The following is a 49,525-nucleotide window of genomic DNA, read 5'->3' as shown; positions in this document are numbered from 1 at the left end:
AGATGTGTATAAGAGGTCGTACCCCCGCCGCCGCCGAGCCCGCCCCGCGAACGCAACGAAGGCTGGATCGGCAAGGCGCTCGCGGTCGCCGGGGTGGCCGTCACCCTCATCGGCGTGGTGCTGCTGCTCGTGCTCGCCGCGCAAGCCGGCATCCTGCGCCCGGAACTGCGCGTCGCCGCGGGCGGTGCGCTGGCCGGCGCGCTGGTGGGCGCCGGCTGGTGGGTCAACCGCCGGCCGGGCGGCCGGGTCGGCGCAATCGCGCTCGCGGCGACCGGTGTCGCGGCGGCCTACATCGACGTCATCGCCGTCACCACCATCTACGAATGGGTGGCCGCACCAGTCGGTCTCGTGCTCGCCGCGGTGATCGGCGGCGCCGGGCTGACGCTGGCACGGCGGTGGGATTCCGAACACCTGGGCCTGCTTGTGCTGGTACCGCTGCTCGTCCTGGCACCGGTCGTCACCGACGGCATCACGCTGACCTTGCTGGCCTTCATGCTGGCGCTGTCGGCTGCATCCCTGCCTGTGCAGTTGGGCCGGGACTGGACCTGGTTGCACGCTGCCCGCACGGCCGCGGTGACCGTGCCACTGCTCGTCGCGCTCGCCGGGGCCGCCGTCGATTCCCGCCACGACCTGCTGCTGGCCGGAGCCTGCGCGATCGCCGCGCTGCTCGCGCTCGCCGGCGCGCTGATCGTGTTGCCGCGCACGACGAACCGCGCCGCGCTGGCGCTGCTCACCGCCGCGGGTGTGCTGCCCGTGTTGTGTGTGTCGGCCACCGCTGACCGGATGGTGGCGGCTTTGATGGTCGGTGCGCTGTCGGCGGCTCTGCTCGCAATCGTGTTGGGCGGCACTTGGTTACCCGCGGTATCGGGTGTGGTCCGGCAGATCTGGTCGGCGCTGTCGGCGGTCAGCGCTCTGATCGCGGTCAACGTCGCGTTCGACGGTGAGATTGCGGCGCCGCTGCTGCTGGCGATGGCCACCGTGGTCGCCGTCGCCGGACGCCGCGACACCGTCGCACGCTGGGTCGCGCTCGGCTTCGCCGGCGTCGGCGGTCTGCTCTATCTCGCCTACGCACCGCCGAGCGCCCTGGTGCACGCGACCGTGCTCAGCGCACCCGACGCGGTGTCGGTACTCATCGCGAGCCTGCTGCTCACCGCCGCTGCGCCGGCGATCGCCTGGAGCTACGCCGACGACCTCGACCCCGACTCGGTGCGGATGCTGTGGGCGGGATCGGCGGTGATCGGTGTCTACGCCGCGACCATGGTGCTGGTCACCGCGGGCGTTCAGGTGGGCGGACCGGACGGTGGCTTCTTCGCCGGCCACATGGCCGCGACGATCTGCTGGATCGCGACGGCGGCTGCCCTGCTCGGCTATGCCGCGCGACGACCCAGGGAGCACCGGTCGCTGCCCATCGGCGGCGGTATGGCGCTCGTCGCCGCCGCGGTCGCGAAGCTGTTCCTGTTCGACCTGGGCACCCTCGACGGCATCTTCCGCGTCGCCGTCTTCATCGTGGTGGGGCTCATCCTGCTGGGCATGGGGACCGGGTACGCGCGGCGACTCGCAGCACAGGACCAGCCCGATGTGAGCACTATCACACACTAAATTGGATCGATTCCAGATTGGTGCTCGTTGATACAGACATGAACACAAACCGCCGCACAGAAGCAGAAATCCAGAGTTTCGCCGCATCGCCGGAGTTCGCTGCCAACCTGCAGCGGGTTCTCGTCGACCTCATCGAGTTGCACCTGCAAGGTAAGCAGGCGCACTGGAACGTCGTCGGCACCAACTTCCGCGATCTGCACCTCCAGCTCGATGAACTGGTCGACTTCGCCCGTGCGGGCAGCGACACGATCGCCGAGCGGATGCGCACGCTCGACGCGGTGCCGGACGGGCGTTCGGACACTGTCGTCGCCACGACGAGCCTGCCGCAATTCCCGGCCTACGAGCGCAGCACGAGCGAGGTCGTCGACCTGATCACCGTGCGCATCGCCGCGGCTGTCGACACGTTGCGCGACGTCCACGACCCCGTCGACGCCGAGGATCCGACCACCGCGGACATCCTGCACCAGCTGATCGATGGACTGGAGAAGCTGGCCTGGCTGATCAAGTCGGAGAACCGCAAGGTCTAAACCGCCACGGCGTGGGGTATGAGTGCCCCATGACCGTGACACGCAACATCGCGGCGACCCGTCAGCGGGTGTGGGACGTGATCGCCGACGGCTGGACGTATTCGCAGTGGGTGGTGGGCAACAGCCGGATGCGGGCCGTCGACCCCGACTGGCCTGCACCCGGCGCCACCATCCATCATTCGATCGGCGTCTGGCCCGTTCTGCTCAACGACGAGACCGTCGTCGAGGAGTCCGTCGAGCCCGAGCGCCTCGTGCTCTTCGCGAAGGGCCGGCCGTTCGGCAGCGCTCGCATCATCCTGACGCTGCAGGAGGACGGGGACCGCTGCTGCGTGCAGATGGAGGAGTATCCGGTCAGCGGTATCGGCAAGCTGATGCCGAGCCAACTCGCCGACGCCGCGGTGTGGCCCCGCAACAACGAGACCCTGCGCCGCTTGGCGTTTCTCGCCGAGCGTCGCGACGACAAAGACGTCGACTAGTGGCCTCTGCCAACGTTGATGCCGTCGTCATCGGGGCGGGGCACAACGGCCTGGTTTCCGCCGCGCTGATGGCGGACGCCGGCTGGGACGTCCTCGTGCTGGAGGCGCAACCCGAACCGGGCGGGGCCGTGCGCAGCGCGGAGCGCATCCCCGGCTACACCAGCGACCTCTACAGCGCGTTCTATCCGCTGTCCGTGGCGTCGCCGGTGCTCACCGCACTTCATCTCGAAGACCACGGACTGCGCTGGACCCATGCCCCCGCAGTGGTCGGTCATCCGCGTAACGCCGCCGACGAAGACGCGCCCGTCATTCACCGCGACATCGACCGCACCGCAATGGAACTCGCGCGCAACCATCCCGCCGACGGTGACAACTGGTACCGCCTGTTCGACCTCTGGCAGCAGGTCAAGGGCCCACTGCTGAGCAGCCTGTTCTCCCCGTTCCCGCCCGTGCGCGGTGCGGCGGGACTGCTGCGCACGCTCGGCACCGCCGAGGCGTTGCGGCTGGTGCACCGGCTGGTGCTGCCCGCCGGTGAGATGGCCCGGCAACTCTTCGACGGGGACGCGGCGCGGCTCCTGCTGCTCGGCAACGCGCTGCACGCCGACGTGCCGGTGGACGCACCCGGCAGCGGTGTCATGGGCCTGATGCTCATCATGATGGCGCAGGACGGCGGGTGGCCGGTGCCCGTCGGCGGCGCGGGACAGCTGACCGCGGCGCTGGTCGACCGGGTGCAGTCGGCCGGCGCGCAGATCGAGTGCGGCCAGGCGGTCACCGGTATCGACGTGCGCGGCGGCCGCGCAGTCGGGGTGCGCACAGCCGACGGCCGATCGATCTCGGCGCGCCGAGCGGTGGTAGCCGACGTGTCCGCGCCCGCGCTCTACGAGAAACTTCTGCCGGCCGCCGCCGTACCGCCGCGGGTGCTCGAGGACCTCGAGCACTTCACCTGGGACACCCCGGTACTGAAGATCAACTACGCGCTCGACGCGCCGATACCGTGGCGCTCCAAGAACCTCAACGAGGTCGGGACGGTGCACCTCGGTGCCGACGCCGACGGTCTGGTGCGCTGGATGGCCGATCTCAACACCCGCACGGTGCCCGAACACCCCTTCATGTTGTTCGGGCAGATGACCACTGCCGATCCCACCCGTTCGCCTACCGGCACCGAAAGTGCCTGGGCCTACACGCATTTGCCCCGCGACATTACCGATGACGCCTCGGCCGACCGGCTGTCTGAAGCGGTCGATCGGGTGTTGGAGGAGCACGCTCCGGGTTTCACCGACTCGGTGGTCGGCAAGTTCATCCAGCGACCGTCAGAGCTGACGGCATCGGACGCCAACCTCGTCGGGGGTGCGGTCAACGGCGGTACCGCGCAACTGCAGCAGCAGTTGATCTTCCGTCCGACACCGGGTTTCGGGCGCGCCGAGACCCCCATCGAGGGACTCTTCCTGGGGAGTGCGGGCGCCCATCCGGGCGGCGGCGTGCACGGTGTGTGCGGGCGCAATGCGGCGGCGGCGGCGCTGGCAAGTGACGGGTGGACGGGGTGGCCGCGGCGGCGGCTCAACCAGTTGGTGATGTCACTGTTCGTCCGGTAGCGGGGGTTTCGACGGCGTCGCGCACGGCTTGGTCGTTGCGCCGGCCCACCAGGTACCAGGTGTGCATGACGCCCTTGCCCTTCACGTCGACGTTCCCGCGCTCCTCGAACTCGAAGGCGTGCCTGATGCGCTCATAGATGTTGTCGGGCACCTGGATTCGGCCTTCGACGTCGGTCGTCTCCATCCGGGCCGCGACGTTGACCGCGTCGCCCCACACGTCGTAGAAGAACTTGCGGGCACCCACCACGCCGGCTACCACAGGGCCGGCCGCGAGCCCGATCCGCAGCGGCACCGCGCGGCCTTGCTGATCGGTCAGATCGGCGACGGCGTCGGCCATGTCCAGGGCGAGACAGGCCAGCGCCTCCACGTGATCGGGCCGCGGGCGCGGCACCCCGCTGACCACCATGTAGCTGTCACCGCTGGTCTTGACCTTCTCCAGCCCGTGCCGGTCCACCAGCGCGTCGAGATCCGTGTAGAGCCGGTCGAGGAACCGCACCAGTTCGGTCGGCGGGGTGTCGCTGGCCCGCTTGGTGTAGCCGGCGATGTCGGCGAACAGCACCGACGCGTCGTCGTAGCGGTCGGCGATGATCGAGTGGGCCGGATCCTTGAGTCGAACGGCCACCGACGCCGGCAGGATATTGGCCAGCAGCTTCTCCGAACGCTGATACTCGGCTTCCATGGCGCGTTCGGCGCGGTCGGTCTCGCGCAGCGCGTACCAGACGGTGGCGAACACCATCACCGTCGCCGCGACCGCCGACAGGATGAAACCGGCCGTCAGTACCCAGGGGGGCCCGAGTCCGCGGTCGTGGGGCACGTAGATCTCAATGGCGATGCAGCCGGCCAGGCCGAGCGCGACGATCGAGCCCGCCAGCACGATGCGCTCGATACCGAGGACCAGCACCACCAGCGATGCGGCCACCAGGTAGTAGAACTGCAGCCCCGAATCCGAGCCGACCTCGTAGGAGATGAAGGTGACCGAGACGTAGGCCAGCAGGAAGAACGTCAGCGGGGCGACCAGTTCGCCGAAGCGGTACAGGGCGGGTACGGCGAGGAAGAGGCCGCCGAAGACGAGGTTCAACAGGCCGATCCACCACCCGGGACCGCCCATGACGAGCTGGAAGACGCCGAAGAGCACCGACACCGCCGCCGCGATCCAGGTCGCGATGGTGAGCACCCGCAGTCGGCGGATCACAGCCTCGGCGTAGTGCCGGGTGCGCGCCGGGACGCGGCTCTGCAGTGCGACCTCGGGCACGCAGACCGCTCGACGGCTCTGAGTGACGGCCATCGTCGCAGCGTATCGCCGTCGACCGGCCTCTCGGTCGACATTTAACACGCCTGGTCTTCCCTCGAGCCCCGGTCTGGACGAGCCTGGACCTATGGACACTCCGATCGGCCCCGTCGACGCCACCAAAGTGCCCCGCTTCGCCGGCCCGCCCACGTTCGCGCGGCTGCCCCGCCTCGATGAGGTGACCCGCACCGATGTGGCCGTCGTCGGCGTCCCCTTCGACTCCGGCGTCTCGTATCGCCCCGGCGCCCGGTTCGGTCCCGGCCACATCCGCGCCGGCTCCAAGCTGCTGCGCACCTACCATCCGCCCCTCGACGTCGAACCGTTCGCCACCCAGCAGGTCGTCGACGCCGGGGACATCGCGGTCAACCCCTTCGACATCACCGAGGCGATCACCACGATCGAGCGCAGCGCCGACGAATTACGCGGCGGCGGCGCCAAGCTGGTCACCCTCGGCGGCGACCACACGATCGCGCTGCCGCTGCTGCGCTCGCTGCACCGCGAACACGGGCCGATCGCCGTGCTGCACTTCGACGCCCATCTCGACACCTGGGACACGTACTTCGGCGCGCCGTTCACCCACGGAACGCCGTTCCGGCGAGCGAGCGAGGAGGGGTTGCTCGACCCGTCGAGCTGTCTGCACGTCGGCATCCGCGGGCCGCTGTACGCGCCCACCGACCTGTCGGACGACCGCGTTCTCGGTTTTCAGGTGATCGGCTCCGACGACTTCCAGCTCGAGGGGCTGGCCACGGTGATCGAGCGGATGCGCGCCCGCATCGGCGAGGCGCCGGTCTACGTGTCGGTCGACATCGACGTCCTGGATCCTGCCCACGCACCCGGCACGGGAACTCCGGAGGCCGGCGGGATGACCAGCCGCGAACTGCTGCTCTGCCTGCGCAGTCTCGTCGGAGCCAACATCGTAGGCGCCGACATCGTGGAGGTCGCGCCCGCCTACGACCACGCCGAGATCACCGGAATAGCAGCCGCGCACGTGGCCTACGAGTTGATCTCGGTGCTCGGGGCCAACCGGTGACTCACCGCAATGGCGGTGCGGCCGTAGTCGATTCACTGATCGCCCACGGTGTCGACACGGTGTTCGGGATCCCCGGAACCCACAATCTGGAGCTGTACCGGCATCTGCAGTCCACCGGTGTTCAGGTGGTGACCCCACGCCATGAGCAGGGTGCAGGCTACGCCGCGGAGGCGTACGCGCGGGTGTCCGGACGGCCCGGTGTCGTGGTCACCACCAGCGGCCCCGGACTCACCAATGCGATGACGGCGGCCGCCACCGCCTACGCCGAATCCCAGCCCGTGCTGGTGATCTCGCCGGGGATGCCGACCGGCACCGAGGGCCGCGATCTCGGGCAGCTGCACGAGGCCAAGAACACCAGCGGCGCGATGAACGAACTGGTGGCGTGGAGTCGCCGCGTGCACAGCGCCGACGAGGCCGCCGACGCGGTGACCGACGCCTTCGCCGGTTTCAGCGGGTGCCGCCCACGTCCCGTCCACATCGAGGTGCCGATCGACGTCCTCACCCAACAGTGGTCGGGACAGGCGCGGACGGCCGCTGCGACGCCCGCGCCGGCACCAGAACGGGGAGCGGTGGGGCGAGCCGCTCATGCGCTGGCTCTGGCGGACAAGCCCTTGATCATCGCCGGGGGCGGCGCCGTCGACGCCGCTGCCGAGCTCACCGCGCTCGCCGAGGCGCTGGGCGCGCCGGTGGCGACGACGGTGAACGGGAAAGGCGTTGTGCCCGAGCGTCATCGGCTGTCAGTCGGTGCATCGGTGCGGCTGCGTGCTCTACAGGCGGCGGCCGCGGAGAGCGACGCGCTGCTCGTTGTAGGCAGCGAACTCGGCGATTCCGACCTGTGGGAGGGGCAGATCCGCGGCCGAACGGTGATCCGCTGCGACGTCGACGCCGGTCAGCTCCACAAGAACTGTCCCGCAGACCACACGCTGCTCGGCGATGCCGCGACGACGGTGGAAGCGCTGCTGGAGACGCTCGACTCGGACCGCACCGGTGGCGAGGACCGCGCCGCGGCCCTGCGCTCGGCGTGCCGCGAAGAGGCCGATCGGGACGCCGGACCGTACGCCGAGATCAACGAGGCGGTGCGGGCGGCACTGCCGGCCGATGGGGTGCTGACCGGTGACAGCTCGCAGGTGACCTACTTCGGGTCGGTGCACTTCTTCGACATGGCGTCGCCGCGCCGGTTCTGTTACTCACCGGGTTTCGCCACCCTCGGCTACGGGCTGCCGGCGGCGATCGGGGCATCTGTCGCCCGCCCGGGCGCGAAGGTCGCGGTGCTCATCGGGGACGGCGCCGCGATGTTCTCGATCCAGGAGCTGATGACGCTCACCGAGGCGCGGCTGTCGGTGCCCGTGGTGATCGTCGACAACGGCGGATACCGGGAGATCGAGGACCAGGAGCGCGCCCGTGGCATCGCGCCCGTCGGCGTCCGGTTGCAGACCCCCGATTTCGCCGCGCTGGCCGTCGCGATGGGCGCCCGAGGCGTGCGCACCACATCGACCGCCGACCTGACCGAGCTGGTCGGCGCCGCGTTCGGCGCCGACCGTCCGACCGTCATTCACTTCGACATCCGGTAGGAGCCCACCATGGACATCGCGATCGTCGTGATCTACCTCGTCGGCATGATCGCGTTCGGCTTCTGGGGGAAGCGCAGGGCGACAACCCAATCGGACTTCCTGGTGGCAGGCCGCAGGCTGGGTCCGGTGCTGTACTCGGGCACGATGGCCGCGATCGTGCTGGGCGGCGCGTCCACCATCGGCGGTGTCGGGCTGGGCTACGAGTACGGGATCTCGGGCATGTGGCTGGTGGTGGCGATCGGCGTCGGCATCCTGGCGCTGAGCCTGCTGTTCGCCGGGCGGATCCAGCGGCTGCGGGTGTACACGGTCAGCCAGATGCTCGAGTTGCGGTACGGGCCGGGGTCTTCGGTGCTGTCCGGGGTGGTGATGTGGGGTTACACGCTGATGCTGTCGGTGACGTCGACGATCGCGTACTCGACGATCTTCGGTGCGCTGTTCGACATCGGCAAAGTACCGGCCATCCTGCTCGGCGGCGGCGTGGTGATCATCTACTCGACGCTCGGCGGCATGTGGTCGATCACGCTGACCGACTTCGTACAGTTCCTCATCAAGACGATCGGCATCTTCTTCATCCTGCTGCCGGTGGCGCTGGTGAAGACGGACGGCTGGAGCGGACTGGCCGAGAAACTGCCCGCGGACGCCACGTCGCTGACCGCGATCGGCGGCGACACGATCCTGACGTACTTCGTCATCTACACGTTCGGACTGCTGATCGGCCAGGACATCTGGCAGCGGGTGTTCACCGCCCGCAGTCCCGCGGTGGCGCGGTGGGCGGGCGCCGGTGCGGGGGTGTACTGCCTGCTGTATGCGGTCGCCGGCGCGGTGATCGGGATGGCCGCGAAAGTACTTCTGCCCGACCTGGAGTCGCGTGATGATGCGTTCGCGCAGTTCGTCGAGATGCAGCTGCCGCAAGGTTTGGCCGGGTTGGTGCTGGCGGCCGCGCTGGCGGCGGTGATGTCGACGTCCAGCGGTGCGCTGATCGCGACGGCGACGGTGTTCAGTCAGGACATCGTGGCGCGAGTGCGCAAACAGGACCTCGAGACGGGCAGCGAAGACGACCGTCTCCGCAACAACCGGATGTATGTGGCCGGGTTCGGTCTGGTGATGGTGGCGATCTCCTGCGTGCTGCAGGATGTGGTCGCGGCGCTGACGGTCGCCTACGACATCCTCGTCGGGGGACTGCTGGTGCCGATCCTGGGCGGACTGGTGTGGCGGCGCGGGACCAACGTGGGGGCGGTCGCGGCGATGGCCGTCGGCACAGTCGGCACGCTGGCCACCATGGTTCTCGTCGGCGACATCTTCGCCAACGAGCCCATCTATGTCGGTCTGGCTTTGGGCCTGGTGGTGTACGTGGTCGGCAGCCTGCTCACCAAGCCGACCGATCCGGAGGTGCTGGCTGAATGGGACCGGCGTAGCCGTGGGGAGGCCGTTCCGGCGGTAGCGTCGTCACCGACAGACGGAAGCAGTGGAATTGGGGGAGCGATATGAGCGGTGCGGACGGCGGTAACGGAGGCGACGGCGGTGCCGGTGGCCGGGGCGGGATTTTCAGCCGATTGTTCGGACGGGGTGGGCACGGCGCCGGAGGTGAAGGCGGCAAGGGCGGTGAGCCGGGCCCCGGCGGCAAGCGCGGTGCCGACGGCAAGGACGGCGCACCCGGGGGCCGCGGCGAAGCGCGCTGATCGGGATACAACCTCCAGATCACGCAGATATCCTCGAAGGCGGTAACTCAGCAACCACGCCCGGAGAGCGAGTCCGACATGTCCTCGAAGTCGTGTTGGCGGGTAGGCGTCCTCGCGATGCCGGTCATCGCGGGGCTCGTGCTCGGCCCCGCCGTTGCGTTGGCGGCGCCGGGCGACCCCGCGACGGGGTCCTCGACCGAGTCGGACGCCGGAACTCCACGTTCGGGTGTCTACGACCCGTCGCCGGACACACCCGATCGCTCTCCGGTGAGGTCAGGAATATTCGACCCCAAACCGAACCCGATCGGCTCCTTCTTTCCAGGGTGGACGGCGAACACCCCCTTCCTCGTAGGGGCTCCGCCACGTCCCGGCGGACCGCGACCCGGCTTCGGTGACGGTACCCCGTGCCTGATCAGGGCTTTTTGCGGTGCCGATCCGCGACCCGTCGTCGGAGTGTTCGACCCGTCCCCGGGTAACTGACTCCGCCACCGACGGTCCGTGTCTCAGAAGGGCGGTGGGTCGTCGCCGTAGTTGGGGTGGGGTTGCGGTTCGGGTGGTGAGCGGTCCACCCGGGCGGCTCGCGCGGCACTGGCGGCTTGAGCCGCGTGGGCAGCTTGTTGGGCCATTGCTCGTTGCGCGGCGTTGTGAGCGCGTTCGGCGGTGATGCGTGCGGCGGTGTCGGCGGCGCGGGTGCGTCGTCGTTTCGGCATTCGGGCTTTTCGGTGGGGGTGTGGTGGCGGTTTCGCGAGCGGGGGTAGTTCGGTGGTGGTGACGTCCCATGTGGGGAAGAACATTCGGCTGGCGGGCGTGGTGGTGTAGCGCTTGCCGGCGGGGGTGGTCCAGGTGATGGTGCCGTCGGGGTGACCCGGACCTACTCGCTGATCAATCCAGCCGCCACCCAACGCCAGATCCAGGCACTCACCAGTCAGCTCTTCACTCTGACCGCCAGCAAATTCACAAACGGTGCCCCCCCGCCAGTCAACAAGCGCGCACGCTCTCGTGAGGCAACGAACCACCCTTCGCGCGCATCTTGACATGAGGCAACTTGCCGACGCCGAATCGAGTTATCCACAGCCGGCGGTGCACCCGGGGAAATCCTTTATGAGTGCCCTCGGTGAGACTCGAACTCACACTGCACGGGTTTTGAATCCGTTTCCTCTGCCAATTGGGATACGAGGGCTTGCGGCCTCCCACCATAGAGGATGGCCCCGCGGTCGCTGATCGCGTGGGTTACCGCCACAATGACATCCATGACCGGGTCACCGACTGACGGCGCCAAGCCCCACCGCGTCCTCATCGCCGAAGACGAGGCACTCATCCGGATGGACCTGGCCGAGATGCTGCGCGACGAGGGCTACGACATCGTCGGAGAGGCCGGCGACGGTCAGGAGGCCGTCGAACTCGCCGAGAGCCTGAAACCCGATCTGGTGATCATGGACGTCAAGATGCCCCGCCGCGACGGCATCGACGCCGCGTCGGAGATCGCGGCCAAGCGCATCGCGCCGATCGTCATCCTCACCGCGTTCAGCCAGCGCGAACTCGTCGAACGGGCCCGCGACGCCGGCGCCATGGCCTATCTGGTCAAACCGTTCAACGTCAACGACCTCATCCCTGCCATCGAGGTGGCGGTCAGCCGGTTCGGTGAGATCGCGGCCCTCGAGCAGGAGGTCGCGACGCTGTCCGACCGCCTCGAGACGCGCAAGCTCGTCGAGCGCGCGAAGGGTCTGCTTCAGGCCAAGCAGGGGATGAGCGAACCCGAGGCGTTCAAGTGGATCCAGCGGGCCGCGATGGACCGCCGCACCACGATGAAGCGAGTCGCCGAAGTGGTCCTCGAAACCCTCGACACGCCCCAGGACGAAGCCCCCGCCGAACCCTGATCGAGGCGCCGGCGCGTAAACACTGCGTTTCAGCGGCCTGCCGTCGTCGGATTTCAGCGGTCGCGACGCCGAACCGCTTCGTCAACATCACGCACCGCGGCCACCTGTTGGCTATGTTCTACCCGAAGCATCAGCGCCCGGCCGGGACGGTCGTGGCGGTCGAGGCCGATCAAAATCGAACCCGGAGGTGAACGTGCGCGGTCGCGTGACACGAAATGCAGTTGCACTCAGCGGCGCGGGGCTGTTGATGCTCGGGATTGCCGGTTGTAGCCAATCGACGCCGGAGCAGGAGGCGTCGCAGACCAACTTGAAGATCGTCGAGAAGGTCCAGATCGACGAGAACGGTGCCGAAGTCGCCGCCAGCACAGGCACGGCCCCCGCAGACCCCGCCGGTGACGGCAACGCCACCTGCCCGCCGGTCTCCATTGCGATGGCGGGCGCCCTCAACGGACCAGATGCCGCACTCGGCATCAACATCAAGAACGGTGTGCAGCTCGCGATCGACAAGCACAACGCCGCCAACCCGGGCTGCCAGGTCCAGCTCAAGCCGTTCGACACCGAGGGCGACCCGCAGAAGGCCAGCGCGATCGCCCCGCAGATCGTCGACGACCAGTACACGATCGGCCTTGTCGGTCCCGCCTTCTCGGGCGAGACCAAGGCCACCGGCGGCGTCTTCGACCAGGCCGGCCTCGTCGCCACCACCGCGTCGGCGACCAACGTGACGCTGTCCGAGAACGGTTGGAAGACCTTCTTCCGCGGTCTGGCCAACGACGGCGTGCAGGGTCCGTCGGTCGCCAATTACCTGAAGAATACGTTGCAGCACAAGAAGATCTGCGTTGTCGACGACAGCACCGATTACGGCCTGGGTCTGGCCCAGGCCGTCCGCGACACCCTCGGCCCCGTCGCCGATTCGGCGTGCAACATCTCGGTGAAGAAGGGCGACAAGGACTTCTCCGCCGCGGTGACCCAGATCAAGGGCGCCGCGCCGGATTCGGTGTTCTTCAGCGGCTACTACGCCGAGGCGGCACCACTGGTGCAGCAGTTGCGCGACGGCGGTTTCGAGGGCATCTTCGCCAGTGCCGACGGCACGAAGGACCCCGAGTTCGTCAAGCAGGCCGGCGAATCGTCCAAGGGCGCCGTGCTGGCCTGCCCGTGCGGCCCGGCCACCGGCTCGTTCGCCGAGGAGTACACGGCCAAGTTCAACCAGGAACCCGGCACGTACAGCGCCGAGGGCTACGACCTGGGCACCATCCTGGTCAAGGGCATCGATTCCGGCGCCATCACCCGGCCGGCGCTGCTCGACTTCGTCCGTAACTACAAGGGCCAGGGCGTGGCCCGCGAGTACCAGTGGACCCCCGAGGGTGAGCTCACGACCACCCTCATCTGGATCTACGACGTCCAGTAAGAGCTGAGGCGGAAACGCGTCCGAGTGTCTGCTCGGACGCGTTTTCGCTCAGTACCTCTTCGAGACCAGCCCGCTGAGGAGTTCGCCACCGGATGAACCTGGCCGCAAACATCAACTTCAATGTCGGAGCGCTGGTCGACAGCTTCTGGCAATTGACGATCGACGGCCTGTCCTGGGGAGCGATCTACGCCCTGGTCGCGGTCGGCTACACCCTGGTCTTCGGTGTGCTGCGACTGATCAACTTCGCGCACTCCGAGATCTTCATGCTCGGAATGTTCGGGGCGTACTTCGCGCTCGACATGATCCTGGGCTTCACCCCCAGCGGCAACGCCTACAACCGGGGCGTCGTGCTGACGATCGTGTACCTCGGATTCGCGATGCTGTTCGCGATGGCCGTCTCCGGAAGCGCCGCCGTCGGTTTGGAGTTCGTCGCCTACCGTCCGTTGCGCAAACGCAACGCGAAGGCGCTGACGTTCCTGATCACCGCGATCGGGATGTCGTTCGTGCTGCAGCAGTTCGTGCTGTTCATCCTGCCCAAGATCATCCCGGGTTACGGCGGACCGAACGCACAGCAGCCGATCGTGTTGGTGCAACCCAAGACTCAGTTCGAGTTCCTCGGTGTTCCGATCTCGAACATCACCATCGTCATCGTCGTCTCGGCTTTGGTGCTGGCGGTGCTGACCGATGTGGCGATCAACCGCACCAAGTTCGGGCGCGGCATCCGCGCCGTGGCACAGGATCCGACGACGGCCACGCTCATGGGCGTCTCCCGGGAACGCATCATCATGACCACGTTCCTGATCGGCGGTCTGCTCGCGGGTGCGGCGGCGCTGCTGTACACGCTCAAGGTGCCGCAGGGCATCATCTACTCGGGCGGATTCCTGTTGGGAATCAAGGCGTTCTCGGCCGCGGTCCTCGGCGGGATCGGTAACCTCCGCGGCGCACTGCTGGGCGGTCTGCTACTCGGCGTGATGGAGAACTACGGCCAAGCCGTGTTCGGCACTCAGTGGCGCGACGTGGTGGCCTTCGTCCTGCTGGTGCTGGTGCTGCTGGTCCGTCCCACCGGGATCCTCGGTGAGAGCCTCGGGAAGGCGCGAGTATGACGCGACTCATGGATTGGTGGGACGGCCTGACCCGCGCCCAGAAATGGGTGTTCGGGATCATCCTCTTCGCCGGCGTCGCGCTGTCCCCGCTCATCAAGCCGGCGTTCGTCAACACCCCGGGAATCAGCTTCGGCGGCACCATGGCCCAGTTCGCCATGGTGGCGATCATCGCGATCGGCCTCAACGTCGTCGTCGGACAGGCCGGCCTGCTCGACCTCGGCTACGTCGGGTTCTACGCGGTCGGCGCCTACACCGTGGCACTGCTCACCAGCCCGGAGAGTCCGTGGAACAAGTTGGGCCCCACGGGATTCTTCAGCACCCCGTGGGCGTGGCTGTCCTGTGTGCCGCTGGCCATGGCGGTGACGGCGTTGAGCGGGTTGATCCTCGGCACGCCCACACTGCGGCTGCGCGGTGACTACCTGGCGATCGTCACCCTGGGCTTCGGCGAGATCATCCGACTGCTGGCCGACAACCTCTCCGACATCACCAACGGCCCCCGCGGACTCAACGAGGTGGCCTTCCCGCACTTCCTGCAGAACGAGCAACATCCCGAAGGCGTGTTCTCGGTGTCGAATTCGGGTGGCGACGCGAACTACGGCACCTGGTGGTTCTGGCTCGGCCTGATCCTGATCGTGGGCATCCTGCTGCTGGTCGGGAACCTCGAACGCAGCCGCGTGGGCCGCGCCTGGATCGCCGTGCGAGAGGACGAAGACGCCGCAGAAGTGATGGGCGTCAACGCCTTCAAGTTCAAGCTGTGGGCGTTCACCATCGGCGCGGCGATCGGCGGATTGTCCGGGGCCCTGTACGCGGGACAGGTCCAGTACGTCGCGCCCCCGACGTTCAACATCATCAACTCGATGCTGTTCCTGTGCGCGGTCGTGCTCGGCGGGCAGGGCAACAAGCTCGGGGTGATCCTCGGCGCCTTCATCATCGTCTATCTGCCCAACCGGCTCTTGGGCGTGCACTTCCTCGGCATCGACATGGGCAACCTGAAATACCTGTTCTTCGGCCTGGCGCTGGTGGTGCTGATGATCTTCCGTCCGCAGGGTCTCTTCCCGGCTCGTCAGCACCTGCTGACGTACGCCCGAGCCGCCCGCAGGCTGCTGCGCGCGCAACCGACGGATACGGAGCCGGTCAAATGACCGCCCCCGAGGAGTTCGAGGGGAACGTCGCCGAGATCGCCGGCGTGCACCGCGACATCCAGGCCGACCAGGGCGAGGTGCTGCTGCAGACCAACGACCTGACGGTGAAATTCGGTGGCTTGACGGCACTCGACGCGGTGACGTTCAACATCCGTCGCGGTGAGATCCTCGGCCTGATCGGGCCCAACGGGGCCGGCAAGACGACGTGCTTCAACGCCATCACCGGCGTCTACCGACCCACATCCGGTTCGGTGACCTTCGACGGCCAGACCATCGGGCGGATCAAGCGCCACCAGATCACCCGGCTCGGCATCGCGCGGACGTTCCAGAACATCCGGCTTTTCGGGGAGATGACCGCGCTGGAGAACGTCATGGTGGGTACGGACGCGCGCCACCACACCTCGGTGCCCGGCGCCCTGATCCGCTCACCGCGGCACCGCCGCGAGGAGAAGTCGGCGATCGAGAGATCGGCTGCACTCCTGCATTTCGTGGGGATCGCCCACCGCGGCGAGGAGAAGGCCAAGAACCTGTCCTACGGCGACCAGAGACGGCTGGAGATCGCCCGAGCATTGGCGACAGAGCCGAAGCTGCTGTGTCTCGACGAGCCCGCCGCCGGATTCAACCCGAGCGAGAAGTCGGCGCTGATCGACCTGATCCGCAGGATCCGCGACGACGGCTACACCGTGCTGCTGATCGAACACGACATGCGCCTGGTGATGGGCGTGACCGACCGCATCGTGGTGCTGGAGTTCGGACGCAAGATCGCCGACGGCCTGCCCGCCGAAATCCGCGAGGACCCCAAGGTCATCGCCGCGTATCTGGGGGTGCCCGATGACGAAATCACCTGACGAGTCACGACCGGTCCTGCTGGAGGTGCGCGACATCGTCGTGCACTACGGACGGATCAAGGCGTTGCACTCGGTCTCGCTGACCGTGCACGAGGGGGAGCTCGTCACGCTGCTCGGGTCCAACGGCGCCGGCAAGACGACGATGATGCGGGCGATCTCGGGACTGCTGCCGTTGACGTCGGGTTCGGTGTGGTTCGACGGGAGGGACATCAGCCGCGTCAAGGCGCACAAGCGGGTCATCGACGGCCTGATCCAGGCCCCGGAAGGGCGCGGTGTGTTCCCCGGTATGACCATCATCGAGAACCTCGAGATGGGCTGCTACGGGCGGAAATTCGAATCCAAGGTCGAGCACGACGAACGGCTCGACTGGGTGCTGGAGACCTTTCCGCGGCTCGCCGAGCGGCGCAGTCAGTTGGGCGGCACGCTCTCCGGTGGCGAGCAGCAGATGCTCGCGATCGGGCGGGCGCTGATGGCGCGGCCCAAGGTGCTGCTGCTCGACGAGCCGTCAATGGGTCTGGCGCCCATGGTGATCTCACAGATCTTCAAGATCATCGCCGAGATCAACGCCACGGGCACCACCGTGCTGCTCGTCGAGCAGAACGCCCAGCAGGCACTGAGCCGCTCGCACCGGGCCTACATCCTGGAGACCGGCGAGGTCACCCGCACCGGTGATGCCCGAGAACTGTTGGCAGACGACAGCATTCGCGCCGCTTACCTCGGCGTCGCCTGATCGAGAGGCGAGCGCTCAGCGCGCGACGATCACCGACGAACCGTGGCCGAACAGCCCCTGATTGGCCGTCACGCCGACCGTCGCGTTCTCGACCTGCCTACCGGTGGCCTGACCCTTGAGCTGCCAGGTCAATTCGCAGACCTGGGCGATCGCCTGGGCCGGGATGGCCTCGCCGAAGGAGGCCAGCCCGCCGGACGCGTTGACCGGGATCTTGCCGCCGATCGTCGTCGCACCGCTGCGAAGCAACTGCTCGGCCTCACCCTTCGCGCACAGGCCCAGGTGCTCGTACCAGTCGAGCTCCAGCGCGGTGGACAGATCGTAGACCTCGGCCAGGCTCAGATCCTCGGGGCCGATACCCGCTTCGGCGTAGGCCGCATCGAGAATCTGGTCCTTGAACACCCGCTCGGGGGCGGGCACCACGGCCGTGGAATCGGTGGCGATATCGGGCAGTTCGGGCAGATGCTGCGGGTACTGCGGTGACTGCAGACTGATCGCGCGCACCGACGGCACGCCCTCCACCGAACCCAGGTGCTTCTCGGCGAAGGACTTGCTCGCCACGATCAGCGCCGCCGCGCCGTCGGACGTCGCGCAGATGTCCAGCAACCGGAGCGGATCCGACACCACCGGGCTGGCCAGTACGTCGTCGACGGTGGCCTCCTTGCGGTAGCGCGCGTTCGGATTGTCCAGTCCGTGCTTGGCGTTCTTGACCTTCACCGAGGCGAAGTCCTCGAGCGTCGCGCCGTAGAGGTCCATCCGGCGGCGGGCCAGCAGCGCGAAGTAGACGGTGTTGGTCGCGCCGATGAGGTGGAAGCGCTGCCAGTCGGGATCGTTCTTGCGCTCCCCGCCGACGGGCGCGAAGAAGCCCTTGGGGGTGGTGTCGGCGCCGATGACCAGGGCGACGTCGCACAGGCCGGCGAGGATCTGGGCGCGCGCGCTCTGCAGCGCCTGCGAACCACTGGCGCATGCGGCGTAGCTGGAGGTGACGGGAACGCCGTTCCAGCCCAGCTTCTGGGCGAACGTCGCTCCGGCGACGAAGCCGGGGTAGCCGTTGCGGATGGTGTCGGCGCCGGCGACGAGCTGGATCTGGCGCCAGTCGAGGTTGGCCTCGGCCAGCGCGGCCCGGGCGGCGACGACACCGTATTCGGTGAAGTCGCGACCCCACTTACCCCAGGGGTGCATACCGGCGCCGAGGATGTAGACGGGTTCCGGTGGGCCGGAGCGCAGCGACTCGGGGGATGTACTAGGGGCCATCAGGCGATCCTCCAGGCGTGGACGATGCGCTCGACACCGTCGTCGTCGGTGAACAGCGGCATGGTGGTGAGTTCCATCTCCATGCCGACTTTGAGGTCGGCCGCGAGCGTCCCCTCGACCACCTTGCCGAGCACGATCAGACCCTCGTCGGCGAGTTCGACGGCCGCCACGGCGAACGGTTCGAACGGATCGGGGGACGGGTACGGCGGCGGCGGTGCATACCGGTTCTCGGTGTAACTCCACAGCTTTCCGCGGCGGGACAGCGGAACCTGGGCCAGGTCGTCGCCGTCGCAGCCGGGGTTGGGGCAGTTGTTGGCCCGCGGCGGGAACACGAAGGTTCCGCACTGGTGGCACTTGCCGCCGATCAGGTAGGCGTCGCCGGATCCGTCGGTGGCGAACCAGCCCTCGACTGCCGGTTGTATGGAAGCTGACACGCCGGTCAGCGTACCCAGTCGCGCCGCGAAACTGAAACGTGTTCCAGTTACCGGGAGGCGCTCTGGCCCGCGGACACCTGCGTGTCGGAGTCGATGAATAGAGTGAGGGCCGTGAGCCCAGCCAGTTCAACCACCGCCAAGAAGTCAGCGTCGGGGAAGAAGGATGACAAGCCGACGCTGATGCTGCTGGATGGCAACTCGCTGGCCTACCGCGCCTTCTATGCCCTGCCCGCGGAGAACTTCAAAACCCAGGGCGGCTTGACCACCAACGCGGTGTACGGGTTCACCGCCATGTTGATCAACCTGCTGCGCGACGAGCAGCCGACCCACGTCGCCGCCGCCTTCGACGTCTCCCGCAAGACCTTCCGCGTCGACAAGTATCCCGAGTACAAGGCGGGTCGGTCGGCGACGCCGGACGAGTTCCGCGGACAGATCGACATCACCAAAGAGGTGTTGGCCGCGCTCGGGATCACCGTGCTGGCCGAGGCCGGTTTCGAAGCCGACGACATCATCGCGACCCTCGCCACCCAGGCCGAGCACGAGGAGTACCGCGTGCTGGTCGTCACCGGGGACCGGGACGCGCTGCAGCTGGTCAGCGATTCGGTGACCGTGCTGTACCCCCGCAAGGGTGTCAGTGAGCTGACGCGGTTCACCCCCGAGGCTGTCGTCGAGAAGTACGGTCTGACTCCGGCGCAGTACCCGGACTTCGCGGCCCTGCGCGGTGACCCCAGCGACAACCTGCCCGGCATTCCCGGCGTGGGGGAGAAGACCGCCACCAAGTGGATCGCCGAATACGGGTCCCTGCAGGCGCTGGTCGACAACGTCGATCAGGTCAAGGGCAAGGTCGGTGACGCGCTGCGGGCCAACCTGTCGTCGGTCATCCTCAACCGCGAGCTCACCGACCTCGTCAAGGATGTTCCGCTGCCGCAGACGCCGGACACCCTGCGCGTTCAGCCGTGGAACCGAGATCAGATCCACCGGCTCTTCGACGATCTCGAGTTCCGCGTCCTGCGGGACCGGCTGTTCGAGACGCTGGTCGCGGTCGAGCCCGAGGTCGAGCACGGTTTCGACGTCCGCGGCCGGGCGCTCGAACCGGGTGAGCTGCCCGCCTGGCTGGCAGAACACAGCCTCGGCAGCCGATTCGGCCTGGCCGTCGTCGGCACTCACCTGGCCTACGATGCCGACGCGACGGCGCTGGCGATCGTCTCCGCCGACGGTGAGGGCCGCTACATCGACACCAACACCCTCGATCCGGAGGACGAGGCCGCGCTGGCCTCCTGGCTGGCCGATCCGGGCCCGCCGAAAGCGTTGCACGAGGCCAAGCTGGCGATGCACGATCTGATGGGCCGCGGCTGGACGCTCAACGGCGTCACCTCCGACACCGCGCTGGCCGCCTACCTGGTGCGGCCGGGCCAGCGCAGCTTCAGCCTGGACGACCTGTCGCTGCGGTATCTGCGTCGCGAACTTCGGGCGGAAAGTCCGGAGCAGCAACAACTCTCGCTGCTCGACGACAATGACGACGGGGTGGACGACCAGGCCGTCCAGACGCTGATCCTGCGCGCCGTCGCCGTGCTCGACCTCGCCGACGCGCTGGACCAGGAACTCGCCCGCATCGATTCGTCGTCGCTGCTGACCGGGATGGAGCTGCCCGTCCAGCGGGTGCTCGCCGAATTGGAACACGTCGGGATCGCGGTGGACACCGGTCAGCTCGAACAGCTGCAGAGCGAGTTCGCCGACCAGATCCGCGACGCCGCCGAGGCCGCCTACGAGGTGATCGGCAAGCAGATCAACCTCGGCTCGCCCAAACAGCTGCAGGCCGTGCTGTTCGACGAACTCGAGATGCCGAAGACCAAGCGCACCAAGACCGGCTACACCACCGACGCCGATGCCCTGCAGTCGTTGTTCGACAAGACGGGCCATCCGTTCCTGCAGCATTTGCTGACCCACCGCGATGCCACCCGGCTCAAGGTCACGGTGGACGGGCTGCTCGCGTCGACCGCCGCCGACGGCCGGATCCACACCACGTTCAACCAGACCATCGCGGCGACGGGCCGGCTGTCCTCCACCGAGCCGAACCTGCAGAACATCCCCATCCGCACCGAGGCCGGCCGCCGAATTCGCGACACGTTCGTGGTCGGCGACGGCTACTCCGAGCTGATGACGGCCGACTACAGCCAGATCGAGATGCGCATCATGGCGCACCTGTCCCAGGACGCCGGCCTGATCGAGGCGTTCAACACGGGGGAGGACCTGCACTCGTTCGTCGCTTCGCGGGCGTTCGACGTGCCCATCGATGAGGTCAACGCCGATCTGCGGCGCCGGGTCAAGGCCATGTCCTACGGCTTGGCGTACGGCCTGAGCGCCTACGGTCTGGCCGCGCAGCTGAAGATCTCCACCGAAGAGGCGAAGGTCCAGATGGACCAGTACTTCGCCCGCTTCGGCGGCATCCGCGACTATCTGCGCGACGTCGTCGACCAGGCCCGCAAAGACGGTTACACCTCGACGGTGTTCGGCCGCAGGCGGTATCTGCCCGAACTGGACAGCAGCAATCGCAACGTCCGCGAGGCAGCCGAACGGGCCGCCCTCAACGCGCCGATTCAGGGCAGCGCCGCCGACATCATCAAGGTCGCGATGATCAAGGTCGACCAGGCGATCAAGGATGCGGGGCTGGCGTCGCGGATGCTGCTGCAGGTTCACGACGAATTGCTGTTCGAGGTGGCCGAGGGGGAACGCGACGCCCTCGATCAGTTGGTTCGCGCCCAGATGGGTGGCGCCTATCCGCTGGATGTGCCGCTCGAGGTCAGCGTGGGTTACGGCCGCAGCTGGGACGCGGCGGCCCACTGATGCCTCGGCTATGGTTCATTCCATAGAAATGGCGAAGTTGTCTCTCATGAACCGGTGGCAGTTGAACAGCAACCGGAGCTGAGCCACCGCATCCTCCAGGGGTGCGATCTCGGCCTGCGCCCGGCACAGGATGACCGCCCCCTCGATGGACGCCACGGACATCGTGGCCAATTGGCGGGCAACGGCTTTCGACATCCCCTCGGCGGCGAATGCGGTGGCGAGGGCATCGGTCCAGTCCGTGAAGAACTGACGCGCCTTCGCCGCGGACTCGGGACTCTCCGATCCGCTGATCGCCACGGACACGACCGGGCAGCCGGCGGTGTATCCGCTGTCGATGAGCACCCGGCGCCACATGCCGACGAACTCGCCGAGCACCGACTCCGGTCCGTCGGCGACCGCTCGCTCGAGCAGCGCGGTCATGGACGCACCCGCGAAGCTCAGGGCCTCGTCGATCAGTTCGGTGCGACCGCCCGGAAAGTGGTAATACACCGAGCCTTTCGGGGCGGAGCTGCGCGCCAGCACCTCTTCGACGGTAAGACCGTCCGCCCCTCGTTCACGGAGGACCTGTACCGCGGTGCGAATCATCGCCCGGCGGGTGTCCCGTGCCATGGGCCCTCCCATCCGACGCTCCAGCAGCCCATCGATTATGGTGGAAACCATAATACGCCAGTGTGAGGAGGACTGATGGCGAAACACCCTTTCGACGAGGCGTTGACCCTCGGTCGCACCGAACCCCGCCGGGCGCGGGGTCGGACCCATCCGCGGTGGGCCAACATGGTCGGCCCCTTCGGCGGAATCACCGCGGCGCTGTTGCTGCGTGCGGTCGAGGACGACCCCGAACGGCGGGGCGAACCCGTCGCGCTCACCGTCAACTTCGCCGATCCGGTGGCCGACGGGGATTTCGATATCGCCACCCGGCTCGTCCGGACAAACCGGACCAACCAGCACTGGCTCGTCGAACTGTCCCAGGACGGGGTGGTCAAGACCAACGCCACCGCGGTGTTCGGCATCCGCCGCGACACATGGTCCGACATGGAGCGGACAGCGCCCTCCGTCCCGGAACCCGAGGGCGTGACCGAATCGGGACTGCCCGACCTGATCGTCTGGGCGGGCAACTACGAGATGCGTTACGTCGACGGCGGGGTGCCCGGTCCGGACGCCGGACCCGAGTCGTCCTCCTTGACCACCCTGTGGGCGCGCGACCGGGCCGGACGCGCGCTGGATTTCGCCGCGCTCACCGCGATGAGCGACATCTTCTATCCCCGGGTTTTCCTGCGCCGCGGCGCGGTTTCACCGGCGGGCACGATCTCGATGACCATCTACTTCCACGCCGACTCCGCGGCGCTGAATGCGGTGGCGTCGGACTACGTGCTGGCCTCCGCGCGGGCCCACCGGTTCTCGGGCGGCTACTTCGACCAGTCGGCGGAGCTGTGGAGCCGGTCAGGCGACCTGCTGGTCACCACTCATCAGCTGGTGTACTTCAAGGCTTGACCCACGCCCGGTAACCGGCGAGGTGGTGCAGCACCGGAGTCGAAGCCCTCGTCGCGTAGACCGCGTAGGTCTCCTCGTGCAGCATCGCGTAGACCCGCGGATCGCCGAAACCGCGGTCGATGCGGTCGCGGAGGAACGCGAGCTCGACGATCTGCGCGGCGAACGCGTGAACCGCTTTCCCGGCCTGCCGGCCACCGATGCGGGTGGCCTCCGTCACCGCCTGCTTGCGACCGTGGATCGACCCCAGCCAGGTGATCTCGTTGGGTGTGATCACCCCGGCCGCGGCCATCCCGGGCAGCTTGCTCGCAACGAGACGCTGTTCGCGGCGCCGGCTCGTGACGGCCAGCGCGATGGTCATACCGAAGATCGGCACCATCCACAGCACGTAGACCAGCAGATAGGCGCCACCGCCCAGCAGCGAGGACCCGTTCCACAACGCGTGCATCAACACGGCGCCGAGATACCCGACCAGCAGGAAACCCACCTTGGTGGCGGTGTCTCGGCGCTGCAGGGCGAAGTACACGCCGATCGCGAACATCGTGGTGAACAGCGAATGCCCGAACGGCGCCATCACCAGGCGCAGCACTGCGGTCACCAGGGAGTCGCCCAGCGACTCGGCGCTGGAGATGTAGAGGATGTCCTCCAGCCAGGCGAAGCCTGCGCCGACCAGGCCCGCGTACACCAGGCAGTCGGTGAGGGAGTTGAGCTCGTTGCGCCGCCTGCCGGTCATCATCAGCAGCAGGAACAGGCCTTTCGCGGCCTCCTCGATCAGCGGTGCGCCTAGCACGACCGACGCCGGGCTCGTGTCCGTGCTGCCCGGGGCGACCACCGCCTCGAACACGAGGCCGAGGATGAACGTCAGGATGATTGCGACCGACGCGCCCCAGAGGAACGCGAACACCAGCAACCGGGGCGGTTCGGGCTCCCACCGGTCGAGCCAGATATAGGCCAGCACGACGGCGGCCATGGCGATGCTGGACAGCACGAAGCCCACGGCCGTGCCGACCGGGTTGAGTGCGGTGAGCAGGATGACGATGAGGCCGATGACCGAGGCCAGCGCGATGAGCACGCCCAGCGGCGCCCCGGCGCTGCGCAGCTTCCGGCCCAGCGGCGGGCTCCAGTACGGGTGATGGGCCAGGTGCTGGGGCGCGCCGAGGTGGGACACCCGAGCGAGGCTACTGGCTGCGATCGTCGGAGCCCCGGACCGGGTTTGTCCTGCGTAGCCCGAGTCGAGTAAGCTGATCAAGACCCTGTGTGCGTGATCGCGGCCACAGGTCGAGATCGACAATCACAACCAACTGTCCCTACGAACAAACCTGTCCGGAGCTACCCAACATATGCCAAGTCCCTCCGTCACCTCGCCGCAAGTAGCCGTCAACGACATCGGCTCGGCTGAGGACTTTCTCGCCGCCATCGACAAGACCATCAAGTACTTCAACGATGGCGACATCGTCGAAGGGACCATCGTCAAGGTGGACCGTGACGAGGTCCTTCTCGACATCGGCTACAAGACAGAAGGGGTCATCCCTTCTCGCGAACTCTCCATCAAGCACGACGTCGACCCCAATGAGGTTGTGTCCGTCGGCGATGAGGTCGAAGCCCTGGTCCTCACCAAAGAGGACAAAGAAGGCCGACTGATCCTGTCCAAGAAGCGCGCTCAGTACGAGCGGGCCTGGGGCACCATCGAAGAACTCAAGGAGAAGGACGAGGCCGTCAAGGGCACCGTCATCGAGGTCGTCAAGGGCGGCCTGATCCTCGACATCGGCCTGCGCGGCTTCCTGCCCGCATCGCTGGTCGAGATGCGTCGCGTCCGCGATCTGCAGCCGTACATCGGCAAGGAGATCGAGGCCAAGATCATCGAGCTCGACAAGAACCGCAACAACGTGGTGCTGTCGCGTCGCGCCTGGCTGGAGCAGACCCAGTCCGAGGTGCGCAGCGAGTTCCTCAACCAGCTGCAGAAGGGCGCCATCCGCAAGGGTGTCGTCTCCTCGATCGTCAACTTCGGCGCGTTCGTCGATCTCGGCGGTGTGGACGGCCTGGTGCACGTCTCCGAGCTGTCCTGGAAGCACATCGACCATCCGTCCGAGGTCGTCACCGTGGGCGACGAGGTCACCGTCGAGGTCCTCGACGTCGACATGGACCGCGAGCGGGTTTCACTGTCGCTCAAGGCGACTCAGGAAGATCCGTGGCGCCACTTCGCTCGTACCCACGCGATCGGCCAGATTGTTCCGGGCAAGGTCACCAAGCTGGTCCCGTTCGGCGCGTTCGTTCGCGTCGAGGAGGGCATCGAGGGTCTGGTGCACATCTCGGAGCTGTCCGAGCGTCACGTCGAGGTCCCGGACCAGGTGGTCCAGGTCGGCGACGACGCGATGGTCAAGGTCATCGACATCGACCTGGAGCGTCGCCGGATCTCGCTGAGCCTCAAGCAGGCCAACGAGGATTACACCGACGAGTTCGATCCGTCGAAGTACGGCATGGCCGACAGCTACGACGACGCGGGCAACTACATCTTCCCCGAGGGCTTCGACTCCGAGACCAACGAATGGCTCGAGGGCTTCGACAAGCAGCGTGAAGAGTGGGAGTCGCGTTACGCCGAGGCCGAGCGTCGCCACAAGATGCACACCGCGCAGATGGAGAAGTTCGCCGCTGCCGAGGCCGAAGAGGCCGCGCGTCCGGTGTCGAACGGCTCGTCGTCCTCGCGTTCGGAGGGTGAGTCTTCCGGCGGGACGCTGGCCAGCGATGCGCAGCTCGCAGCGCTGCGCGAGAAGCTCGCAGGCAACGCGTAAGCAGTATCGTCAGCACGAACGCCCCGGCTCACCGAGCCGGGGCGTTCGGCGTTTCCGGGTCCTGACAGACTGGTGCCGTGCTGCGAATCGGATTGTCCGGCGGGATCGGTGCCGGCAAGTCAACGGTGTCGAGGACGTTCAGTGAATTCGGGGGCATCGTCGTCGACGGGGACGTCATCGCCCGCGAGGTGGTCGAGCCCGGCACCGAGGGTCTCGGGAAACTCGTGGAGGCGTTCGGTGCCGAGATACTCTCGGCCGACGGCACACTGAACCGCCCTGCGCTGGCGGCGATTGCCTTCAGCGACGACGACAAGCGGGCGACGTTGAACGGGATCGTCCATCCGTTGGTCGGTAAGCGGCGGGAGGAGTTGATCGCCGCCGCCGCCCCCGATGCGGTGATCATCGAGGACATCCCGTTGCTCGTCGAATCCCAGATGGCGCCGATGTTTCCGTTGGTGATCATCGTGCACGCCGACGAGGATCTGCGAGTGAAGAGGCTCATCGAGCACCGCGGTTTCAGTGAGGACGACGCACGGGCGCGGATCAGGGCACAGGCGTCCGAAGAGCAGCGGCGGGCCGTCGCCGATGTCTGGCTGGACAATTCCGGTAGCGCCGACGAACTCGTCGCGCAGGCGCGCGAGCTGTGGCATCAGCGGATCCTGCCCTTCGCCAACAACGTGCAGAACCGCCAACCGGCGCCCGGGGCCACGAACGTCGTTCCCTATGACCCGGTTTGGCCGGATCAGGCCCGACGGGCGGTCGCCCGGCTGACCACCACCTGCGGCCACCGCGCGCGGCGGGTCGACCATGTAGGGCCGACGGCGGTGGCGGGGCTCGACGCGAAAGACGTCCTCGACATCCAGGTCACCGTCGAATCCCTCGACGTGGCAGACGAACTCGCCGAAGCACTGCTGGCAGCCGGCTATCCGCGGGTCGATGACGTCACCGCGGACACTTCGCTGACGGACGATGCGGCCAAGTGGCAGAAGCGCTTTCACGCATCAGCTGACCCGGGGCGGCCGACGAATGTGCACCTGCGGGTCGACGGTTGGCCCAATCAGCAGTTCGCGCTGATGCTCACGGCGTGGCTGGCGGCCGACGCCGACGCCCGGACTGAGTACACATCGGACCTCCACGACGCCTACCCACGGGCGTGCCGATGGGCCGAGGAGAGCGGCTGGCGACCCTAGATCGCCGGGGGAGGCGGCGCCGCGGGATCTGCCGGTTCCGGCGGGGGCGGCGCTGCCGGGTCGATCGGTGCGGGCGGCGCCCCCACCGGGGCCTCACACGTCAGCACGGCGTAGTCGGGGTCCTGGGGCAGGAATCGCGGCGCCACGAAGTCGTCGGCCTGCGCGACGAGTTGATCGTCGACGAGAACCTCGCAGTGCAAGTTCGCCGAATACGGCCACTGCACGGACACCTTCATCGACGCCACCTCCGTCGCCGGCAGCACCGTGTTGACCTCGAACACCCGGCCCGGGACCATCGTCGGATTCGCCGTCAGGGTCTGGTCGTTCTCCGCGGCGTAGACGATGGTCGCGCCACGCGAGACACCGTCGATCCGGGCGCGGTAGACGACGTTGTGCAAGACCTCGGGCGCCGGTGTCGCGTCCACGGCGGGCTCTGGCTGGAGTTCCGGATCGGCGGCCGCGACGGCGGGATTCGAGAGGTAGCCACCCGCGAGGGTCACCACCGCTGCGCCCGCGGCCAGTCCGCGCATGACGGAATTCATATAGCTGACCTTACAATGCCTGCCAGGTGAGGACCATGCCCTCGCTGGCGAGCCAGCCGTGCAGGTCATAGCGGTGCGCCGTGAGGCCTTCGACGGCGTGCACGGCCGTACGCACGGCTTGTTCGCCCTCCTCGGGAGTGAGCAGATTGTGCCGCACCGCCGTCAGCAATTCGTCGACGTCGCACAGCTCGACGCCGCGGCCGGTGCGCACGACCAGGTCCAGGTAGTGGTCCTCGGTGGTCCACCGCTGCGGTCCCGCGCTGACCCGGCCCACGTCGAGGTAGAAGTCCTGGTCACGCTCGTATCCGGGGTTGAAATGGAAGATGGTCGCGCGCAGGCTCAGGGTGGGCAACAGCCACGACTGCAGGTAGTGGAACTGCGCGCGCCCCGGCGTGGGTCGCGCCATGTAGAGACCCCACGGGTGCACGGCGTAGACGTCGACGTCCCGCACGATGCCCTTCGGGTCGGTGTTCGTGCGGGCCTGCAGGTCGAATGTCTCGTGCTTCGGCGGGTGGATGAGGCCAGCATAAGTCCGAGATCACCTCCGGGAACAAGTTCGTGTCGGTGGTGGGTTCTAACCTGGTAATCATGGCTTTCGCTACCGAACATCCAGTGCTCGCGCACTCGGAGTACCGCCCCGTCGAGGCGATGGTGCGTGCCGGCAACCGCTTCGAGGTCGTCAGTCCGTATTCGCCCGCCGGCGACCAGCCCGCCGCGATCGACGAGTTGGAACGGCGCGTCCGGGCAGGCGAGCGCGACATCGTGCTGCTGGGCGCCACCGGCACGGGTAAATCGGCGACCACCGCATGGCTCATCGAACGGCTGCAGCGGCCGACGTTGCTGATGGCCCCGAACAAGACGCTGGCCGCCCAGCTCGCCAACGAGTTGCGCGAGATGCTGCCGAACAACTCCGTCGAGTACTTCGTCTCGTACTACGACTACTACCAACCTGAGGCGTACATCGCGCAGACCGACACCTACATCGAGAAGGACAGCTCGATCAACGACGACGTCGAGCGGTTGCGCCACTCGGCGACGTCGAGCCTGCTGTCGCGCCGCGACGTGGTCGTGGTGGCGTCGGTGTCCTGCATCTACGGTCTGGGCACCCCGCAGTCCTACCTGGACCGGTCGGTGGAACTGAAGGTCGGCGAAGAGGTGCCCCGCGACGCGCTGCTGCGGCTGCTGGTCGACGTGCAGTACACCCGCAACGACATGGCGTTCACCCGCGGAACGTTCCGGGTCCGGGGCGACACCGTGGAGATCATCCCGTCCTACGAGGAGCTCGCGGTCCGCATCGAGTACTTCGGCGACGAGATCGAGGCGCTGTACTACATGCATCCCCTGACCGGTGACGTCGTTCGCCAGGTCGACTCGTTGCGCGTGTTCCCCGCGACCCACTATGTCGCCGGACCCGAGCGGATGGCGCAGGCCATCTCCAGCATCGAGAAGGAACTCGAGGAGCGACTGGCCGAACTCGAGGGCCAGGGCAAACTCCTCGAGGCGCAGCGCTTGCGGATGCGCACCAACTACGACGTCGAGATGATGCGCCAGGTCGGGTTCTGCTCCGGCATCGAGAACTACTCGCGGCACATCGACGGCCGTGGCCCGGGCACCGCCCCGGCGACGCTGATCGATTACTTCCCCGAGGACTTCCTGCTGGTCATCGACGAGTCACACGTCACCGTGCCGCAGATCGGCGGCATGTACGAAGGCGACATGTCGCGCAAGCGCAACCTGGTCGACTTCGGCTTCCGGCTGCCCTCGGCGGTCGACAACCGGCCACTGACCTGGGAAGAGTTCGCCGACCGAATCGGGCAGACGGTGTACCTGTCCGCCACCCCCGGACCATACGAACTCAGCCAGTCCGGCGGTGAATTCGTCGAACAGGTCATCCGCCCGACCGGACTCGTCGACCCCAAGGTGATCGTCAAACCCACCAAGGGCCAGATCGACGATCTGATCGGCGAGATCCGCGCGCGCACCGAACGCGACGAACGCGTGCTGGTGACGACGCTGACCAAGAAAATGGCCGAGGATCTCACCGACTATCTCCTCGAACTCGGCATCCGGGTGCGGTATCTGCATTCGGAGGTCGACACCCTGCGGCGCGTCGAACTGCTACGCCAATTGCGGTTGGGGGAGTACGACGTGCTCGTCGGCATCAACCTGCTGCGCGAGGGTCTGGACCTGCCCGAGGTGTCGCTGGTGTCGATCCTCGACGCCGACAAGGAAGGGTTCCTGCGGTCCACGCGCAGCCTCATCCAGACGATCGGCCGCGCGGCGCGCAACGTGTCCGGCGAGGTGCACATGTACGCCGACAAGATCACCGACTCGATGCGCGAGGCGATCGACGAGACCGACCGTCGCCGTGCCAAACAGATCGCCTACAACAAGGCAAATGGCATCGATCCGAAGCCGCTGCGCAAGAAGATCGCCGACATCCTCGATCAGGTCTACCGCGAGGCGGAAGACAGCGATAGCGTCGAGGTCGGGGGATCGGGACGCAACGCATCCCGCGGCCGGAGGGCACCGGGTGAGGCGGGTCGCGCGGTCAGCGCCGGCATCGTGGAGGGTCGCGACACCGCGAACATGCCGCGTGCCGAGCTGGCCGATCTGATCAAGGACCTGACCGAGCAGATGATGACGGCGGCGCGGGACCTGCAGTTCGAGCTGGCCGCCCGGATCCGTGACGAGATCCAGGATCTGAAGAAGGAGTTGCGCGGCATGGATGCGGCGGGCCTCAAGTGACGAGGTGTTGACCTCAACCGTCGTTGAGCTCTTAGCCTGTCCGGCGTGACGGAAACGACGGCCGTGTCCGGGGGCGCGTGGCGAGATCTGCTCGGTGCGCGCTATCTCGGGACGTCGACGGTGCTCGCGGGTGGCGTCGCGTTGTACGCCACCAACGAGTTCCTGACGATCAGCCTGATGCCGAGCGCCGTCGCCGAGATCGGCGGCGAGCGGTTCTATGCATGGGTTACGACGGTCTATCTGGTCGCGTCGGTGATCGCGGCGACAACGGTGCATCCGGTGCTGATGCGGCTCGGACCCCGGCGGGCGTATTTGTCGGCCTTGGCCGTGTTCGGGCTCGGCAGCCTGGGCTGCGCACTCGCGCCGAGTATGGAGTTGCTGCTCGTCGGGCGCGCGGTGCAGGGTGCGGCCGGCGGGTTGCTGGCGGGTCTGGGATACGCCGTGATCAACACCGCGCTGCCACGTCAACTGTGGACGCGCGCGTCGGCGTTGGTGTCGGCGATGTGGGGCGTCGGCACCATCGTGGGCCCGGCATCCGGTGGACTGTTCGCCCAATTCGGAAGTTGGCGTTGGGCTTTCGGAGTACTCACGATTCTCACCGCCGCAATGGCGGTGTTGGTGCCGATCGCCCTCGTCGCACGGAACCCGACGGCCGATCGACCGGCGCGGCTGCGAATCCCCTTGGCATCGCTGCTGTTGCTGGGCTCGGCGGCTCTGATGGTCAGCGTCGCGGGCATCCCCAGCGACGTCCGGTTCACCGCAGGATTGCTGGGGGTCGCGATCGCGATCGTCGTCGTCTTCGTGTTCGTGGATCGGCGCGCCTCCGTTGCGGTCTTCCCGCCCACAACATTCAGGCCGGGACCGCTCAAGTGGATCTACGTCACGCTGGGCCTGCTGATGGCCGCCACCATGGTGGACATGTATGTGCCGCTGTTCGGGCAGCGGCTCGCCGGGCTGGCCCCGGTGCTGGCGGGGTTCTTCGGGGCGGTGCTTTCGGTGGGCTGGACGGCGGGAGAGATCACCAGTGCTTCGCTGCGGCGCAGGCGGATCATCGTTCGGACGGTCACTATCGCGCCGCTGGTCATGGCCGTCGGTCTCGGTATCGGTCTGCTCGCCATGCGTGACGAGATGTCGCTGCCGTGGGTGATCGTCTGGGCGGGCGGATTGGTCCTCGCCGGGGCGGGCATCGGTATGGCATGGCCACACCTGTCGGCGTGGGCGATGAGTCGGGTGCGCGACCCCGAAGAGGGACCGGCAGCGGCTGCGGCCATCAACACGGTCCAATTGATCTGCGGCGCTTTCGGTGCCGGCCTGGCGGGCGTCGTGGTCAACCAGGCGGGCGGCGGCGGAGAAGCGCAGGCCGCGCGCCTGCTGTTCGGGGTGTTCGCGGTGCTCGCCGCGATCGGCGTCATCGCGTCGTCGCGCGCCGCTTCGGGGGCTGACCAGACTCAGTCGGGATCTTCGTCAAGCTGACGGATCGACATCACGCCGTCGATGCCGGCCAGTACGGCGGGTGCGGTGAGGATGCGGCTGCCGGCGAGCGTCAGCATCGCGCCGGCCTCGCCGTGCGGCGCTCCTGGAGGGTCGGCAGCCAGCTCCGTGAGCTGCCAGTCCCGTCGCTCGCAGGCCTGGAGCAACTTGGTCAGCACGCCCCGATCGCCGTCGTAGGTCACGTGCAGGCGGACGGATCCGCTCAGCCGCGCGTTGAGGCGTCGCGCCAAGGGCATGAAGCCGAGCACGATCACGAAGTGCAGGCCCGTCACGATGCACGCGAGCAGGAGCAGACCAGAGCCTGCCGCCATGCCGATCGCCGCAGATTCCCACACCGCAGCGGCGGTGGTGAGTCCGTGCACCGAACCGCGTCGGAAGATGATGATTCCGGCGCCGAGGAATCCGATGCCCGTAACGATCTGTGCCGCCACGCGAGACGGGTCCACTTCGACGGTGCCGGTCGCGAGCACATCGCTGAATCCGTACTTGCTCACCAGCATGATGAGGGCCGCGGCGGTGCCGACAATGGTCTGTGTGCGCAGTCCCGCGCTCTTGCCCTGCACTTCGCGTTCGAGACCGATCAGGGCAGTCAGCCCGAACGCGACGAGCAGTTCGACGATCTGCCTTGTGCCCTGACCGGGGCCGCCGAAGAACGGCGGGTCGGTGGCGAGCCAGAGATCCATGCCGGAAGTATCTCGCGTCCATTACCGATCACCGTGAGCGAAACGCTCGACCGCCGGCGCGCCGGCTGGCAGGGTTTCGAAGTGACGCGGGTGTGGCTGAGTGGCTAGGCACCGGCCTGCAAAGCCGTTTACACGGGTTCGAATCCCGTCATCCGCTCCAAGTCATGATGGTTTGCTGCCGGCTCGCGATACGCGATGGCGTCTGGGTGGCCGATGCCCATCGCTTGGAATCCACGGCTCTCAACGCTCCAGTGGGGACGTGCATCCACTGCTGCCCCTGACCGCCGAATCTCTTCGGTCACCGAACCACCTCTCATTGGCAACAGTTCGATAAACCGCCAATTTGTCGCGCCGGGCAAAGTGACGACCCGCGGCTACGTTCCCCTCGACGCGTAAACGTCACGAAGCGCAAAGGAACTGAGGGAACATGTCGCGGACGACAAATCGAGTGGGTGTCACCGCCCTTGCCACCGCGGGGGCATGCTGCGTCGTGCAGCTGTTCAACCCGGCGACGGCTGTGGCGCAACCGGCGAGCCCTGGCGTCCCGTGCTTGAACATCGTGCAGCAGTTGCTCACTGTTCCGGGGCGTCTCCCTGAGACGCTGCCTGCGGCGAATCAGGCGTTGACAACCGCCACCCCGCCCGCGGGTCCAATTCCTCCCGCCGGCTCGGCCAACGGCACCGCGCTCGCGACGCCGCCGAAACCGCCGATCCCGCCTGCGGGCTCACTGAACGGCACCGCCCGGGTGACGCCGCCTGCGCCCGGCATTCCGCCCGCCGGTTCCCTGAATGGCACCGCGCTGTCGACGCCGCCGGTGCCGGGCACGCCCCCCGGTGCCACGGTCAACACCGCCAGCGGCGCCCTGCCGCCCGCTCCCGGCATCCCGCCGGCCGGTTCTCTCAACGGCACTGCGCTGTCGACGCCGCCGGTGCCCGCCGCACCTCCCGCAGCGGTGGTGACGCCGGCCGCCGGTGCGGTCCCGCCGGCACCCGGTGCGCCGGGTGTGCCCGCCGGGGGCGCGGGTGGTGGCGGTCTTCCGCCGGTGCCCGCCGCACCTCCCGCCGCAGTGGTGACGCCGGCCGCCGGTGCGCTTCCGCCGGCCCCCGCTCCTGCCGGTCCGCCCGCCGGGGTCGTTCAGCCGGCCGCCGCTCCGCTTCCTCCGGCCCCCGCTCCTGCCGGTCCGCCTGCCGGGGTCGTTCAGCCGGCCGCCGGTGCGGTTCCGCCGGCTCCGGCTGGTCCGCCTGCTGGTGTGGTTGAGCCTGCGGCGGGTGCGCTGCCGCCGGCTCCGGCCGGTCCGCCTGCTGGTGTGGTTGAGCCTGCGGCGGGTGCGCTGCCTCCGGCTCCGGCTGGTCCGCCTGCTGGTGTGGTTGAGCCTGCGGCGGGTGCGCTGCCTCCGGCTCCGGCTGGTCCGCCTGCTGGTGTGGTTGAGCCTGCGGCGGGTGCGCTGCCTCCGGCTCCGGCTGGTCCGCCTGCTGGTGTGGTTGAGCCTGCGGCGGGTGCGCTGCCTCCGGCTCCGGCTGGTCCGCCTGCTGGTGTGGTTGAGCCCGCGGCCGGTGCGCTGCCTCCGGCACCGCCGGTCCCCGGCGCGCCCGCTGGTGGCGCCGGTGGAGGAGCGCTGCCTCCGGCACCGCCGGCTCCGGGCGCGCCTGCTGGTGGCTCGGGTGGCGAGATCGTGCCGCCTGCTCCGCCCGCTCCGGGTGGCGGCACGATTGATTCTCAGTCCGCGGTGACGCCTCCGGCGCCGCCCGCTCCGGGCGCGCCTGCTGGTGGCTCGGGTGGCGAGATCGTGCCGCCTGCTCCGCCCGCTCCGGGTGGCGGCACGATTGATTCTCAGTCCGCGGTGACGCCTCCGGCGCCGCCGGCCCCGGGCGGAGGCACGATTGATTCTCAGTCGGCCGTCACGCCTCCTGCTCCGCCTGCGCCCGGTGGTGGGTCCGTCACCCCGGTCGAGCGGTTCAGCCCGCCCGCACCGCCGACTCCCGGTGGTGGATCGACGACTCCGATCGAGCGCTTCTCACCCCCAGCCCCTCCGGCTCCGGCCGTCCCCGCTGGCAACTCGGTCACGAACGTCACCCCGCCGGCGCCGCCGGCACCCGGGGTTCCCGCTGGAAACTCGGTCACGAACGTGACGCCTCCGGCTCCGCCGGCGCCTCCGGCTGCGGTGGTTGAGCCTGCGGCGGCTGCGGTTCCGCCGGCTCCGGCTGGTCCGCCTGCTGGTGTGGTTGAGCCTGCGGCGGGTGCGGTTCCGCCGGCTCCGGCTGGTCCGCCTGCTGGTGTGGTTGAGCCTGCGGCGGGTGCGGTTCCGCCGGCTCCGGCTGGTCCGCCTGCTGGTGTGGTTGAGCCTGCGGCGGGTGCGGTTCCGCCGGCTCCGGCTGGTCCGCCTGCTGGTGTGGTTGAGCCTGCGGCGGGTGCGGTTCCGCCGGCTCCGGCTGGTCCGCCTGCTGGTGTCGTTGAGCCTGCTGCCGGCGCACTTCCCCCGGCCGGTCCTCCCGCGGGCGCCGGTGCGGGAGCGCCCGGCGCCGGCGCCGGGGCAACCGGTGCGGGCGGCGCGCCGCCTGCCGGCCCGCCGGTGGGTGTCGTCGAACCCGCTGCCGGCGCGCTGCCGCCCGCTGGTCCCCCCGCCGGCGCCGGTGTGCCCGCCGCTGGTGCGGTTCCGCCTCCGCCGCCGGCTCCGCCCGCCGCTGTGGTGACGCCTGCCGCTGGTGCGGTTCCGCCTGCGCCGCCGGCTCCGCCCGCCGCCGTCGTGGTGCCTGCCGCTGGTGCGGTTCCGCCCGCGCCGCCCGCCCCGCCCGCCGGCGTCGTCACGCCTGCGGCCGCGGTCGCCCCGCCGGCTCCGCCTGCGCCGCCGGCCCCGGCCGCCGCCAACGTGCCCGTCGTCGCTCCGCCTGCGCCGCCCGCTCCTCCCGGCGGTGCGTCGACTGCGGTGAACATCCCGGCTCCGCCCGCTCCTCCCGCGCCTCCTGCGGGTGGTTCGACCGCGGTGAACATCGCCACGCCGCCTTACCCGCCCGCCGGTGGTGTGCCGGCCGGTGGTGGCGGAGCAGTTCCTCCGGGCGCGGGTACGCCGCTCGAGGGCGCGGCTGCGGTGTTCGACATGCTGCTCCCGGGCGTCCCGGCAACCGGCACCCCCGGTGCGGCGCTGGCCAGCCCGTGGGATCTGGTGCCCACGATCACGGTTCCGCAGATCCCCGGCATGCCGATTCCGTTGCCCACCGAGATCAAGATGCCCAGCGACGGCATCTGCGCGGGAACCGGTGGTTTGTGGTCGGCGACGGCCACACCGGGTGCCACCCCCGCGTCGGTCGCCACTCCGGCAGCGGATCGCCGCGACGACTGGTGATCACCGGTTGACACGATCGGGCCCGGCAGCACTGCTGCCGGGCCCGTTCGTCACTGCGGGACCGGCAACCGCAGAAGCAGTCGCGCGCCGCCCATCGGACTGGTCTCCAGAGATGCTGTGCCGCCGTGCAATTCGGCCTGCTGGGCCACCAGTGCCAACCCGAGACCTGAGCCTGACCGCGTTGCGGTCGACCCCCGGGAGAACCGCTCGAACACCAACGTGCGTTCGCCTTCGGGAACTCCGCTGCCGTTGTCGTCCACGGCGATCTCCACGTGATCACCGGACCGGATGGCGCTCAATCGGATCTCGGTCGCGTCGCCGTGTTTGACGGCGTTGGCGATGGCGTTGTCGATCACCAGACGTAGCCCCGCGGGCAGGCCGATGATGCGCACCTGCGCCGACGGCACGAGCGACACGTCGAGATTCGGGTAGCTGCGCATCGCGTCGTGGGCCGCCCGGTCGAGCAGTTCGGTGAGATCGACCGGCACATGGTCGTCCGCGGTGGTCAACTCGCCCTGCGCGAGACGTTCCAGCGCGGTCAGCGTCGCCTCGATGCGTGTCTGGGTGCGGACGATGTCGCCGATGACCTCCGTGCGCTGCTCGTCGGTCATGTCGAGCGTCGAGAGCACCTCGAGGTTGGTGCGCATGGCGGTCAGCGGTGTGCGCAACTCATGGGACGCGACGGCGGCGAAGTCACGCGCGGACTCCAGCGCCGCCTTGGTGCGCAGCTGCTCCTCACCTATCCGCGCGAGCATGCCCTCCACGGCCTCGGCGATCTCGACGGCCTCCCACACCCCCCGAACCTGGACCTCCTCCGGCTTGGACTGGGCATTGATCGCCCGGGCCTGTTGGGCCAGCAGCCGGAACGGGTTGATCATGATGAACCACATCACCCAACCGACCAGCACGGTCCCGGCGATGACACCGCCACAGATGAGCACCACCCGCAGATGCAGCATGTCGATCCGGCGCTGCGTATCCGCCAGCGGCGCACCCAGCGCGATCGTTGCCGGACCGGCGGCGAAGGTGCGCACGCGGTATTCGACACCGTTGATCGTCGTGTTCGCGTAGCCGACTTCCAGTTCCGGCAGCACGATGTCCTTCGGCACCGAGAGCGTGGTGCTGCCGATCCGCGCGGTCCGCACCAGGCTGCCGTCGGGCACGGTCGAGGCGGCATCTTCGGGTTCCGAAGCGCTCAGCAGTGAGCTGAGCTCACCGAGGCTGGTCACCGAGTCGAGTTGGCGGTCCAGCTGGCTGTACTGGTCGTTGGTGACCCCGATCCACACCCACGTGCCCAGCGTGAGAACCAGGATGACGACCGACAGCGCCGCGACGATCACGATCGTGCGCAGCGACAGAATCGGCATCGGCATCGGCATGAGCCGACGCAGCCGGTCGTCGACCCGCACTAGCTGACCGGCTGCAGGTCGTCACGTGAGCGTGACGGGTGCGCAGCAGTGTCCACGCCCCACATCTTGCCTGACCGGTTCTGTCGATCGCCGTGGCGTCCGGCATGATGCCCCGGTGACATCGGCCCACCTTCCCGAGATCGTGTCGACGCTGGACGTCGATCAAGTCGGCGACGACCAGTTCGTCGCCACCCAGATCGACAACCCAGCGCATCACATCGTCGGCGGCCACATCGCCGGTCAGGCGCTGATGTCGGCGGGCCGCACCGTTGGCCCCGACCGCATCGCGCACAGCGTGCACGTCTATCTGCTGCGCGCCGGTGACGCCCGCCGCCCGGTGGACTTCGCGGTGACCCGGTTGCGCGACGGGGGAGTCCTGTCCTCGCGACGGGTCCTGGCCACCCAGGACGGGCAGGTGCTGCTCGAAGCGCTCGCGTCGTTCACCGTTCCGTTGGAAAGCCTCGACTACCACCAACCCCTGCCCGACGTCCCCGCACCCGAATCGCTGCCGACGGTGCAGGAACAGCTGAGCGGGTACGCCGCCGAACACGGCGGACACTGGGTGCGGCCCCAACCGATCGAACTGCGCTACGTCGATCCGCCGCCGCGTCTGTCGGTCGACCTGCCCGAGCGGGAACCGCGGATCCGGAAGTGGTGGCGCCCAGTGGGTTCCGTGCCCGGCGACGCCCTCATGAACAGCTGCCTGCTCACCTATGTCGCCGGCACCACGCTGCTCGAAACCGCCATGGTGGCGCGCCGCACCACGCCGGTCGACAGTTTCTCGGCGCTCGTCGACCACGCGTTGTGGTTCCACCGTCCGGCCGACCTCGGCGACTGGGTGCTCTCAGATGCGGTGTCACCCAGCGGAATCGGCGGCCGCGGCCTGGCCACCGCGACGATGTACAACCGCTCCGGCGGGCTCGTGTGCACTGCGACGCAGGAGATCTACTTCGGTCGCAGCGGCCCCCGCTGAACTACGACGTCATCAACCCGGACGCCACCCGTAGATCGTCGACGAGGGCGTCGAACGCCCGCTCCCGGTCCTCGGGCGGACCGCGCAGCACCGACGACGGATGGACGGTGGCCACCACCTCCGGGTCGAGATCGGTGATCGACGTCTCCGACGGCAGCCGGAGCACCTCGCCGCGATGAGCGGTCAGCCGGAAATCGTTGCCCATCAACGCTTTCGCCGCTGTCGCGCCCAGCAGTACGACGACGTCGGGACGCACCGCATCCAGTTCGGCGAGCAGCCACGGACGACAGGCCACCACCTCGGTACGGCTGGGGGTCTTGTGGATCCGCCGAACCCCGCGTTCAGCGCGGGTGAACTTGAAGTGCTTGACGGCGTTGGTGACGTAGACCTCGCCGCGGTCGATGTCCGCAGCGGCCAGCGCGCGGTCGAGGAGTTTGCCCGCCGGACCGACGAAAGGTTTTCCGGCCCTGTCCTCCTGGTCGCCGGGTTGCTCACCGATCATCACCACCCGGGCGCTCGAGCGGCCCTGGCCGAACACTGTCTGCGTGGCGTCCTGGTACAAACCGCATCCTTTGCAAGCCTGCGCAGTCTCGGCGAGCACCGTCAGGTCGCGGATGTCGGCGGGCACGAACTCGGCCGCGCCCGGGGCAGCGGTCACCATGGTCGCGGACTACCCGCCGCGTCGACACCTCATGCGTCGCTCACCGCGTCGATTTGGTGACCTGGGCGAAGTTGAACTGCCAACGTTCGACGACGTGGAAGCCGAGGCGTTCGGGCACCCGGTAGGCGGGCGCCTCCCGCAGGCGCGGCCCCGGATCGAGGGCCTCGCCGCCCTGCCGGTCCGGCACCGCGGGATCGCGTTCGGATACAGTCCACAGCACCGTGCAGCGTCGCACTTGGTCGGCCACCGCCCAGATCGCGATGTGGAAGTCCCACAGTCGATTCCGTGCTGGGCCGGATGCGCCGCGGCCCGGATCGGCCAGGTGGGCGTAGGCGTCCGGCCGGGCCGCGGTCATCGGCCGGATCGGACCCGGCAGCCACCTCACCGTGTTGTCCATGATCAGGCAGTCGCCGGGTGCCGAGTTGGCGCTGATGACGTCGGCGACCTGGCTGTAGTCCATCCCCTCCTTGGCGTAGGCACTGCGCTGCGCCAGCAGGTAGTTCGGTGTCGCGGCGATCGCCATGACCGCTGTCAGCGCCACCACCCCCTCGCGCGACCGCGCGAGGGCAACTACGCACACCGCGAGCATCAGGGCCAGCGCCGGCGCGGTGTAGCAGAGGTAGCGGGGGTAGTAGACCGGCTTGAACAGGGCGGAATACATCAGTAGTCCGGCGGTGGGCGCGACGATCCACGACACCGCCACCAGCGTCAGCACCCGTTCGCCCGCACCGACATTCAGAGTGCGCCGGCAGACGACGCACACCAGCAACAGCAGGCCGCTCAGAAGGGCGAACGCCAACGAGTGATCGAAGTACTGCCGCTGCACGATCTCGAACACGGTGTCGGTGCTCAGCGGCGGGATCCATCGCACCTGCGCGATCTGCGTGCGGCAGTAGAGGAGAAACGGCGCGAGCGCGACGATCGCCGCTGCGGAGGCCACCGTCCAGCGGATCAATTCGGCCCGCCGTCCCAGAGCGAGGACGACGACCGCGTGGACGGGCACGATGAGCACCACGAACACGTTGAGCACCGTGGCCACGACGACTCCGCATGCGTAGAGCGGCCACCACCGTCGCCGCTGCTCCCGCACGGCGGTGACCACCAGCACCGTCAGCCACACCACGGCCAGCGTCGACAGCGCATAGGACCGCGCCTCGAGTCCCGCCCAGGTGATGCGCGGCAGAATCGCGAACATCACCCCCGCGCACACGGCCACCGCACGGCCACTGAACTGCCGGCCCAGCACCACCACACCGGCCGCCGCGCCGCCGATCGCGATCGAACTCGACAGCCGCGACCAGAACTCGGTCACCGGGAACACGGTGAACCACCCGTGCATGAGGAAGTAGTAGAGCCCGTGCACGGCGTCGATGTTGTGCAGCAGGCCCCACAGTTCGTGCAGCGAACGGGTCGAGGCGGAGATGGTCGCGGCCTCGTCGAACCACAGTGAAGGCCGCGCCGCGCCCGCCGCGCTGACCACCGTCGCGAACAGCGCGACGACAGCGGCATCGGGCAGCCACATCCGCACGTGCGTACGGCGTTCCGGCGCCTCGCCGACGACGGGTGCTGCCGTCACTGGTTGGCCCACTGCCCGTCCCCGTCATGTGTCCCTGATGGTGAGCGAACCGTAGCGCGGGCCGACGTGACGCGCTTCCCGGCGTTGAGCCACGTCACTCAGCACCACCGGGTGTCGGCGGACCACTCGGCCCCTTCGTCGTCGTATCGGTCACTGCGACGATTGCTCGGTGTGGTCGGAAGCTAACATCAGTGCCGGTAGAACGCGGGATTTCGGCGCGTGACCGGCTCGCCGGGTGTGGTGAATAGCGCCCGGGTGCCTCCGCCGACGCGTTAATGTCACGAATGGCGAAGTAACTGACACTTGGAGGGTATGGATGAGCGCCTATCGCACCGTGGTCGTCGGCACGGACGGTTCGGATTCCTCGCTGCGAGCGGTGGACCGCGCCGGACAGATCGCGGCCGGCTCCGGCGCGAAGCTGATCGTCAGTACCGCCTACTTCCCCCAGAGCGAGGATCAGCGCGCCGCTGACGTCCTCAAGGACGAGGGCTACAAGATGTCGGGCAACGCGCCCATCTACGCCATCCTGCGGGAGGCCCGCGACCGCGCGCACGCGGCCGGGGCGCAGGACATCGAGGAACGCGCGATCGTCGGCGCGCCGGTCGACGCACTCGTCGAGCTGGCCGAAGAGGTCAAAGCCGATCTGCTGGTCGTCGGCAACGTCGGTCTGAGCACCATCGCCGGCCGGCTGCTGGGCTCGGTGCCCGCCAACGTCGCGCGCCGGTCCAAGACCGACGTGCTGATCGTGCACACCACGCCCTGATCCGCTCGACGAGCCGCGTCGAATCCTGACCGCAGCGTCGCACCGGGTGTCACACTCGGTGCGACGGGGAGGTCACGGATGACGACAACACTGCACCCCACGGGGATCGCGCCCCGCGAAAACGGCGTGCCCCCACCACACGTCCCGCTCGACGACATCGACCTGAGCCGGCTCGACTTCTGGCAGTGGGACGACGACCACCGTGACGGCGCCTTCGCGACACTGCGTCGCGAGGCGCCGATCCGGTTCTTCGAGGTGCCGGTGATGCCGGGGTTCACCGCCGGCGCCGGGCACTGGGCGCTGACCTCCTACGACGACGTACGGCATGCCAGCAGGCATCCGGAGATCTTCAGTTCGGTTCCCACCAGCACCGCGCTCAACGACGTCGCCGTCGAGATCTCGGAGTACGTCGGATCGATGATCTCGCTGGACGATCCGCGTCATCTGCGGTTGCGCGGCATCGTCAACCGCGCATTCACCCCCAAGGTGCTGACGCGGATCGAGGAGAGCGTGCGCGAGCGGGCGCGCCGCCTGGTCAGCGACATGGTGCGCGACCATCCGGACGGGCAGGCCGATTTCGTCGAGTCCATTGCGGGACCGTTCCCGCTGCAGATCATCTGCGACATGATGGGCATCCCAGAGGAAGACGAGGAGAAGGTCTTCCACTGGACGTCGATCATCCTGGGCGCCGGAGACGAAGAGATCGCACCTGACTTCGACACCCTCGTCGGCGCGGTGCTGGCGCTCGGCCAGTACGGCGTCGACTTGGCCGAGGACCGCCGGATCCGTCCGACCGACGACCTGACCACCAACCTCGTCCTCGCCGAAGTCGACGGCGAACGTCTCACGTCGGCCGAGATCGGTTCGTTCTTCATCCTGCTCTCGGCGGCCGGCAACGAAACCACCCGCAACGCCATCAGCCACGGCATGGTCGCGCTGACGCGTTATCCCGAACAGCGCGCGCGCTGGTGGAACGATTTCGATGCCGTCGCGCCCACCGCCGTGGAGGAGATCGTGCGGTGGGGCACCCCGGTCATCTTCATGCGCCGCAACCTGACCGAGGACGTGGAATTACGGGGCGTGCGGATGAAGGCCGGCGACAAGGTTTCGATGTGGTACAACTCGGCGGATCGCGACGAGACCAGATTCGACAACCCCTGGATGTTCGATGTGACGCGAGATCCCAACCCGCACATCGGTTTCGGCGCGGGCGGGGCGCACTTCTGTCTGGGCGCCAACCTGGCCAGACGCGAGATCCGGGTCCTCTACGAGGAGCTGCACCGGCAGGTGCCGGGGATCGTCGCGACCGGCGAGCCGGCGATTCTGCGGTCGGCGTTCATCCACGGCATCAAACGGCTCCCGGTGGGCTGGGACGTCTGAGTCACCATCCCATCGACCCGGGCGCCCCTTTGAACGGGCCGACCACCCGGCTGGTGATCCACCCGCCGTAGAAGTCGCCCGGCTGCGGCGTGACCACTTCACCGTCGACGGTGCAGCGGTCCATCTGCGCCGCCATCACCGCGACGGCGCCCGCTAGCGGCTCGAAGCCCGGCGTCGGCTGCGGATAGGTCCAGGCCGCCCGAGGTGCGACACTCTCTCCGGCGATGACGTCGAAGTAGGCGGCCTGGCCCTTCCATTCGCACCACGACCTGCCGTTCGCGCGGCGCAGGGCTCCCGACGCAAAGCTGTCCAGCGGAAGGTAGTAGGTCGGGGGATGGCTGGTCTCCAGCACCCGCCAGGCATGGTCGGTCGCGGCCACGGTGCAGCCGCCGAACTCGACGGTGATGGTCGCGCGGATCTCCTCCAGGCGGGGCGGGCGCGGGTAGTCCCACACCGACTCCTGGCCAGGGCCGGGGACCAGCGGGACCGGCCTACCAGCCACGCTCGCGCCACTCGGCCAGATGCGGGCGCTCGGCGCCGAGGACCGTGTCGTCCCCGTGGCCGGGATAGACGACCGTCGAATCCGGATAGACGTCGAACAGTCGCGAGCTGACGTCGTCCAGAAGCTGTTCGAAGTGGCCGGGTTCCCAGGTCTTGCCCACCCCGCCCGGGAACAGGCAGTCGCCGGTGAACAGGTGCACGGCGTCACCGGCGGCGGCGCCGTGCAGGGCCAGCGCGATGGATCCGGGCGTGTGGCCGCGTAGATGGATCACGTCGAAGGTCAAGTCACCGATCTGCAGCGTGTCGCCGCCGGCGAGGTGCCGCTCAGGCGGTATCGGCAGCGGTCCGGAATCCAGTTCGTGCGCTGCGGTCGGCGCCCCGGTGGCCTCCGCCACCGCCGACAGCGCCTGCCAGTGGTCGAAGTGCTGATGGCTGGTCAAGATCAGCGACACCTTCGGCGCGTGTGTCTTGATGACGTCGAGCAGCGCCTCGGCGTCGTTGGCGGCGTCGATGAGTAGGGTCTCGCCCGTTCGGGAACACGTGATCAGGTACGCGTTGTTATCCATGGGGCCCACCGACACCTTGACGATCGTCGCACCCGGCAGGGTGCGCCGGGCGGCGGTGCCGGAGTCCACGTGGCCGGTGTAGTTGTCGTCGACGACTGTCATAGAGGCCACCGTATCGGGCTTGTCGGACATGACACCTAGCATGAGTCGGACTGCGTGCGCGCGGTACGTACCCCGGCGCATCGAGATCGAGAGGACCGAGTTGGCTGATCGCCTGATCGTCAAGGGCGCGCGTGAGCACAATCTGCGCAGCGTCGATCTCGACCTACCGCGTGACGCCCTCATCGTCTTCACCGGTCTGTCCGGATCCGGTAAGTCGTCGCTGGCCTTCGACACGATCTTCGCCGAGGGGCAGCGCCGCTATGTGGAGTCCCTGTCGGCCTACGCCCGGCAGTTCCTGGGGCAGATGGACAAGCCGGACGTCGACTTCATCGAGGGCCTGTCGCCTGCGGTGTCCATCGACCAGAAGTCGACCAACCGCAACCCGCGCTCGACGGTGGGCACGATCACCGAGGTCTACGACTACCTGCGCCTGCTGTACGCCCGCGCCGGCACCCCGCACTGCCCGGTCTGCGGGGAGCGCATCGCCCGCCAGACACCGCAGCAGATCGTCGACCAGGTCCTGGCCATGGACGAGGGGTTGCGCTTCCAGGTGCTCGCCCCGGTGGTCCGCACCCGCAAGGGCGAATTCGTCGACCTGTTCGACAAGCTCAACACGCAGGGCTACAGCCGCGTGCGGGTCGACGGTGTGGTGTATCCGCTCACCGATCCGCCGAAGCTGAAGAAGCAGGAGAAGCACGACATCGAGGTCGTCGTCGACCGCCTCACGGTCAAGGCGACGGCCAAACAGCGCCTGACCGACTCGATCGAGACGGCGCTGAACCTCGCCGAGGGCATCGTGGTGCTCGAGTTCGTCGACCGCGAGGACGACCATCCGCACCGGGAGCAGCGGTTCTCCGAAAAGCTGGCCTGCCCGAACGGCCATCCGCTGGCCGTGGACGACCTGGAACCCCGCTCGTTCTCGTTCAACTCGCCGTACGGCGCCTGCCCGGAGTGTCTGGGCCTGGGCATCCGCAAGGAGGTCGATCCCGACCTGGTGGTGCCGGATCCGGATCTGACCTTGGCGGAGGGCGCGATCGCCCCGTGGTCGATGGGACAGACCGCGGAGTACTTCACCCGCATGCTGTCCGGACTCGGCGAGGCGATGGGTTTCGACACCGACACCCCGTGGAAGAAGCTGCCCGCCAAGGCGCGGCGGGCGATCCTCGAGGGCTGCGACGAGCAGGTGCACGTCCGCTACCGCAACCGCTACGGCCGCACCCGCTCCTACTACGCCGACTTCGAAGGCGTCATGGCGTTCCTGCAGCGCCGGATGGAGCAGACCGACTCCGAGCAGATGAAGGAACGCTACGAGGGGTTCATGCGCGACGTGCCGTGCCCCGAGTGCGACGGCACCCGCCTCAAGCCCGAAATCCTCGCGGTGACGATGGCCGCGGGCGACCATGGCAGCAAGTCGATCGCCGAGGTCGCGGAACTCTCGATCGCCGACTGCGCCGCCTTCCTCAACGCGCTGACCCTCGGCCCGCGTGAACAGGCGATCGCCGGGCAGGTGCTCAAGGAGATCCAGTCGCGGCTGGGCTTCCTGCTCGACGTCGGCCTGGACTACCTCTCGCTGTCACGGGCGGCGGCCACGCTGTCCGGTGGCGAAGCGCAGCGCATCCGGCTGGCCACCCAGATCGGCTCCGGCCTGGTGGGTGTCCTCTACGTCCTCGACGAGCCGTCGATCGGTCTGCATCAGCGCGACAACCGCCGTCTCATCGACACCCTCGTGCGGCTACGGGAACTCGGCAACACCCTGATCGTGGTCGAACACGACCTCGACACCATCGCCCACGCCGACTGGGTGGTCGACATCGGCCCGGCGGCGGGCGAGCACGGCGGCCGCATCGTGCACAGCGGCACCTACAAAGATCTGCTGCGCAACAAGGAGTCGCTGACCGGCGCATATCTGTCCGGCCGGGAGAGCATCGAGGTGCCGGCGATCCGGCGCCCCACTGATCGCAAGCGGCAGATCACCGTCGTCGGCGCCCGCGAGCACAACCTCAAAGGCATTGACGTCGTGTTCCCGCTGGGCGTGCTGACCTCGGTCACCGGTGTGTCCGGGTCGGGGAAGTCGACCTTGGTCAACGACATTCTGGCCTCGGTGCTGGCCAACAAGCTCAACGGCGCCCGCCAGGTGCCGGGACGGCACACCCGGATCAACGGCCTCGACCAGCTCGACAAGCTGGTGCGGGTCGACCAGTCACCGATCGGCCGCACCCCGCGGTCCAACCCGGCGACCTACACCGGGGTGTTCGACAAGATCCGCTCGCTGTTCGCCGCCACCACGGAGGCCAAGGTCCGCGGTTACCAACCGGGCCGCTTCTCGTTCAACGTCAAGGGCGGCCGCTGCGAGGCGTGCTCCGGCGACGGCACGATCAAGATCGAAATGAACTTCCTGCCCGACGTGTACGTGCCGTGCGAGGTGTGTCACGGCGCCCGGTACAACCGGGAGACCCTCGAGGTGCACTACAAGGGCAAGACCATCGCCGAGGTGCTCGACATGCCGATCGAGGAGGCCGCCGAGTTCTTCGAGCCGATCAGCTCGATCCACCGCTACCTCAAGACGCTGGTCGACGTGGGTCTGGGCTACGTACGGCTGGGGCAGCCGGCGCCGACGCTGTCGGGCGGTGAGGCGCAGCGCGTGAAGCTGGCCGCCGAACTGCAGAAACGGTCGACCGGGCGGACGGTGTACATCCTCGACGAGCCCACCACCGGTCTGCACTTCGAGGACATCCGCAAGCTGCTGAAGGTGATCAACGGTCTGGTCGACAAGGGCAACACCGTGATTGTCATCGAGCACAACCTCGACGTCATCAAGACCTCGGACTGGATCGTCGACATGGGTCCCGAGGGCGGTGCCGGCGGCGGCACCGTGGTCGCCGAGGGGACCCCGGAGGACGTCGCTGCCAACCAGGACAGCTACACCGGGCACTTCCTCGCCGACCTCATCGACGTACCCGCGCCGGCGCGCAAGCGGCGCAAGGTCAGTGCGTGACCTCGTAGGCGTCGAGGTCGAACGCGCGGGTCTGGTTGCGGAACCGGAACGTGAAGTCGGGCCACAGTGTGGTGTTGTTGCCGTGCGCATCGAGATACCAGCTGGCGCATTTGCCGGTCATCCAGACCGACCCGTTCAGCTTCTGCTGTAGCTGCTCGTTGTAGGCGTCCAGGACGTCCTGCTTCACCTCGACGGTCTGCAGACCCTGCTGCTGCATGGTGGTGACGGCGTCGACGACGTAGTTCAGCTGCGACTCGATCATGTAGACCATCGAGCTGTGCCCTAGACCGGTGTTCGGGCCGACGAGGACGAACATGTTCGGGTAGCCCGCGATCGTGGTGCCCTTGTAGGCCCGCATGCCCTTGTCGGCGAACTTCTGCGTGAGGCTCGCACCGTCTGCGCCGCAGACGGTCTCGAACATCGGTGAGTCCGTCACGTGGAAACCGGTGGCGATCACGAGCGCGTCCACTTCGCGACTGGTGCCGTCGGCGGTGATGATGCGGCGCCCGTCGATGCGTTCGATGCCGTCGGTGACGAGGTCGACGTGGTCGCGGTCGAGCGCCGGATACCACTCGTTGGAGATGAGCATGCGTTTGCACCCGATGCGGAAGTTCGGGGTGACCTTGCGGCGCAGTTCGGGATTGCGGATTTCCGAACGGATCTTGAGGCGGGACATCAGTTCGAACCCCTTCATCAGGTTCGGGTTCTTGGCCAGGCCGACGACCTGTATCTCGCGGCCGGCGTAGATCCCGGCGCGGGCCAGCCGCAGGAATCCGGGGATCTTGCGGAACGCCCAGCGCTCCAGCTTGGTGAACGGCCGGTCGAACCGGGGCAGCAGCCAGGGTGCGGTGCGCTGGTAGACGTCGAGGTGGGCGACTTTGTCGGCGATCGCGGGCACGATCTGGATTGCGGATGCCCCGGTGCCAATGACCGCGACGCGCTTCCCGGTCAGGTCCGCGTCGTGATTCCACTGGGCGGAGTGGAACATCTCGCCACCGGCATCTCTGAACGACTCGATGCCCGGGATGGGCGGCAGCGACGGTTCGGCCAACGAACCGAACGCGGCGATGAGGATGTCGGCCGTCAGGTCGCCGTGATCCGTGCTGATGTGCCAGCGTCGCTGTTCGGGGTTCCACGCGGTGCGGGTGACCGTGCACCCGAACCGGTGCCGGTCCAGAACACGGTATCGCTCGGCGAGGCCGCGCAAGTAGTTCTCGATCTCCGGTTGGCTGGAGAACGACCGCGTCCAGTCCGGGTTCAGCGCGAACGAATAGGAGTAGAGGTGCGACGGAACATCGCATGCCGCACCAGGATACGTGTTGTCGCGCCACGTGCCGCCGACGTCGTCGCCGCGTTCGAACACCACGAAGTCGCGCTGACCGGCCTGGTCGAGGCGGATGGCGGCGCCCATTCCGGAGAAGCCGCTGCCGATGATCGCTATCCGGACGTGTTCCACGCCAGCCCCTTCCGTCGGTGGGGCTAGGTTAGCCAGCTTCGGGCGGTTCGAACCGCGCTTTGATCAGCGGTGACGGGAAGCGGGGGGCGATGCGGGTGCCGTCCAGCCAGGAGGTGAGGTCCGCGGCGCGCCGGGACAGCGCGGCGAGGCCGTCGCGGCCGACGTCTTCGACGAGGTGCAGCACCACCCGCGCATCCGCGTCCTGACCCCACCCGCCCACGATCCGGCCATTCCACCATGCGGTCGGGCCGCCGTTTCCGTTGCGGTCGAACACGTGCGGACGATGCGGGCCGAGGTACCACTCGCGGTCGTACCAGCCCATCGTGGTGACGTCGAGTCCGGGCAGCAGTCCCGCCCACGGGCCGCACGCGGGTTCGGGTTCCAGATCGTCGGGCAGCGCCACGCCGGGGGAGCCGTGCAGGTCCACCTCGACCGCGCCGATCGCCTCCAGCGTGCTCCGGGCCCAGGTGAGCGTGTTGCCGAACCACCACTTGACGTCGGTGACGGTCGCGGGTCCGAAGGCGCGCAGCCAGCGCCGCACGACGATGCGCGACGCCTCCTCGGCGTCCAGGGGCGCGTTCGGCTCGCCGAGCCAGTCGCCGATGGCCGCCCAGCGGGGGCGGCTGGCGGTCCAGCCACCGTCATTGGGTCCGCGCACGATGTCGCCCTGAACCCCGAGCACGGTGAGAACCCTTGGGCTGAGAGGACTATCGCCACCCCAGGGTTTACCGGGCGCAGCGTCGAAGCTGCCGGCCAGTTCGGGAAGCGCTGCACGCAACTGCCGCGCCCCGGTCGGCCCATGTGCCTGCAGATGGCCCAGCACGGCAGCGCAGGCGGTGTCGAGCCAGGATGCGGCGTCGGGCGTGACGCCACCCTTCTGCGCGTCGGCGACCAGCCGCCTGCGTTCGGTGGCCGCGACGCGGTCGCTGGCCGCAGCCTGCACGGCCGGGAGGTCGGCCCGCGAAATCATCCACAGCGTCCGGCGCATCGCCAGGTGTTTGAGCAGGGTGCGCCGAGCGTAGAGCTCTGCGTCCAGATCGGCGACGGTGAACCCGGGTACCCGCGCCCACAGCGAAAGATAAGGGGTGGCCGGGTCGGTGGCGTGCAGGCCCACGACGCCGGTGACCACATCGGTCAGCGAATCCGGTTCAGTGCAGAGGAAATGACGACGGGCGAGCCGATCCCGACGCTCGTCGAGCGTGAAACAGCGCACCGCTCAGTGGTTTCCGCCCTGCTCTTCGCGCATGGATTCGCGGATCTGCGCCAGCCGCTCCGCGGCGGCGCGCTGCCGCTCCTCGTACTGCTCGTCGGCGGCGCGCCCCTCCGGCGTCTCGGCGTCCAGTTCGGCGGCGCCGATCGACGTCCCGTAGCGGGTTTCGATCTTCTCGCGCACGGACTCGAAGGTGGGAACGCCGCCGGGGGTGTAGCCGGTGTCGAGCGCTTCCGCGGGTGGCGGGGCTGTCTCTTATACACATC

At 68.2% G+C, this 49,525-nt stretch carries 43 protein-coding genes, 2 tRNA genes and 2 pseudogenes; 28 read left to right on the top strand and 19 right to left on the bottom strand.

Features of this window, described 5'->3' with window-relative positions; translation table 11 throughout:
- Positions 1-18: 18 nt before the first annotated feature.
- The 4 genes and pseudogenes from A5757_RS00210 to A5757_RS00195 form a co-directional block, all read left to right on the top strand.
- Positions 19-1,599, top strand: a pseudogene (locus A5757_RS00210) (DUF2339 domain-containing protein); the annotation flags it as partial.
- Positions 1,600-1,637: 38 nt separating this feature from the next.
- Positions 1,638-2,126, top strand: a complete 489-nt coding sequence (locus A5757_RS00205) for a Dps family protein (protein ID WP_066827899.1) — start codon at positions 1,638-1,640, stop codon at positions 2,124-2,126.
- A gap of 29 nt (positions 2,127-2,155) precedes the next feature.
- Positions 2,156-2,602, top strand: coding sequence for an SRPBCC family protein (locus tag A5757_RS00200; protein ID WP_066827897.1), 447 nt, complete (start codon positions 2,156-2,158; stop codon positions 2,600-2,602).
- Positions 2,602-4,194: an NAD(P)/FAD-dependent oxidoreductase gene (locus tag A5757_RS00195; protein WP_066827895.1), complete on the top strand. Its 1,593-nt coding sequence runs from the start codon at positions 2,602-2,604 to the stop codon at positions 4,192-4,194. Before A5757_RS00200 ends, A5757_RS00195 begins: the two co-directional genes overlap by 1 nt.
- On the opposite strand, the gene A5757_RS00190 is transcribed toward A5757_RS00195, so the two are convergent.
- On the bottom strand, positions 4,160-5,479 hold the full coding sequence (locus A5757_RS00190; RefSeq protein WP_066827892.1) for an adenylate/guanylate cyclase domain-containing protein: 1,320 nt from the start codon (positions 5,477-5,479) through the stop codon (positions 4,160-4,162). The genes A5757_RS00195 and A5757_RS00190 overlap by 35 nt on opposite strands.
- 91 nt (positions 5,480-5,570) lie before the next feature.
- On the opposite strand from A5757_RS00190, the gene speB reads away from it, so the two are divergent.
- The 4 genes from speB to A5757_RS00170 are packed head-to-tail and all read left to right on the top strand — an operon-like array spanning position 5,571 to position 9,762.
- Entirely contained in the window at positions 5,571-6,512 is a 942-nt protein-coding gene (gene speB, locus A5757_RS00185) for an agmatinase (RefSeq protein WP_066827890.1), read from the top strand.
- Positions 6,509-8,083, top strand: coding sequence for a thiamine pyrophosphate-binding protein (locus tag A5757_RS00180; RefSeq protein WP_066827889.1), 1,575 nt, complete (start codon positions 6,509-6,511; stop codon positions 8,081-8,083). Before speB ends, A5757_RS00180 begins: the two co-directional genes overlap by 4 nt.
- A 9-nt stretch (positions 8,084-8,092) precedes the next feature.
- A complete protein-coding gene (locus A5757_RS00175; RefSeq protein WP_066827888.1) occupies positions 8,093-9,571 on the top strand; it encodes a sodium:solute symporter in 1,479 nt (492 codons plus the stop codon).
- Positions 9,568-9,762: a hypothetical protein gene (locus tag A5757_RS00170; protein WP_066827886.1), complete on the top strand. Its 195-nt coding sequence runs from the start codon at positions 9,568-9,570 to the stop codon at positions 9,760-9,762. The genes A5757_RS00175 and A5757_RS00170 overlap by 4 nt, the downstream gene beginning before the upstream one ends.
- A gap of 503 nt (positions 9,763-10,265) precedes the next feature.
- Here the strand turns inward: A5757_RS00170 and A5757_RS22615 are convergent.
- Together A5757_RS22615 and A5757_RS00165 are read right to left on the bottom strand one after the other, a co-directional pair.
- Positions 10,266-10,625: pseudogene (locus tag A5757_RS22615) on the bottom strand (HNH endonuclease); the annotation flags it as partial.
- A 243-nt stretch (positions 10,626-10,868) separates the two neighbouring features.
- Positions 10,869-10,942, bottom strand: a tRNA-Leu gene (locus A5757_RS00165).
- A 70-nt stretch (positions 10,943-11,012) separates the two neighbouring features.
- Here A5757_RS00165 and A5757_RS00160 point away from each other — a divergent pair.
- From A5757_RS00160 to A5757_RS00135, 6 genes are all read left to right on the top strand, one after another.
- Complete coding sequence (locus tag A5757_RS00160; RefSeq protein ID WP_066827884.1) at positions 11,013-11,639, top strand: ANTAR domain-containing response regulator; 627 nt, start codon at positions 11,013-11,015, stop codon at positions 11,637-11,639.
- 193 nt (positions 11,640-11,832) lie between these two features.
- Positions 11,833-13,044 carry a branched-chain amino acid ABC transporter substrate-binding protein gene (locus A5757_RS00155; RefSeq protein ID WP_066827907.1) on the top strand — a complete coding sequence of 404 codons (1,212 nt, stop codon included), beginning with the start codon at positions 11,833-11,835 and terminating at the stop codon, positions 13,042-13,044.
- Between the two features lie 92 nt (positions 13,045-13,136).
- Entirely contained in the window at positions 13,137-14,147 is a 1,011-nt protein-coding gene (locus tag A5757_RS00150; RefSeq protein WP_066827882.1) for a branched-chain amino acid ABC transporter permease, read from the top strand.
- A complete protein-coding gene (locus A5757_RS00145) occupies positions 14,144-15,289 on the top strand; it encodes a branched-chain amino acid ABC transporter permease (protein WP_066827880.1) in 1,146 nt (381 codons plus the stop codon). The genes A5757_RS00150 and A5757_RS00145 overlap by 4 nt, the downstream gene beginning before the upstream one ends.
- Complete coding sequence (locus A5757_RS00140) at positions 15,286-16,137, top strand: ABC transporter ATP-binding protein (RefSeq protein WP_066827879.1); 852 nt, start codon at positions 15,286-15,288, stop codon at positions 16,135-16,137. The genes A5757_RS00145 and A5757_RS00140 overlap by 4 nt, the downstream gene beginning before the upstream one ends.
- Entirely contained in the window at positions 16,121-16,867 is a 747-nt protein-coding gene (locus A5757_RS00135; RefSeq protein ID WP_066827878.1) for an ABC transporter ATP-binding protein, read from the top strand. Before A5757_RS00140 ends, A5757_RS00135 begins: the two co-directional genes overlap by 17 nt.
- 15 nt (positions 16,868-16,882) lie before the next feature.
- On the opposite strand, the gene A5757_RS00130 is transcribed toward A5757_RS00135, so the two are convergent.
- Positions 16,883-18,091 (bottom strand): lipid-transfer protein, encoded by a 1,209-nt coding sequence (locus A5757_RS00130; RefSeq protein WP_197497213.1) that lies wholly within the window; start codon positions 18,089-18,091, stop codon positions 16,883-16,885.
- Between the two features lie 26 nt (positions 18,092-18,117).
- Complete coding sequence (locus A5757_RS00125) at positions 18,118-18,552, bottom strand: Zn-ribbon domain-containing OB-fold protein (RefSeq protein ID WP_066827874.1); 435 nt, start codon at positions 18,550-18,552, stop codon at positions 18,118-18,120.
- A 93-nt stretch (positions 18,553-18,645) separates the two neighbouring features.
- Here A5757_RS00125 and polA point away from each other — a divergent pair, with 93 nt between their 5' ends.
- Positions 18,646-21,396 (top strand): DNA polymerase I, encoded by a 2,751-nt coding sequence (gene polA, locus A5757_RS00120; RefSeq protein ID WP_066827872.1) that lies wholly within the window; start codon positions 18,646-18,648, stop codon positions 21,394-21,396.
- Positions 21,397-21,411: 15 nt separating this feature from the next.
- Here the strand turns inward: polA and A5757_RS00115 are convergent, their stop codons facing one another.
- Positions 21,412-22,005, bottom strand: a complete 594-nt coding sequence (locus tag A5757_RS00115; protein ID WP_066827870.1) for a TetR/AcrR family transcriptional regulator — start codon at positions 22,003-22,005, stop codon at positions 21,412-21,414.
- 72 nt (positions 22,006-22,077) lie between these two features.
- Between A5757_RS00115 and A5757_RS00110 the strand changes: the two genes are divergently transcribed.
- The gene (locus tag A5757_RS00110; protein WP_369815897.1) at positions 22,078-22,887 is read left to right on the top strand and encodes an acyl-CoA thioesterase; all 810 of its coding nucleotides are present in this window, start codon (positions 22,078-22,080) and stop codon (positions 22,885-22,887) included.
- Here the strand turns inward: A5757_RS00110 and A5757_RS00105 are convergent.
- Positions 22,877-24,052, bottom strand: a complete 1,176-nt coding sequence (locus A5757_RS00105; protein WP_066827866.1) for a PrsW family intramembrane metalloprotease — start codon at positions 24,050-24,052, stop codon at positions 22,877-22,879. The two genes, A5757_RS00110 and A5757_RS00105, sit on opposite strands and share 11 nt — an antisense overlap.
- Positions 24,053-24,224: 172 nt before the next feature.
- On the opposite strand from A5757_RS00105, the gene rpsA reads away from it, so the two are divergent.
- Complete coding sequence (gene rpsA, locus A5757_RS00100; protein ID WP_066827864.1) at positions 24,225-25,673, top strand: 30S ribosomal protein S1; 1,449 nt, start codon at positions 24,225-24,227, stop codon at positions 25,671-25,673.
- Positions 25,674-25,750: 77 nt separating this feature from the next.
- Complete coding sequence (coaE, locus tag A5757_RS00095) at positions 25,751-26,863, top strand: dephospho-CoA kinase (RefSeq protein ID WP_066827863.1); 1,113 nt, start codon at positions 25,751-25,753, stop codon at positions 26,861-26,863.
- Here coaE and A5757_RS00090 read toward each other — a convergent pair.
- Together A5757_RS00090 and A5757_RS00085 are read right to left on the bottom strand one after the other, a co-directional pair.
- Entirely contained in the window at positions 26,860-27,405 is a 546-nt protein-coding gene (locus A5757_RS00090) for a hypothetical protein (protein WP_066827862.1), read from the bottom strand. The genes coaE and A5757_RS00090 overlap by 4 nt on opposite strands.
- Before the next feature lie 10 nt (positions 27,406-27,415).
- A complete protein-coding gene (locus A5757_RS00085; RefSeq protein ID WP_197497210.1) occupies positions 27,416-27,922 on the bottom strand; it encodes a DUF402 domain-containing protein in 507 nt (168 codons plus the stop codon).
- Between the two features lie 71 nt (positions 27,923-27,993).
- Here A5757_RS00085 and uvrB point away from each other — a divergent pair, with 71 nt between their 5' ends.
- Together uvrB and A5757_RS00075 are read left to right on the top strand one after the other, a co-directional pair.
- Complete coding sequence (gene uvrB / locus A5757_RS00080; protein WP_066827857.1) at positions 27,994-30,153, top strand: excinuclease ABC subunit UvrB; 2,160 nt, start codon at positions 27,994-27,996, stop codon at positions 30,151-30,153.
- 45 nt (positions 30,154-30,198) lie between these two features.
- Complete coding sequence (locus A5757_RS00075; protein WP_066827856.1) at positions 30,199-31,626, top strand: MFS transporter; 1,428 nt, start codon at positions 30,199-30,201, stop codon at positions 31,624-31,626.
- Here the strand turns inward: A5757_RS00075 and A5757_RS00070 are convergent.
- Positions 31,602-32,327, bottom strand: coding sequence for an MgtC/SapB family protein (locus tag A5757_RS00070; RefSeq protein WP_066827854.1), 726 nt, complete (start codon positions 32,325-32,327; stop codon positions 31,602-31,604). The two genes, A5757_RS00075 and A5757_RS00070, sit on opposite strands and share 25 nt — an antisense overlap.
- An 86-nt stretch (positions 32,328-32,413) precedes the next feature.
- Between A5757_RS00070 and A5757_RS00065 the strand changes: the two genes are divergently transcribed.
- A tRNA-Cys gene (locus A5757_RS00065) sits at positions 32,414-32,487 on the top strand.
- Between the two features lie 455 nt (positions 32,488-32,942).
- On the opposite strand, the gene A5757_RS23540 is transcribed toward A5757_RS00065, so the two are convergent.
- Positions 32,943-33,230, bottom strand: a complete 288-nt coding sequence (locus tag A5757_RS23540) for a hypothetical protein (RefSeq protein ID WP_231983839.1) — start codon at positions 33,228-33,230, stop codon at positions 32,943-32,945.
- Positions 33,231-33,412: 182 nt separating this feature from the next.
- On the opposite strand from A5757_RS23540, the gene A5757_RS23925 reads away from it, so the two are divergent.
- From A5757_RS23925 to A5757_RS23525, 3 genes are all read left to right on the top strand, one after another.
- Positions 33,413-34,057: a hypothetical protein gene (locus A5757_RS23925; protein WP_304440358.1), complete on the top strand. Its 645-nt coding sequence runs from the start codon at positions 33,413-33,415 to the stop codon at positions 34,055-34,057.
- Positions 34,058-34,492: 435 nt separating this feature from the next.
- Positions 34,493-35,017, top strand: coding sequence for a hypothetical protein (locus A5757_RS23530; protein ID WP_231983836.1), 525 nt, complete (start codon positions 34,493-34,495; stop codon positions 35,015-35,017).
- Positions 35,014-35,667 carry a hypothetical protein gene (locus tag A5757_RS23525; protein ID WP_231983835.1) on the top strand — a complete coding sequence of 218 codons (654 nt, stop codon included), beginning with the start codon at positions 35,014-35,016 and terminating at the stop codon, positions 35,665-35,667. Before A5757_RS23530 ends, A5757_RS23525 begins: the two co-directional genes overlap by 4 nt.
- Before the next feature lie 50 nt (positions 35,668-35,717).
- Here the strand turns inward: A5757_RS23525 and A5757_RS00055 are convergent, their stop codons facing one another.
- Positions 35,718-37,046 (bottom strand): HAMP domain-containing sensor histidine kinase, encoded by a 1,329-nt coding sequence (locus A5757_RS00055; protein ID WP_231983837.1) that lies wholly within the window; start codon positions 37,044-37,046, stop codon positions 35,718-35,720.
- Positions 37,047-37,191: 145 nt separating this feature from the next.
- On the opposite strand from A5757_RS00055, the gene A5757_RS00050 reads away from it, so the two are divergent.
- Complete coding sequence (locus A5757_RS00050; RefSeq protein WP_066827850.1) at positions 37,192-38,049, top strand: acyl-CoA thioesterase II; 858 nt, start codon at positions 37,192-37,194, stop codon at positions 38,047-38,049.
- A 1-nt stretch (position 38,050) separates the two neighbouring features.
- Here the strand turns inward: A5757_RS00050 and A5757_RS00045 are convergent, their stop codons facing one another.
- Both A5757_RS00045 and A5757_RS00040 read right to left on the bottom strand, forming a co-directional pair.
- Positions 38,051-38,710: a UdgX family uracil-DNA binding protein gene (locus A5757_RS00045; protein WP_066827848.1), complete on the bottom strand. Its 660-nt coding sequence runs from the start codon at positions 38,708-38,710 to the stop codon at positions 38,051-38,053.
- 40 nt (positions 38,711-38,750) lie between these two features.
- Positions 38,751-40,286, bottom strand: coding sequence for a glycosyltransferase family 39 protein (locus tag A5757_RS00040; RefSeq protein ID WP_231983834.1), 1,536 nt, complete (start codon positions 40,284-40,286; stop codon positions 38,751-38,753).
- 316 nt (positions 40,287-40,602) lie between these two features.
- Here A5757_RS00040 and A5757_RS00035 point away from each other — a divergent pair, with 316 nt between their 5' ends.
- Positions 40,603-41,049 carry a universal stress protein gene (locus tag A5757_RS00035; RefSeq protein WP_066827844.1) on the top strand — a complete coding sequence of 149 codons (447 nt, stop codon included), beginning with the start codon at positions 40,603-40,605 and terminating at the stop codon, positions 41,047-41,049.
- A gap of 78 nt (positions 41,050-41,127) precedes the next feature.
- A complete protein-coding gene (locus A5757_RS00030; RefSeq protein WP_066827840.1) occupies positions 41,128-42,429 on the top strand; it encodes a cytochrome P450 in 1,302 nt (433 codons plus the stop codon).
- 1 nt (position 42,430) lies between these two features.
- Here A5757_RS00030 and A5757_RS00025 read toward each other — a convergent pair whose 3' ends face one another.
- Positions 42,431-42,931: a DUF427 domain-containing protein gene (locus tag A5757_RS00025; protein WP_066827838.1), complete on the bottom strand. Its 501-nt coding sequence runs from the start codon at positions 42,929-42,931 to the stop codon at positions 42,431-42,433.
- Positions 42,921-43,598 carry an MBL fold metallo-hydrolase gene (locus tag A5757_RS00020; RefSeq protein ID WP_066827836.1) on the bottom strand — a complete coding sequence of 226 codons (678 nt, stop codon included), beginning with the start codon at positions 43,596-43,598 and terminating at the stop codon, positions 42,921-42,923. Before A5757_RS00020 ends, A5757_RS00025 begins: the two co-directional genes overlap by 11 nt.
- Positions 43,599-43,698: 100 nt before the next feature.
- Between A5757_RS00020 and uvrA the strand changes: the two genes are divergently transcribed.
- A complete protein-coding gene (uvrA, locus tag A5757_RS00015; RefSeq protein WP_066827902.1) occupies positions 43,699-46,593 on the top strand; it encodes an excinuclease ABC subunit UvrA in 2,895 nt (964 codons plus the stop codon).
- On the opposite strand, the gene A5757_RS00010 is transcribed toward uvrA, so the two are convergent.
- The 3 genes from A5757_RS00010 to A5757_RS23365 are packed head-to-tail and all read right to left on the bottom strand — an operon-like array spanning position 46,583 to position 49,442.
- Positions 46,583-48,049, bottom strand: coding sequence for an NAD(P)/FAD-dependent oxidoreductase (locus A5757_RS00010; RefSeq protein WP_255360344.1), 1,467 nt, complete (start codon positions 48,047-48,049; stop codon positions 46,583-46,585). The two genes, uvrA and A5757_RS00010, sit on opposite strands and share 11 nt — an antisense overlap.
- A 28-nt stretch (positions 48,050-48,077) precedes the next feature.
- The gene (locus A5757_RS00005) at positions 48,078-49,262 is read right to left on the bottom strand and encodes a winged helix DNA-binding domain-containing protein (RefSeq protein ID WP_066827834.1); all 1,185 of its coding nucleotides are present in this window, start codon (positions 49,260-49,262) and stop codon (positions 48,078-48,080) included.
- 3 nt (positions 49,263-49,265) lie between these two features.
- Positions 49,266-49,442 carry a hypothetical protein gene (locus A5757_RS23365; RefSeq protein ID WP_197497209.1) on the bottom strand — a complete coding sequence of 59 codons (177 nt, stop codon included), beginning with the start codon at positions 49,440-49,442 and terminating at the stop codon, positions 49,266-49,268.
- Between the last annotated feature and the right edge of the window lie 83 nt (positions 49,443-49,525).

This window comes from Mycobacterium sp. 852013-51886_SCH5428379 (assembly GCF_001665575.1).
In the GTDB taxonomy this organism is placed as follows: domain Bacteria; phylum Actinomycetota; class Actinomycetes; order Mycobacteriales; family Mycobacteriaceae; genus Mycobacterium.
This window is presented reverse-complemented; position numbering and strand designations above follow the sequence as displayed.

Excerpts from the sequence above, each read along its gene's own strand:
- A5757_RS00140 (WP_066827879.1), top strand. The coding sequence starts at position 15,286 with ATGACCGCCCCCGAGGAGTTCGAGGGGAACGTCGCCGAGATCGCCGGC.
- A5757_RS00070 (WP_066827854.1), bottom strand. The coding sequence starts at position 32,327 with ATGGATCTCTGGCTCGCCACCGACCCGCCGTTCTTCGGCGGCCCCGGT.
- speB (WP_066827890.1), top strand. The coding sequence starts at position 5,571 with ATGGACACTCCGATCGGCCCCGTCGACGCCACCAAAGTGCCCCGCTTC.
- rpsA (WP_066827864.1), top strand. The coding sequence starts at position 24,225 with ATGCCAAGTCCCTCCGTCACCTCGCCGCAAGTAGCCGTCAACGACATC.
- A5757_RS00090 (WP_066827862.1), bottom strand. The coding sequence starts at position 27,405 with ATGAATTCCGTCATGCGCGGACTGGCCGCGGGCGCAGCGGTGGTGACC.
- A5757_RS00160 (WP_066827884.1), top strand. The coding sequence starts at position 11,013 with ATGACCGGGTCACCGACTGACGGCGCCAAGCCCCACCGCGTCCTCATC.
- A5757_RS00190 (WP_066827892.1), bottom strand. The coding sequence starts at position 5,479 with ATGGCCGTCACTCAGAGCCGTCGAGCGGTCTGCGTGCCCGAGGTCGCA.
- uvrB (WP_066827857.1), top strand. The coding sequence starts at position 27,994 with ATGGCTTTCGCTACCGAACATCCAGTGCTCGCGCACTCGGAGTACCGC.
- A5757_RS00200 (WP_066827897.1), top strand. The coding sequence starts at position 2,156 with ATGACCGTGACACGCAACATCGCGGCGACCCGTCAGCGGGTGTGGGAC.
- A5757_RS00170 (WP_066827886.1), top strand. The coding sequence starts at position 9,568 with ATGAGCGGTGCGGACGGCGGTAACGGAGGCGACGGCGGTGCCGGTGGC.
- A5757_RS00150 (WP_066827882.1), top strand. The coding sequence starts at position 13,137 with ATGAACCTGGCCGCAAACATCAACTTCAATGTCGGAGCGCTGGTCGAC.
- A5757_RS00145 (WP_066827880.1), top strand. The coding sequence starts at position 14,144 with ATGACGCGACTCATGGATTGGTGGGACGGCCTGACCCGCGCCCAGAAA.
- A5757_RS00055 (WP_231983837.1), bottom strand. The coding sequence starts at position 37,046 with ATGCCGATGCCGATGCCGATTCTGTCGCTGCGCACGATCGTGATCGTC.
- A5757_RS00035 (WP_066827844.1), top strand. The coding sequence starts at position 40,603 with ATGAGCGCCTATCGCACCGTGGTCGTCGGCACGGACGGTTCGGATTCC.
- A5757_RS00205 (WP_066827899.1), top strand. The coding sequence starts at position 1,638 with ATGAACACAAACCGCCGCACAGAAGCAGAAATCCAGAGTTTCGCCGCA.
- A5757_RS00020 (WP_066827836.1), bottom strand. The coding sequence starts at position 43,598 with ATGACAGTCGTCGACGACAACTACACCGGCCACGTGGACTCCGGCACC.
- A5757_RS00115 (WP_066827870.1), bottom strand. The coding sequence starts at position 22,005 with ATGGCACGGGACACCCGCCGGGCGATGATTCGCACCGCGGTACAGGTC.
- A5757_RS00175 (WP_066827888.1), top strand. The coding sequence starts at position 8,093 with ATGGACATCGCGATCGTCGTGATCTACCTCGTCGGCATGATCGCGTTC.
- A5757_RS00030 (WP_066827840.1), top strand. The coding sequence starts at position 41,128 with ATGACGACAACACTGCACCCCACGGGGATCGCGCCCCGCGAAAACGGC.
- A5757_RS00135 (WP_066827878.1), top strand. The coding sequence starts at position 16,121 with ATGACGAAATCACCTGACGAGTCACGACCGGTCCTGCTGGAGGTGCGC.
- A5757_RS00045 (WP_066827848.1), bottom strand. The coding sequence starts at position 38,710 with ATGGTGACCGCTGCCCCGGGCGCGGCCGAGTTCGTGCCCGCCGACATC.
- polA (WP_066827872.1), top strand. The coding sequence starts at position 18,646 with ATGAATAGAGTGAGGGCCGTGAGCCCAGCCAGTTCAACCACCGCCAAG.